This is a genomic window from Acinetobacter sp. Ac_5812 (assembly GCF_013072695.1).
Taxonomy (GTDB): domain Bacteria; phylum Pseudomonadota; class Gammaproteobacteria; order Pseudomonadales; family Moraxellaceae; genus Acinetobacter.
Window position 1 is genome coordinate 57,672 of the sequence record NZ_LXUK01000002.1, and the last position, 57,671, is coordinate 115,342.

Consider the following 57,671-nt stretch of genomic DNA (forward strand, 5'->3'; position numbering starts at 1 on the left):
ACTCGGAATACGGTTAAAAATATTTTGTTGGACCTCACTCAGTTGATGATTTGAGTGAAAAGGAATAGCCAAGTTCACAGACTTCTGTTCCAAACAGAACTCTCTCTATCAAGATATTCAGTTGCAATAAAAGCCATAGACCACCAACAATAAAAAGTGAGATTTAAATCACAGTATTGTAGCAGAAATGCAATAAAATTATCACCAATTCCAGCACTGATCAGTTAGATTTACTTTATTATTTAATATCAATTATTTATTTTAAATTCACGATATTTATCAAACTTTCTTTAAGAAAATGATCTAAAAAATTACAGACTACCCCATCTAGATGACTGAGGTAGTCTGGCCTTATTAGCCAATACGACGTTTTAAACCCGTCATTTGTAAGACACGTGTTGAGATTTCCTCAATCGACATTTCCGTGACATTTAAATATTTAATCCCTTCAGAAATATAGATCCCTTCTATCGCGCGCAATTCCATTTGACACTGGCTGAAACTTGAATAGCGGCTATTCGCTTTACGTTCGTTACGGATTGCCACCAAACGTTCGGCATCAATCATCAAACCAAATAGCTTGTTTTTATGTTCACGCAGTACTTTTGGCAAACGATTGTCATCCAAATCTTCTTCAGTCAATGGATAGTTTGCTACACGAATACCAAATTGTAATGACAAATAAATTGAGGTCGGGGTTTTCCCTGAACGTGATACACCAATTAAAATAATGTCGGCTTTATCATAATGACGTGTTCTTGCCCCGTCATCATTGTCCAGTGCGAAATGTACAGCATCGATACGCGCTTTATAATATTCAGAATCAGTTACCGCATGAGTTTGTCCAACCAATGTGGTCGGTGGCGTACCCAATTCTTGTTCTAATTTACTAATCAAACCTTCAAAAACGTCTAAGTTGACTGCCTTAGCAGTATTGATAATTTCACGGACATGCGGATCAACTAAAGTATCAAAAACTAGCGGCAAAGAACCATCACGACTTTGACATGCATTGATCTCTACAGCGACATTCATAGCCGCTTCTTCAGTCGTAATATACGGTATAATATGAATGTCAAAATCGACGTTTGGAAATTGCGCAAGTAGTGAATGTCCAAGGGTTTCTGCGGTAATTGCGGTACCATCTGAAATAAAAAAAACGCTCCGTTTAATTTCTTTACTTACGGGCATCAAAATTCTCCTTAAACATTTGTCTTAGTGCTCTATAATCTTTATAGTAAACTCATCTAACATGACTGTCGCTTAGTAAAACACTAAATCTAAGCACTTTTGTATAATTTCATACCAATGATGGTCATTCATACTGCAAAAAAAGTGGAGTAAATACTTTGGAAGCGCGCGTAATCGGTCTGGAAAAATTAGGAAAACACGATGTCGAACTCGTAGGTGGGAAAAACTCATCTTTGGGTGAAATGATCAGCCATTTATCCAATGCTGGTGTATCGGTACCTGGTGGCTTTGCAACTACTGCTGCTGCCTATCGTGAGTTCTTGGATCAAAGCGGCTTAAACGCTCGTATTCAGGCTGAACTTGTTCAGCTAAATGTAGAAGATGTAAATGCACTTGCTGAAACTGGTGCAAAAATCCGTAACTGGATTGTTGAAACTCCGCTTACTGCGACATTAGAACAAGAAATTCGTGAAGCTTTTGCTGCACTTTCAAACGGCAACCCAGACATTGCTGTTGCGGTACGTTCTTCTGCAACGGCTGAAGACTTACCAGATGCGTCTTTCGCAGGTCAACAAGAAACATTCCTCAACATTCGCGGTATTGATAATGTTCTTATCGCGATTAAAGAAGTTTTTGCTTCACTTTATAATGACCGTGCGATTGCTTACCGTGTACACCAAGGCTTTGAACATAGTGTTGTTGCCCTTTCTGCTGGTGTTCAACGTATGGTTCGCTCTGAAACTGGTGCTGCGGGCGTTATGTTTACGCTTGATACAGAATCAGGTTTCCGTGATGTAGTCTTTATTACTGCATCTTACGGTTTAGGCGAAATGGTCGTTCAAGGTGCAGTAAACCCAGATGAATTCTATTTATCTAAACCGCTTTTAAATGCAGGTAAACACTCTGTTTTACGTCGTAACCTCGGTTCTAAACACCAGAAAATGATTTATGGTGAAGAAGGTGCTGCGGGTAAATCAGTTGTTGTGGTTGACGTTGAAAAACCAGAGCGCCAACAATTCGCATTAAATGATCACGAATTACACGAATTAGCAAAACAAGCCTTAATCATCGAACAACACTACGGCTCGCCGATGGATATCGAATGGGCAAAAGATGGCGATGATGGTCAAATCTATATCGTTCAAGCACGTCCAGAAACAGTAAAAAGCCGTCAAAATGTCGGTACCATGGAACGTTATTTGTTAAAACAACGTGGTACTGTGATTTGTGAAGGTCGTTCAATTGGTCAACGCATTGGTTCAGGTAAAGTGCGTGTTGTAACGTCTATTAAAGAAATGGATAAGGTTCAGGACGGTGACGTCCTTGTATCTGACATGACTGACCCAGATTGGGAACCAGTGATGAAGCGTGCTGCGGCAATTGTTACTAACCGTGGTGGTCGTACTTGTCACGCAGCAATTATTGCCCGTGAATTAGGTGTTCCAGCAATCGTGGGCTGTGGTAATGCAACAGAAGTACTGACTGATGGTCAAGAAGTCACTGTTTCATGTGCTGAAGGTGATACTGGCTTCATCTATGAAGGTGCATTAGATTTCGAAGTACAACGTAATTCGATTAATTCAATGCCATCACTACCGTTCAAAATCATGATGAACGTCGGTAACCCTGACCGTGCATTTGATTTCGCTCAAATCCCGAATGAAGGTATTGGCCTTGCACGTCTTGAGTTCATCATTAACCGAATGATCGGTGTGCATCCTAAAGCATTGTTAAACATTGACAGCTTACCACGTGAAACACGTGCTGCTGTTATGGCACGTACTTCAGGCTACTCATCTCCAATCGAATTTTATGTCGAGAAGTTAGTTGAAGGTATTTCAACACTTGCTGCTGCATTTGCTGAGAAGCCAGTGATCGTGCGTATGTCAGACTTCAAATCAAATGAATATGCAAACTTGATTGGTGGTAAGTTATACGAACCAGAAGAAGAAAACCCAATGTTGGGCTTCCGTGGTGCAAGTCGTTATGTATCTGATAACTTCCGCGACTGTTTTGAGCTTGAATGTCGTGCCTTGAAAAAAGCACGTGATGAAATGGGTTTAACCAATATCCAAATCATGATCCCATTCGTGCGTACAGTTTCTGAAGCGAAACGTGTGATCGAACTTCTTGCTCAGAATGGTTTAAAACGTGGTGAGAATGGCCTAAAAGTCATCATGATGTGTGAACTTCCAACCAATGCATTATTGGCAGAACAGTTCCTTGAGCACTTCGATGGTTTCTCTATCGGTTCAAATGACTTAACACAATTAACACTTGGTCTTGACCGTGACTCTGGTATCGTATCTCACTTATTTGACGAACGTGACCCAGCAGTTAAAGCTCTTCTCTCTATGGCAATTCACGCTTGCCGTAAAGCAGGAAAATACGTTGGTATTTGTGGTCAAGGTCCTTCAGATCACCCTGACCTTGCTAAATGGATCATGGAACAAGGTATTGAATCTGTGTCACTTAACCCTGACTCAGTACTTGATACTTGGTTCTTCCTTGCTGAAGAACAAATCAAGAAAGCCTAGTCTTTTTTAGAAAAAGACCCTCTTTCGTAGGGTCTTTTTTCATCTTTCGTAATTGAGATTTTAAAATTATGCAAATTTACTTGGCTCGTAACAATCAACAAGCAGGACCTTACAGTTTAGAACAAGTGAACCAAATGCTTGCTAGTCAACAAGTTTTATTGACCGATTTAGCTTGGCATGAAGGTATGGCTGAATGGAAAACACTTGGTGAACTCACACAAGGTAAACTTGTCTACGAACCTGTAGGTTACTCTCCTTTTAGTGCTCAAATTAAAACTGAAACGAACGAACCAACTTACAAAATCAAAGTCGAACAAAAAGCACCTGAACTTGCACCTTTTCATTCACGTGCGCTAGCGAAAGTTTTTGATCTTATCCTTTGGCTACCGATGGCTTCTATCCCATCTTTCTTTTTTAATGAAAGCCAATACCAAGAGTTGTTTGAAATTCAAAAACAGATGCAAGCCACCCAAATTGCATCTGATAAAGCAGTAGAATTACAGCAGCAACTCATGCAGCTCATCCCAAATGAAGCATGGATCATGATCTTTGTTTACCTCATTGTCATGCTCATGATTCAGGCGTTCTTTATTGCAAAATCAGGCCAGAGTATTGGTAAAAAAATCGCCAAGATTAAAATTGTGGATGTTGAAACATCAGAAAAAGTCAGCACAATTCGGGCCTTTTGGTTGAGAAGCGTGTTCTTTATCATTCTCAATCTAATCTTTGTGCCTATCATTACCGTGATTGATTATGCTTTATTCGCATTTACCAAAAATCGTCAAACTTTGCACGATAAATTGGCAAAAACTAAGGTCATTAAGCAGTAATCACAAATCGATAAACAAAAGAGGATTTATTCCTCTTTTTTTATGTATTAATCTGATATCTATATAAAAAACACAGATGCAAATAACAATCCCTACAAAATAAATCGGGTTTTAAAACAAGTATTTCACACGACTTTATGAGTAGCTTAGTTTTTCAATATAAGGCATAATGCCCAACAACGTTGCGGTGTCGCGTGATTGCTAAGCATTTTTTAACCAATCCTTATCAATCACGCGACACTTTAATCGCTATCCCATAATTTTAATTAGGGAATGGGACTCTTCACCGAGGTTGTAAAATGAGACAAACGATTTTAGCTGTATTGTCTTTATCAACGATGGCTGCGCTCTTGACTGGGTGCGGCGGTGATATGGTACTTCTAAACAATAAAGGTCCAGTTGGTCAAGGTCAAAGTAACCTGATGATGACTGCGATCTATTTAATGCTATTGGTGGTGATTCCATCAATCATTATGGCATTATGGTTTGGTTGGAAATATCGCGCGTCGAATAAAGATGCAGACTATAAACCTACTTGGGCACACTCTACGACAATTGAGATCGTTGTATGGGGTGTACCTGTCATTATTATTGGTATTTTAGCTTGGTTAACTTGGTGGGGTTCCCACAAGTACGACCCTTACCGTCCGTTAGAATCAGATAAAGCACCATTGACTATTCAAGCTGTCGCTGAGCAGTTCAAGTGGATTTTTATCTATCCTGAGCAAAACATTGCAACGGTAAACGAAGTACGCTTCCCAGAACAAACACCAGTAAGCTTTAAGATCACTTCTAACTTCACGATGAACTCGTTCTTCATCCCACAGTTAGGCGGTCAGATTTATGCAATGGCTGGTATGCAAACTCACCTTCACCTATTAGCCGACGAACCAGGTATCTTCCGTGGTTTCTCAGCAAACTATTCAGGTTACGGTTTCTCACAAATGCGCTTTAAAGCACATAGCGTAACTGAGCCAGAATTTGCACAATGGGTAGAAGCAGTTAAAGCTGGTAATGGTACAAGTATTAACCCTGAAGCAATTCAAAAAGGCACACTTGACCAAGCTGAGTTAGCAACGCTTAAAGATGGCGATCGTTCTAAGCATCAGATCGAGCATTTAGTGAATCGTGCTAAAGCTGCTGGTGATGAAGAAGCACTTGCAAAAGCTGAAGCGATGAAACCGTTCCCGACTAAGCCACACCCAGTGACTTATTACTCGTCAGTTGAGCCAAAATTGTTTGAAACAATCATCAACCACTACATGAGTAACTATCACGGTGCTGACCATTCTGCTGGACATGATGCAACAGCAGAAACTCATGCTGCAGCAGAACACGCTGCTCAAGGGGAATAAGACATGGATATGATTTTTGGTAAATTGGGGTGGGATTCTATCCCGACTGAACCCCTTGTACTTGTCACCATGGTCTTTATGGCACTTGGTGCAATTGCTGTATTGGGCGGTATCACCTATTTCAAGAAATGGGGATATTTGTGGAACGAATGGTTTATCACTGTAGACCATAAAAAGATTGGTATCATGTATATCATCGTATCTGTAGTCATGCTGTTGCGTGGCTTCGCCGATGCGATCATGATGCGTCTACAACTTTTCCTCGCGAAAGGCGGCGGCGAAGGTTACTTACACCCTGACCACTACGACCAGATCTTCACCGCGCACGGTGTAATCATGATCTTCTTCGTAGCAATGGGTCTTGTTGTTGGTATGATGAACATCTCTGTACCTTTACAGATTGGTGCTCGTGACGTTGCTTTCCCATTATTAAACTCTTTAAGCTTCTGGTTATTCGCAGGCGCTGCTGGTTTGATGATGCTTTCACTTGTATTGGGTGAATTTGCTGCGACTGGTTGGATGGCTTACCCTCCTCTGTCTGGCATTCAATATTCTCCTGGTGTTGGTGTTGACTACTATATCTGGGCACTTCAGGTTTCTGGTCTAGGTACGCTTTTATCTGGTGTTAACTTCTTTGTTACCATCATCAAAATGCGTGCACCTGGCATGAAATTAATGGACATGCCTATTTTCACGTGGACTTCACTTTGTACGGCTGTATTAATCATTGCATCATTCCCTGTATTAACAGGTACGCTTGCAATGCTTACTTTAGACCGTTACTTCGGCTTCCATTTCTTCACAAATGAGCTTGGCGGTAGCCCAATGCTTTATGTGAACTTGATCTGGACATGGGGTCACCCTGAAGTATATATCTTGGTATTGCCAGCATTTGGTCTATACTCAGAAATCGTTGCAACCTTCTCTCGTAAAGCGTTGTTCGGTTATAAGTCTATGGTGTATGCGACAATTGCGATTACTGTACTTGCATTCGTTGTATGGCTTCACCACTTCTTCACCATGGGTGCTGGTGCGAACGTTAACGCGTTCTTCGGTATCATGACCATGGTTATTGCGATTCCTACAGGTGTGAAAATCTTCTCTTGGTTATTCACAATGTATAAAGGTCGCATCACCTATACAACGCCTATGTTATGGACGCTTGGCTTCCTTGTAACATTCGGTATCGGTGGTTTAACTGGTGTACTTATGGCTGTTCCACCTGCGGACTTCCTTGTACACAACTCATTATTCTTGATCGCTCACTTCCATAACGTAATTATCGGTGGTGTGGTGTTTGGTATGTTTGCCGGCATCATCTTCTACTGGCCGAAAATGTTTGGTTGGAAGCTCAACGAAGCATGGGGTAAAGCTGCGTTCTGGTTCTGGTTCATTGGTTTCTATTTTGCATTCATGCCACTTTATATCCTTGGTTTCATGGGTATGACGCGTCGTTTGAATACATATGACAACCCTGAGTGGGATCCATACTTAGCGATTGCATTGTTTGGTGCTGTTCTTATTGCGATCGGTATTGCATGTTTCTTAATGCAAATCATCGTTGGTTTCTTACAACGTAAGGACAACATGGACCACACAGGCGATCCATGGGATAGCCGTACCCTAGAATGGGCAACGTCATCTCCTGCTCCGTTCTATAACTTTGCGCATGAACCAGATGCTAGCGGTGTAGACCGTTTCTGGACTGACAAAGAAAATGGTGTAGCATACGCACGTAACACTAAATATGAAGACATCCACATGCCGACTGATCGTGCTGCTGGTTTTGTCATTGCAATGTTCATTACAATTCTTGGCTTTGCACTCATCTGGCATATTTGGTGGCTCGCTGTTGTTTCATTCGTTTCAGCTATTGTTAGCTTGATCGTAAGCTCATTCACTAAGAATGTTGATTACTACGTTCCTGCTGCCGAAGTTGAGCGTATTGAAAACGAACGCTATGCTTTACTTGAAAAACACTTGAAGAAGGACTAAGGAAATGGCTGAAGTACTTCATCACGACAACCACGGCCACGATGGTCATCATGAACATGATGATACGGACTTAACGGTCTTTGGTTTCTGGACATACTTGATGAGTGACTTGATTCTTTTCGGATCACTCTTCATTGCGTTCGCTGTATTAAGCAGTCATATCCCGCCAGGAACCCCAAGTGCATATGACCTGTTCCATGATTCATTAGGCTTCGTGTTAACTGAAACATTTGCCTTATTGATTTCATCGGTAACATTTGGTTTTGCTGTACTTGCATCTTATAAAAAGAATGTAAATCAAGTAATCACTTGGTTATTCGTTACATTCCTTTTTGGTGCATCGTTCATTGGTATGGAAATCTATGAGTTCCATCACCTTGTACACGAAGGCCATGGTCCAACTCACAGTGCATTCTTATCTGCATTCTTTACCTTGGTTGGTACACACGGTATTCACGTAACTTCTGGTTTAGTGTGGATGCTGGTATTAATCTACCAAATTAAAAAGAATGGTTTGACCTTACCGAATACACGTCGTCTTGCTTGCTTAAGCTTGTTCTGGCACTTCCTTGACATCGTTTGGATCTGTGTATTCAGCGTCGTTTACTTACTGGGAGTTCTCTAATGAGTAGTCATGACCATAATGCTGCAGGTGCGTCACACGGTAACTTTAAACAATACACGATTGGATTTATCCTATCTGTCATCCTCACCATCATCCCTTTCGGGATGGTGATGGCTGGCGGTTTTAGTCGTGGCATTTTAGTTACAGTAATTGCAATTACTGCTGTTGCTCAGGTACTTGTACAACTTGTGTATTTCTTACACATGAATACATCATCTGACCAACGTTGGAACCTTATTGCATTTATCTACACAATCTTATGTATCGCTGTACTCTTAGTCGGCTCTGTGTGGATTATGAATTACCTACACTACAACATGATGATCTAAACTGATCGTCATGTGGAAAAAGTACTTATTCCTGACTAAACCAGGGATTCTCTTCGGTAATTTTATTACCACCTTGGGCGGCTTCTTCTTAGCCGCCCAAGGCTCTATAGACTGCCTCTTATTATTACTTACTCTTCTCGGAACAACATTAGTGGTTGCTTCTGGTTGTGTAGTGAATAACGTAATTGATCAAGATATCGATCAAAAAATGCAACGCACCATGAACCGTGCACTTGTGACGAAAACCATTTCCCCTACTGTTGCCATGTGCTATGCACTGGTTTTAGGTGTGATTGGCTTTAGCATGCTCTGGTTTTATGTTAATGCTTATGCTTTTTTATTCGCTATCATTGGTTTTGTAGTCTATGTCGGTTTTTATAGTTTGTGGAGCAAACGCACCACAATCCATCAAACCGTGATCGGTAGTATTTCTGGAGCGAGTCCACCTGTTATTGGTTATGTGGCTGTAAGCCATCAATTCGATATGGCTGCCCTCTTGATCTTTGTTGCATATGCTTTATGGCAAATGCCGCATTCATGGGCGATCGCAATTTATCGTTTTGACGACTACAAAAATGCAGGCGTTCCTATTTTACCTGTAGCCCGTTCAATCCTTAGAACAAAAATCGAATCACTGATTTATGTGGTTTTATTTACTCTAGCGATGAATGCTTTATATGTATATGGATACACCAATATCGTGTTCTTGGTCATCTGTAATATACTTTGCATTTACTGGTTCTACATTGCTATTTTAGGATTCAAGGCCGAAGATGATCAGCTTTGGGCCAAACGCTTTTTCCTTTTCTCAGTAATTCTCATTACTGTTATCAGTTTAAGCTTTAGCTTCACTTTTAAAAGCCCTGCACCATTCTTTCCTATTTTTTAAAAAGATAGAGAATGCTCTATCTTTTTATGCTCTCCCAATTTTTATCATTTCGTGCAATAAAAACATTGAGTTCTTTATTGCCTAAATGAAACAAGCCTAGACTAAATTCCAAACCGGTCGTTACATACAATCTTTAAAGATTAACCTGCAACACTACTCTCTAGCCAAAAAACTCACTGTCAGGCTCAAAACGCCTAAAAAATTGATCAATATTATGTGGATATTTTTGATCTAATTTTTGCCATACTTTTTGAGGTAACGGAATGAACTCCAAGGTATCGGAACCATCAGAAGCCACACAAAAACGGATTTCATAATCAGGCTGCAAAATTTGATTGAGTGCTTTTAAGGTGGTATCTCGATCTGCGCCCTCGCCTTGATAAGGAATAATCAATGCTTGATCTTTATAATGAAGGCGAATGATAAAGCCTTGAGCATTATCAGCACTTTCTGTCTCTACGCTTAAATCCCGTGTTTGCAATATTTTTTCGCAATATTCAATAATTGCCTCATCTTCTTCTCGCCAATCAACAATCATTAAAATTTGATAAATATCCCCCTCATATTGCTCAAACACTTCGAAATATGCCTCCTCCGTACCTGACTGTAAAACCTTCTCAATCAAAGCCACTGTTTCTAAAAATTGTTGTTGCATATTCATTCCCTATTTTATTTTAAATAATATATCGCAAAGACTATGGCAAATTTGCTTTATAGCGTCAATTTGCATATAATCCCCGCTTCGCAATTTGCGACATAACTTTTTAGTTATGACTCCTTGCTTCTAATTATTTTTAATTAGGGGCTGCTTAAACCGTAAGGAGCTGACAATGCGTCACTACGAAATCGTACTACTGGTACATCCAGACCAAAGCGATCAAGTTGTAGGTATGGTTGAACGCTATATCTCTCAGATCAAAGAAGCTGAAGGTCAAATTCACCGTTTAGAAGATTGGGGCCGCCGCCAATTGGCTTACCCGATTAACAAAATTCACAAAGCACACTACATTCTTATGAATGTTGAATGTGGTCAAACGACTCTTGATGAGCTAGAAGAATTGTTCCGTTATAACGATGCAATTATTCGTAACATCATTATTCGCCGTGAAAATGCAATCACTGAAGAATCTTTGCTTGCTAAAAGTGCTGAAGAAAAACGTGCGCGTAAAGCTCAACGTGAAGAAGCACAACACGTAGTTCAAGAAGCTGAATAAGGAGAACATCAATGGCACGTTTTTACCGTCGTCGCAAGTTCTGCCGCTTTACAGCTGAGAACGTTACGTACATCGACTACAAAGATATCGACACTTTAAAACAGTACATCACTGAAAACGGCAAGATTGTTCCTAGCCGTATTACAGGTACTAAAGCTCGTTATCAACGTCAATTAGCGTTAGCTATTAAACAAGCTCGCTATTTGTCTTTGATTCCGTACACTGACAACCATAAGTAAGTGAGGTGAGCTGTGGACGTTATCTTATTACAACGCATTAAGAATCTTGGTAAATTAGGCGATAAAGTATCAGTTAAAGCTGGTTATGGTCGTAACTTTTTGATTCCTCAAGGTAAAGCAGTAGCTGCAACTGAAGCTAACACTTCAGCTTTTGAAGCTCGTCGCGCTGAACTTGAGAAACAAGAAGCTGACATCTTAGCTGCTGCAACTGCACGTGCTGAACAATTGAACGAAGTTAACATCGTAATCACTGCGAAAGCTGGTGATGAAGGTAAACTTTTCGGTTCAATCGGTACTCGTGACATCGCTGACGCTTTAACTCATGCTGGTCTTACTGTAGACCGTGCAGAAGTTCGTTTACCAAACGGTGCGCTTCGTCACACTGGTGAATTCAACATCGCAATCCAATTGCATCATGATGTTGTTGCTGAAGTTCTCGTTACTATCGTATCTGAGTAATTTCTGCAAAGAAAAAGAGCATGTTTTACATGCTCTTTTTTTATGTCTAATGATTCTGTTTTAAGAATATATCTCGTATAAAAACATCCTTAATGCATCGCTAATAAATATTTCACATAATCCTCTGCACTTTGCTCAACATCATTGATTGTAGGTAAAACCTCGTCCTCCTCTGGCTGGGTTTCCATTCCATAAAAAGCATAAACAGGCTGATAATCGGCTTTGACATAACGTGCAGTCAATTCAAAAGGAGCACACAAAGTTTCTAAACTCACTTGATGTCGCCCATCCACTGAATAATCATGTGCTTTACTTCCAGTCGATACTGCAAGGGTTATTTTCTTATTTTTTAACTGATTTCCTACTGAACCATAAGCCCAACCATAAGTCAGGACATCATCTAACCATTGCTTTAATAACGGTGGGCAGTTAAACCAATACACAGGGAACTGAAATACTAGATTCTGGTGTGCTTCTACCAAAGCTTGCTCTTTTAACACATCAATCTGACCATTTGAATAACTTTGGTAAAGCTCATGTACAGTGAACTGTTCAGGATATTGATGTAATTTTTCAATCCAACATTTATTTATTATGGAATTATTGATGTCAGGATGAGCAACAATCACAAGCGTTTTTTTCATTTCAATAGACTCCATTGATCGTTCAGTTATAGTGATGAGTCGATTATAAAAGCATACTGGAGATAATTTAAGTACGGTCATGATGGTTATATACTAGACTAAAAGTTAGTGTCAGTAGAGAATGATGGAAACTTGCGCCCCACCCTATATCGATTTAGAACAAACAGATTTTGGATACACACTTTCTTTAATCAATGGCAAATATAAGATGATCATCATGTATTGGCTTTATCAACATAAATCCATCATGCGCTTCAATGAGTTAAAACGCTCAATCGGCAATATTTCCTTTAAGACCTTAAGTCTCACTTTAAAAGAAATGGAAAAAGATCAACTGATTATTCGGAATGAATATCCACAGATCCCACCCAAAGTTGAATACAGCCTATCAGAACGAGGACTCTCCTTGATTCCACTTTTAGACATGATGTGCCAATGGGGAGCTTCAAATCGACGCTAAAATCCAAGCCACACTTTTTCACCACTTACACAATTTTCACTGAATTAAATTGTCCCGATGACCTCCATTTGGATTAAGATAGTCACTCGGTTTTGTTTCATCTTTTTATTAGGTCTTGTTATGTCACAGGCGAATGCCAATTTTACAAAAAATTCTCCAAACACAGAGAGTAAAGTGAGTGACTCAGGTCAACTAAAAGAATTCCGCACTCCGCCTCATAACCTTGCCATTGAGCAAGCGGTATTGGCAGCGTTAATGACGGTTGCAGAATCTTTTGAGCAAGTCAGCGACTTACTCAAAGAAAATGATTTTTATGCAACACGTCACAAATATATTTATCGTGCCATTGAGAAACTGGCACAGGAAAACTCCCCGTATGATGCTGTTTTGGTCAATGACTGGTTGCTCAAACAAAACCTGTTAGATGCCATTGGTGGTGAAGAATATTTAATGCAACTGATGGCAGATTCACCATCAAGTTTCTATAACCTTGAAATTTATGCAAATAAAATCAAGGAGTTTTCAACTCTGCGTAACATGATCAAGATCAGCAGTGATATTTTACAAAATGCCTATGACACCAAAGGTCGCCCCGTCAGTGAGATTCTTGATTTAGCAGAAACCAGTATTTTCTCTTTGGCCGAACAGCACAATAACAATAAAAAAGATTCTGGGCCAAAATCCATCAGCTCAGTCACCGCAGATGTCATTACTAAATTAGATGAATTGTCTAAACTTGATGGCAACATTACCGGTTTAACCACGGGCTTCTTGGAACTCGATAACAAAACCTCAGGGATGCAGGCCGGAGATTTGATTATTGTTGCAGCACGTCCATCGATGGGTAAAACCACTTTCGCCATGAACTTGGTAGAAAGTGTACTGCAATATAACCGCCTACCTGCTCTGGTATTTTCTATGGAGATGCCAGCAGACTCGATTGCCATGCGTTTGATCTCAGCCATGGGTAAAGTCCATCAAGGGCATTTACGTTCAGGTAATCTCGATGCAGACGAATGGACCAAAGTCACGGGCACCATTCTTCAGCTACAAGAAATGCATCTCTATATCGATGACTCATCTGCCCTGCCACCAACCGAACTTCGTGCACGTGCACGTCGTGTGGCTAAAATGCATGATGGTAAAATCGGCTGTATCATGGTCGACTACTTACAGTTGATGAAAGTTCCAGGCATGGGCGATAACCGTGTTGGCGAGATCTCGGAAATTTCGCGAAGCTTAAAAGCTTTGGCTAAAGAAATGCAATGCCCTGTCATTGCACTCTCTCAGTTAAACCGTAGTTTGGAGAATCGACCAAACAAACGTCCAGTCATGTCAGACTTACGTGAATCGGGTGCGATCGAGCAGGATGCCGACTTAATCATGTTCATTTACCGCGATGAAGTCTATAACAAAGAATCCAAAGAAGCAGGTACTGCTGAAATCATTATCGGTAAGCAACGTAACGGCCCAATTGGTAGCGTACGTCTCGCATTTGAAGGTCAATATACGCGTTTTAGCAATCTCTCACCTGAGTTCTATGCTCAGTATGAAGATGACGAATAACATTCAAACTATTTCTATTTATATACAATCCAAGTCGACCCAAAGGAGAACTCAGGGTGCGCCAAGCTACAGTTTATATTGACAGTAAAGCACTGCAATATAATTTAAACCGTGTTAAACAACTGGCTCCACATTCAAAAATCGTCAGTATGGTCAAAGCCAATGCCTACGGACATGGAGTTAAAAACTGTTTAGCCGCCCTAGAGGCCACGGACGCTTTTGGTGTCGCCTGTTTAGAAGAAGCACTGGAGATCAGGCAACTTGGATACACTCAGCCGATTACATTGATTGAAGGTGTATTTTCTGAAGATGAGATGCAACAGGTCATCGAGCAGAAGCTTGAATGCATCATACATCACAATCAACAAGTAGAATGGTTGATTCAGCATAAAGCTGCTTATAACGCATTAGGCTTAAAGGTTTGGGTAAAACTGAATAGCGGCATGAACCGTTTAGGTTTCAAAGTCGATGAAATCATTGACGTGATTCAACGTTTAAAAACTGAAGGTTTTACCTGCGTACTTGCTATGCATTTTGCCAATGCTGATGTAGAGCATCCTTTAAATGAGCAGCAGAAACAACAGTTCTTACAGGTCAAACAAGCCTGTGAACCGATCTTGGTGTCTTGCTGTAATTCTGCTGCGATTTATAAATACCCTGAACTGCATTTTGATTTTGTTCGCCCGGGCATCATGCTATACGGCGCATCACCATTCGCAGATCGCAATGTACATGAACTCGATCTAAAGCCCGTCATGAGCTTTAGTGCCGAAATCATTGCCCTCAATCAAATCCAGCAAGGTGAATATGTTGGTTATGGTTCAACTTATACGGCACATGACTCGGCAAAGATCGCAATTGTTTCAATTGGCTATGGCGATGGTTATCCACGCGCTTATGTAAAGCAGAACTTTGTTGCCATCGATCAGCAACTTGTTCCAGTCGTCGGCCGTGTCAGCATGGATATGATCGCCATTGATATCAGCAATGTTAAAGCAGAAATTGGCACAAAAGTTGAGCTTTGGGGCCAATCTCGCTTGGTTGATGATGTTGCGGCAGCGAACGGAACCATCGGCTACGAGCTGCTTTGCCGCCTCTCTCAACGCCCAATACGTCAATTAGATAACTAAACATGACTTGATCAATTTTTGTGTTTTATCTCTAATAAGGTTTTTAACCATTCAGATTCAGAATGCTCAAACTGATTTACGATAATTCGCTTTATAAAATGCCGATCCAGCAATTGGTTCTGTTTCTGATCCGAATTTCGATCGGCATGTTTTTCTTTAGCACAGGTTTTAATAAACTATTTGTTGAGAAAAACAAACTGATTATGCTGGAAACGATTACTGAAACAGGCATTCCATTTCCAGAAATCATGAGTAGCTTTGTGTCAGCCACTGAAATGCTGGCAGGTTTATTTCTGATTCTCGGATTATTGACTCAGATCGGCAGTATTCTCTTGTTTATAATCTGTCTAACCGCTTTATACACGGTGGGGATACATACCATCCCCAATGGATTAGACACGATAAGTTGGCTCAGCTGGTTTTTCTACCTACATGACTTATTGTATATGTTCATTCTGGCGATACTGATTACATCTCAACCAACCATCCTGTCGCTGGATCGCATTCTCAGTAGAAATATCCGCTAACTGCATACATTTAAACCTTCAAGGCTTACATTCAGAGGCTTTGAAGGTCTATTACTATTTATTTATAAGCCATAGTCAGCAGTTGGTTTTGGCAGCTCTTGTAAACCACGGCGCAAAGTCTCAGACCACTGTCGACTAATCTGAGTAAAATAAGGATCATCCTCACCAATCCGCTTACCTTCTGGAATTTTAAAACTATCTTTATGGTAAACCAATGCATCTAGAGGCAGGCCCACTGAAACATTCGAGCGCAAAGTCGAATCAAAAGAAATGAGTGAACAGCGCAGTGCATCATCCAAAGGCATATCATAGTGTAAAGCACGATCTAAAATCGGTTTTCCATACTTGCTTTCACCAATTTGGAAATATGGTGTATCAGTCGTTGCACAAATAAAGTTCCCTTGCGGGTAAACATTATAAAGCTGCATCTCCTCGCCTTGAATTTGCCCACCGACCAAGATGCTACACGAATAATTCATCTGTTCTTGAGTATCACTGGTAATATCTTCAAGCACTTTGCGTAAGGTTTTTCCAACCAATTCAGCCACTTCAAACATGGTATTGGCACTATACAAATTCGGCTCTTGATGTAAAGCCAAAGCATTTTGCAAATGCCCAATCACGGCTTGAGTCGTGGCCAAATTACCTGCTGTTTGCAAAGCAATAAAACGTTCACCTTCTACACCAAAAGTATGCAACTTACGAAATACAGAAATATGATCGACCCCTGCATTGGTTCGGGTATCACTAATCAATACCAAACCTTGCTCTAATCTTAATGCGCAACAATAGGTCATCTTTCTCTCTTTACATTCAACACGCCAAAACCTGCACCACAGACATCATACTCTCTACCCCACCTTGCTCACGAATACCACGAACAGGTGCCACATCTAAATAATCACGTCCAACTGCAACGTAGATATGGTTTTGGGGTGTAAATATCTGGTTACTTACATCGAAACAATACCACTCATTCTCCACAAAAACCTCTGCCCATGCATGACTGGCGAGGTGTGGCTGATTTTCATCGTAGATATAGCCCGAAACGTAACGTGCTGGTAATTGTAACGCACGACACATGGCAATTAATATATGTGCGTGGTCTTGGCATACCCCCTGACCCGCATAAAAGGCATCAATAGCTGAGGTGGTGACTGAGGTACTTTGAGGTTGATAGGGAACTTGTTGTAAGATTTTTTCTGATAAAACAATCAAATGGTGGCGATTTTTTACAGCAACAATCGAATGTGCGAAATCCGACATAGTCAGGTCACAGCAAGTCATCGCAGTTCGCTGTAAAAAAATCATCGGTGAAATATCTGTCTCGACATAACCCAACTCAGTCGCATGCAAATCTACCACTCCCTGTGCCATGATGGTCAAATAACGATAATCATGGCGTTGTGTTGCGGTAATCCATAGGTTATTAAACGCATCACGTTGACACGAATACTGTCCTGGCACACTGATATGCCAATTTTCAACACGCTGATGTCTTGAACTTTGTGGCATCATCTTGATCGACTGAACACTATTCCGTGCAACTTCGCTATAGCGATAATGCGTTTGGTGATTGACCATAAGTTTCATGAGGATGCCTCAAATTGATTTTCCAATTTATAGGTAAATGCATAAAACTGATTTAAATATGGCTGTTCTTTTAATGTCTCCCAACACGGTTGTAAGTCTTGCCATCCCAAATGATATAACCGCTCAATGGTTGGATCAATCGCATCAAAAACAGCATGTGTATTGTGTTGAAATCTGAAATAGGTATCAATTTTCTCAATACATTGCCCAATATGAAAAAATAGAAAAATATCTTCTTGCTCAGCTTTCAGAATGTCACAACAGCTTTGTATCACTACTTGAATCGCGAGCCCGTCTGCTGGTACATTTTTGATCAGATAATTGAGTTCTGCATAGGCCTGTGCTGTTAATAATCCCCTCAGCTCCTGAATATTGTCCCGCGCAATCTCAAGCTGGCTCAATAAAGAATAAGGCTGCTGACGATCTAACATAAATTGATTCAAGTTTTCTGCATCATCAATATGCAAACAAAGTGCCTGTGCAAATTCTGATGCTTGATGATTATCAACAAAAGGTAAATGTCCTGCCACATGGCCAATCCGAAACAAATAACGTCCTAACCAATAAATATGTTGAGCACTTGAGCTAAGTAAAAGCATAAATCTCCTCCCTTTTCTTAATATTCAGTCTCACAGCCCGCGTTGTTGTCATCTTCGGGCTGTGGATATGGTTCAGGAACGTAAGGTTTCAACCACCCATGTATCTTTAATTCCGCCACCTTGAGAAGAGTTCACCACGAGAGAGCCTGCTTGCATGGCAACACGTGTTAAGCCACCTGGCACAATTTCAGTGCGATAAGGTGAGCTGAGTACAAAAGGTCGTAAATCAATATGTCGCTCAGCAACGCCTTCTGCTGTCATTGTTGGCGCGACTGAAAGGGCTAAAGTCGGTTGTGCAATATATAAATGCGGTGTTTCAATCAATTTCTGTCTAAAACAATCAATTTGTTGTTGATCTGCTTGCGGACCAATCAACATGCCATAACCACCAGAACCTTGTGCTTCTTTAACCACCAGTTTTTCTAAATTGCTCAACACATAATCAAGTTGCTCAGCCTCTCGGCATTGATAAGTGGGCACATTATTTAAAATCGGTGCTTCGCCTAAATAGAATTGGATCATTTGATCGACATAAGGATAAATCGATTTGTCATCTGCAACCCCAGTTCCGGGCGCATTGGCGATCACAACATTATGTTGTAGATAAGCAGACATTAAGCCAGCCACACCTAAGCTGCTATCAGGCCTAAAGCTAAGTGGATCAAGAAAATCATCATCAACACGGCGATAAATCACATCTACCTGCTGACGACCACGAATAGTTTTGACATAAACTTTCTTGTCTTCAACAAATAAATCCCGACTGGTCACCAGTGGTACATCCATTTCCCGTGCTAGAAATGAATGCTCATAATAGGCGCTGTTAAAACGTCCAGGCGTAAGCACCACAATCAAAGGCCGATCAACATAAGCATTTTCTTCCAGAATTGCTCTTAACAGACTTGGATATTGCTCAATCCCCTGTAAATTATTACTACTACACAGATCTGGCATCAATTTCTGACTGATTTTGCGACTTTCCAGCATATAAGACACGCCTGAAGGGGTTCGCAGGTTATCTTCCAACACAAAGAAATCGCCTTGCCCGTCGCGGATGATATCGATGCCACTAATTTGTGAATAGACTTTTCCTTTAAGCTGATGTTTCAGCATATGCGGTTGAAATGCTTCGTGCGCAATCACTTGTTCTGCGGGAATGAGACCTTCTTTTAAAATATGCTGTCCATGATAAATATCATCTAGAAATAAATTTAATGCTTTGACTCGTTGTGCGCAGCCCGTCGCGATCTTTTCCCATTGCTTCTTTTCAATCACACGCGGTATCAAATCGTAAGGAATGGTACGCTCAGCACCCTCCTGATCACCGTAAACATTAAAAGTAATACCTTGATAGAGAAAATGCTGTTTTGCTTGTGCTTCTAGTGTTTTTAAATCGTCAAGACTACGAATACTTAACCATTGTTCAATTTTTTTAGACGCTTCACCGTTAAAACTTTTGTCATCTAACATTTCATTAAAAAACTGTGATTTAAGTTGCTCAAATAAATTGGTCGTCACATTGAGCTGTGAAATAAATGTAGAGGTATCAACGGACGCCGCTGGATTGGGCTCTGGTGCGTAATAATCTGTGCTGATATGTAGGTTGTGTTCTTGTTCTGACATAGAAACCTCGTCTCATCATTTATTTATATCTAAAGGAAGCAATTTCAATGCCACTTATACAAAATGATCAATTTTCAACCAGACTTAGAATATTTAAGCAAAACTAGGGTCATTTCAGTCGTAAATACGTAATCTAGATAGGATGGACTTGATAATTAAGTATAGTTTTTTTATTGTGTCTGCTTTAGACCATTGAATTACGTGTTTCGCTTATGTCATCCATACAAGAAAAAGAAACATCCAATAGCCTTTATCGCCAATGGCAAATCTTATCCCGCCTTTCTACTGGGAAATGGATGGGCACCCGCGAATTACAAGAAATATTAGAACGTGAAGGCATTGATATCAGTCTGCGTACCATTCAGCGTGATTTAAATCAAATTGCTCAGCGTTTCCCAATCGAGAGTAATAAAACCGTACCACAAGGCTGGCGTTGGCGTTCAGATGCACCAATTCAAAGCTTGCCCCACATGACCAGCTCGCAAGCGGTTACATTTATGATGGTCGAAGAGCATTTACGTCACTTGCTTCCACCAAGCTTATTAGAAGAAATGACACCTTGGTTTGATCTGGCCAAGCGTAGCCTATCGACACAAAATAATGTTCGACAATGGATCAACCGCGTCCGTATTGTGCCGGCCACTCAACCATTGATTCCACCTGTCGTCGACAAACATGCACAACAGGCGATTTATGAAGGTTTATTACAAGACAAACAGATCGAATGTATTTACCGTGCCCGTACCCATCAAGGTGAAGATAAGACCTACATCCTTAATCCGCTGGCTTTGGTTCAAAAAGGTGCAGTGATTTATTTAATCTGTACCCGAAATGATAAAACCGAAGTACAAACCTTCGCATTGCACCGCTTTAAAGCAGCAACGGTATTGGAAAGTCGTGCCTTACATCCTGTGAACTTTGAAATTGATAATTATATTGAATCAGGCGCACTCGGTTTCCGTGTTGACTACAGCAAGCCAACTGAACAAATTCACTTAAAACTGACCATGACCGAGAGTACAGCCAAGAGTTTCTATGAAAGCCAGTTGAGTAAGGATCAAATTATCCAACATCTGGAAGAAAATATTGTCGAAGTCTCTGCAACCGTCCCGTTTACCTCACAACTGGTGTGGTGGTTGAGAAGTTTTGGTAAGAAAATGCTGAATATTGAACCCGCTGCTGTTTATAACGCAGTGAAAGAGATTGAAGAACAACCCCAATAAAAAAGAGAACCTTTCGGTTCTCTTCGATTTTTTATAAATTTTGTTATCAAACACTCAGTATTATTTTTATTGTTTAAATGTTCAAACCAACCTCTCTCCCCGCCTTGATCAAAATTGGTTTGTACCTTTTAAGCGCTTTGATTTAAATTAACATCGGCACGCTAATTCATAGCCATTGTAGCGGATTCTCTTTTTGGTCATAGTTTAAACCCTCTTTGTTTGAACGTAAGGCTAATATAACGAGGATTATTTGGGCTGTGAAATAACAAAGATTGGAATCAAAAGCTGTTTTTTTGCTATTGCTGATCTTTGAGCCAAGATCAGCTTATTCTTTATCGGATAATAAAGTTTCGAAACGATGCAAATGGGTAAAACGTCCCGCCTGTATCTGATATTGATCAATTTGTGGTACTAAGCGCTGAAAATGTTCCGACTGTACATGCAAATCAAGTGCTGCACGATCAACCCACTCTTCGATAAAAACAAAATGCCCTTTCTGTTTATGATCATGATAAAGATCATAGGCAATACAGCCTGCCTCGGCTTTGGTTTTCTCTACCAACGCTTGATAAAGTGGTAACACCTCATCAATTTTATCTGGCTGGATATAGTCTTCAGCAATCAGTTTTAATGTCATCTCGCTCTCCCTAAATATTCCCCATAAAAAAAGCTCTCAAATTCTTGAGAGCTTTTTTGTCACCGACTCAGTTTATGCTGAAAATGGATGACGCAATACGATTGTTTCTGCACGGTCAGGACCTGTTGAAACGATATCAATTGGGCAACCAATTAAAGTTTCAATACGACGTACATATGCCAATGCATTTGCAGGAAGTTGATCAATTTGAGTCAAACCAACAGTAGACTCGCTCCAACCTGGCATTGTTTCATAGATCGGTTTCAAGCTTTCGAATGAAATCGCATCAGAAGAACCTGCACAGCCTGAATCTACATCTTCATAACCTACACAGATTTTTACTTCTTCTAAGCCATCTAATACATCAAGCTTAGTTAAGCAAATACCAGATAACGAGTTCACATCAACCGAACGACGTAAAATCTCAGCATCAAACCAACCACAACGACGTTGACGGCCAGTAGACGCACCAAACTCATGACCAACTGTACCTAAGTGACGACCAATCGCATCACCTGTATCTGTTGCTGCATCGTAATGTAACTCAGTTGGGAATGGACCTGCACCTACACGTGTTGTATATGCTTTGGTAATACCCAATACATAATCTAAATGCAATGGGCCCATACCTGAACCAGAGCTTACGCCACCCGCAGTGGTATTCGAGCTTGTTACAAATGGATAGGTACCATGATCGATGTCAAGCAATGAACCTTGCGCACCTTCGAACATGATTGCCTTACCTTCTTTGCGGTAATTATGTAACACAGTCGTTACATCAATCACTAGTGGAGCAAGAACTTCCCGCCATGCATCACAAAGAGCAAGTACATCTTCAAACTTAACTTCTTCAACGCCATAGAATTGAGTAAGTTGGAAGTTATGCAGCTCAAGCATTTCCTGAAGTTTTTCTTCAAGCAAAGCACCACCACGAATCAAGTCAGCTACGCGTACAGCACGACGTGCAACTTTGTCTTCGTAAGCTGGGCCAATACCGCGACCAGTTGTACCAATTTTCGCGTTACCACGTTTTTTCTCACGTGCTTGGTCAAGCGCGATGTGGTTTGGCAAAATAAGCGGACAGTTTGGAGAAATACGTAAACGCTCTTTAACAGGTACGCCTTCTTGTTCCAAAATCGCCATTTCTTTAATCAAAGCTTCAGGAGAAAGAACAACACCATTCCCGATTAAGCACAATACGTTTTCACGTAAAATACCTGATGGAATGAGGTGTAATACAGTCTTCTTACCACCTACCACAAGCGTATGACCTGCGTTGTGTCCGCCTTGGTAGCGAACTACCGCAGCCGCTTGATCTGTGAGCAGGTCGACGATTTTACCTTTTCCTTCGTCGCCCCATTGGGTACCAAGTACCACAACATTTTTGCCCATAATAGCCTCATTACATCATGCTGTTAAAATTGGAAACCAAGTCTTAAAACTTGGCAATTAAATTTTTTCAATCACCCATTGCCCGTTTTGAGACACCAACTGATGGGTCGCATAAGGCACTGAGCTTAAATCATCATTACCCAACAACTGCACCACACGTGAACCTTTGCCACGCACATCTGCAATTGCATTTAATAAATCTTGATCATTGCCTTTCGGTGCAACCACAGTTTCAATTTCTACAAACTGTGTCGCGCCTAAAGCATATAAGTCACAACTAAATCCAGTTGCTGGACGCGCACGTCCAAAATGCTCACCAATACCATCATAACGACCACCTTGAGCCAGTGGTGCCGCACGATTCGGTGCGTAAATGGCATACATCAAACCTGTATGATAGTGATAACTGCGTAATTCAACGACATCTATCCCTATGTTCAGATTCGACCAACGTGACTGGATTTGCGCTAATGTAGATTTCAATGCAGCTAATGCATTTTTGAAATCCGCATCATTTAAAATATCTTGGCTTAAATGCGTTTCTAGTGCATCGAGGTCACTTGCATAACGACCTAAAGCATAAAAATCTGCACCCATCGCTAAATCTTGAGTGAATTCTTCTAACTCTGGGAAAGCTTTACGCTGATATAAGTCAGAAAGTTCACTTTCGGTATTTTTATTTAAGCCAGCGCGTTTAACCAGACTACGGAATAAACCAACATGACCTAAATCTAAATGAGCGCCCTCTAAAGTATGAGTATGCTCAATTAAGGCCAACATCACGTTGATCATTTCAACATCTGCTTCGATGCTGTCATGACCATACAACTCTGCACCTAACTGCAAAGGTGCACGGGTTGCATTGAAATTCTGTGGTTTGGTATGCAAGACTGAACCTGCATAGCAATAACGTGCTACACCTTCAATTGGTCGAACATGAGCATCTATACGCGCAACTTGCGGCGTCATATCCGCACGCACACCGAGTAAACGGCCAGACAGTTGATCAATAACTTTGAAGGTAACTAAATCTAAATCTTGATTAGATTCTGAAAGTAGAGAGAGCGATTCGATGTATTCAATAAATGGCGTATACACCAATTGATAACCTCGAACTGCGAGGAAATCTAACGCTTCTCGACGCAAGGTTTCAACCACTTGCGCTTGTTCTGGCAATACATCTGCTACCCCGTCAGGGAGCAACCATGTCTCTGAAATGGCCATGTTCCAAACCTAAAATCTGTTCAATGTGGAAGCATCCACACAAAAAGCAACCACATAAAAAAATCGGGTGAATGCCCGATTCAGCGTAGTGTAGCACGAAGATTTCTGTGATGCACCTTCGAATTTGAATAAATCTTTCGGGTTTAACGACCAGCCAACTTCATTAAGTAAGAAAAATTAACGATTAGATTCAATAGATTGAAACTACTCACTGAGAGTATAAGTCCATGTTCTTGCCTCTAAGAACTGCCCAATATCTGAACTATCGCCCTGCTTACAATTGATCAAGTTTGATTTTTTATAGCATTGATTGCTTGGGAGTTACATGCAAGCCAGCCTGTCCGAAATTTCGAGCCTCTTAAGCAGCTATTACCCAAAATAAATGAAACGCCTTAAGGCCTTGTTCTTAGCTTATATTAAAAAACACACATTCCATTTTTTGATTTCTTTCACCTGAACTAAGGGCTAAAGATTCCCATTCAGGTATAAACACAAAATCGTGCCTAGAATATAAACAGACTGCTCGCTCATTTTTTGGAGATACGCTTAATACAATCCTAGAATGACCTTTAGAAACTGCTAAATTCTTAATCGCAGAAATCAGAAGATCGGCTATACCACGGCCACGAAACATAGGATTAACCCACATCGCGATCACATTAAATTCAAGTACAGCGTTTTGAGTTCCCCCAATAATCCCAATTGCCCGATCCCCTTTAATTGCTAAAACATATTGAAATTGGGTCTTTTGTGAAGCACGGTCACGCCATTCTGACTCACTATATTTCTCTGTAGTAGCATAATTAGCAGCGAAAACTTCTGGACTATCAAGCAGCGACTCTAAACGAATGGTTTTAAGGATTTTCCAATCCTCTTCGGTAGTCAGACGAACCACCAAGTCATTCAAGTCTGGGCTCATTCAATACCTCGAGCTTATCGCGATTCTGGATTTTTATAAAAGATTCTTGAAAATTGGCCTATATTTATTAATTTCCTTTGCCGCCTTTTACTACAATTTCTAGCAAATTCACCATTTCAACATTTTGCTTTTCTAAAGCGGCAATATTTGCCACAGTTCGATCTAAAACCTCTTGTTGTACATGCATCTTTTTAGCGAGATCCTGCATGATTTCCAAACTCTTTTTCAGATGCAACTCTAGGTGTATCACCTTTTCTTCGAGTTGCTGCACCTCAATATCTTGGTTTGGTACGTCTACGCTTTTAAACTGAAACCAGAATAAAAAAGCCACCGCCGCCAATAAAATAGCAATAAATCCCCAAATCAACATCAATGTCATGCGAGACCCCACATTATTTTTTATATCTTATTTAAAATATTAATCACAAAAAGTTTCACACAAATCCAGTAAGCGATTTGCATATCCCCATTCATTATCATACCACGCAAAAACTTTTGCTTGATGACCCACCACCATGGTTTGAGTCAAATCCACAATCAAGGAATATGGCGAATGATTAAAGTCACTTGACACCAGATCTTCATCCGTCACTTGCATAATCTGCGCATAATCATATTGAGCCGCCTTGCTCAAAACTTCATTGATTTTATGCACGGTAATCGGTGAATGCGAAACAAAAGTGAGATCAATGGCAGCCACATTAATGGTCGGTACACGAATCGAATAACCATTAATCCGATCTTCCATTTTCGGCATGACCTGTTTCAATGCACCCAAGGCACTGGATGTGGTTGGAATAATATTTTGCCCTGAAGCACGTGCGCGACGTAAATCCCGATGAGCATGATCTAATACCGATTGATCGGCTGTGACCGCATGGATTTCTGTCATTAATGCGGTATCAATACCAAAGGCATCATCAATAATTTTGACCAACGGCACTAAGGCCTGTGTGGTACATGAGACACTAGAAATGATTTGATCTGTGGCCTTTACGTCATTGTGATTAACACCATAGACAATCGCGGCGTCCACAGAATCAAAAGGCGCAGCACCAATAATCACACGCTTCGCGCCTGCCTCAACATGACGAGTTGCATCAGCACGTGAACGGAATAAACCGGTACATTCAAGCACCACATCAATGTGCAAGTCAGCCCAAGGCAATAATTCTGGCTGAGCCTGCTTAAAAACCTGTAACTTTAACTGACGCTGATTAGACTGGATATTCAAGAAAATATGTTGATTTTCAATTTGAATTTCAACTTGACCTGCAAAACGACCATGCGTGGTGTCGTATTTAAACAAATGCACCAAGGTCTGCACATCAGCAATATCATTGATGGCAACAATATCAAACTGAAATTGCTTAGGACTCTCAAACCACGCACGTAATACATTCCGACCAATTCGACCAAATCCATTGATAGCGATACGTTGCATGTAGCGTCCTTATTCATCAAAACATCATCTTTTCTATGCTATATGGTAAAACATCAAGCGCATTGTTGAATATAGATTTTTAGCTTAAACACAGTTTTATATGATATTGCTTGTAAAATCGTTGGTGAGGCAGGTATTTTCCGTTATAATTTAGCACTTTTAAAATCTATGCCACGCACTGGGTTCGATTGTAGAACATTAGACACAACGTACCTTGTTGCATATAGCCAAATTCAAAATTATGGAGTGTCTTGGTTGTGAGTACTCGCTTTATGACATCAGCTGAAATCCGTGAAGCATTTTTGCGTTATTTCGAATCGCAAGGGCATACACGTGTCGCTTCGAGTTCTCTGGTTCCCGCCAACGACCCAACTTTGCTGTTTACCAATGCTGGTATGAACCAGTTTAAAGATTGTTTCTTAGGTTTAGAAAAGCGCGACTATGTCCGTGCTGTTTCATCACAAAAATGTGTACGTGCTGGCGGTAAGCATAATGACCTTGACAACGTCGGTTATACAGCGCGTCACCATACTTTCTTTGAAATGTTAGGTAACTTCTCTTTCGGTGATTATTTCAAACAAAATGCACTGAAATTTGCTTGGGAATTTTTGACCAGCGAACAATGGTTAGGCTTACCGAAAGATCGTTTATATGTCACGGTTTATCATACCGATGATGAAGCATTTGATATCTGGAACAAAGAAATCGGGATCGATGCTGAACGTATTATCCGTATTGGTGACAATAAAGGCGGACAATACGCATCAGACAACTTCTGGGCAATGGGTGACACAGGTCCTTGTGGTCCATGTTCTGAAATTTTCTATGATCATGGTGACCATATTTGGGGTGGCTTACCAGGCACACCAGAAGAAGATGGCGACCGTTTCATCGAAATCTGGAACAACGTTTTCATGCAGTTCAACCGTACTGCAGATGGTGTCATGCACCCTCTTCCAGCACCTTCTGTGGATACAGGTATGGGCTTGGAGCGTATTTCGGCTGTACTGCAACATGTCAATTCAAACTATGAAATTGACCTGTTCCAACACTTATTAAAAGCTGCTGCTGACATCATTGGTTTAGATACCACTGCAATTGAAGCTGAAGCGAAAGCACAAAATAAACCTGTTGAATATCCTGCTTCTTTAAAAGTGATTGCTGACCATGCACGTTCATGTTCATTCTTGATTGCTGACGGTGTTAACCCTTCAAATGAAGGTCGTGGTTATGTATTGCGTCGTATCATTCGTCGTGCAGTACGTCACGGCAACAAATTGGGTGCAACAGGTTCCTTCTTCTATAAGATGTTGCAACCGCTGATTGAAGTGATGGGCGATGCTTATCCTGAACTTGCTGCACAGCAAGCACGTATCGAAGCACAGCTTCTTAAAGAAGAAGAGCAATTCGCGAAGACACTTGAGCAAGGCTTGAAATTGCTCGAAGGTGAATTGGCTCAACTAAAAGGCAATGTGATTGCTGGTGAAACTGTATTTAAACTGTATGACACTTACGGCTTCCCGACTGACTTAACGGCTGATATTGCACGTGAGCGTGATCTGACCATTGACGAAGCTGGCTTCGAAGTGGAAATGGCTGCACAACGCCAACGCGCACGTGATGCGGGTAAATTCGCAGTTGACTACAACAGTATCGTTAAAGTTGAAGGCGAAACTCAATTTGATGGCTATGACGCGACTCAAGGTCAGGGTCAAATTGTGGCGATCTATAAAGATGGCGTTCAGGTTGATGAAATCAACGAAGGTGACGAAGCACTGATCGTATTGAACCAAACTCCTTTCTATGCAGAAAGCGGTGGTCAAATCGGTGACACTGGTCTTTTCAAAAACGATACTGGTATCTTCGAAGTTCAAGATACTAAAAAATCTGGCGGTGCTTTTGTCCATCAAGGTATCGTGACCATGGGTAGCCTTAAAGCTACTCAAAATGTTGAAGCAACCGTTAAAGCCGATATTCGTGCTGCAACAGCACGTAATCACTCTGCCACTCACCTTCTCCATGCGGCTTTACGTCAAATTCTTGGTGAACATGTTCAACAGAAAGGTTCTTTGGTTGCGAGTGACATTTTACGTTTCGACTTTGCCAATGACCAACCTGTTTCATTTGAACAGTTGCAACAGATTGAGCGTTTAGTCAATGCTGAAGTTATTGCCAACAGCCCTGTAACGACTGAATTGTTGGATATTGAATCTGCGAAAGCCAAAGGCGCAATGATGCTGTTCGGTGAAAAGTATGGTGAAGAAGTTCGCGTACTGTCTATGGGTTCTATTATTGAAGAGAAAAACTTCTCTATCGAACTTTGTGGTGGTATTCACGTTAAGCGTACGGGTGATATTGGTTTATTTAAAATCACCTCAGAAGGTGGTGTCGCTGCGGGCGTTCGTCGTATTGAAGCCGTGACTGGCACTAAAGCGCTTGAAGTGGTTCAAAAAGCAGAAACAGATATCCAAATCATTAACGGTTTGTTGAAAGCTCAAAAAGACCAAACTGTAGAGAAAGTTGAAGCCATTGTTGAAACTGCTTCTAGCCTACAAAAGCAAATCGAACAATTGAATCAGAAATTAGCCAGCTTCCAAGCGGCTGAACTTTTAGATCAAGTCAAAGAAATTGCAGGTCGTCAAACGCTTATCACATCGGTAAAAGGTTTAGATGCCAAATCATTACGCAATCTTCATGACAGCGTAAAATCAAAATTAGAAGATGCAGTCATTATTTTAGCTGGTGTTGAAGGTGATAAAGTGAGTTTAATCGCTTCCGTCGCTAAACAATACGCTGCAACTCTAAAAGCAGGTGACATCATCAAACACTTAGCTCAAGAGCTTGGTGGTAAAGGTGGTGGTAAACCTGACTTAGCACAAGGTGGCGCGCCACTTAACGAGAAGTTTGATCAAGTCATCGCAGCATTACCTGCTTGGCTTGAGCAATAATAAAGACTTCACTTTTGTGTAACTGACCCTGATGCCTCTCAGGGTCATGGCTTATATGGAACAACTATGGCATTAATCGTTCAAAAATATGGCGGTACCTCTATGGGTACTCCTGAGCGCATTTTAAATGTTGCTCATCGTGTCAAGCGTTGGCATGATCATGGTCACAAGGTGGTCGTGGTTGTATCAGCAATGAGTGGTGAAACGAACCGCTTACTTGCGCTTGCCAAAGCCATTACCAGCACCCCTGACCCACGCGAATTAGATCAAATGGTGTCAACGGGTGAACAAGTAACGATTTCCATGTTAGCTATGGCACTGAATTCAATTGGTGTAGAAGCTAAATCATATACAGGTCGTCAAGTTGGTATCAAAACTGACAGCGCGTTTACCAAAGCACGTATTGAATCAATTGATACTGATGTAATGACCGCTGATCTGGATGCTGGTCGTGTCATCGTCGTTGCCGGTTTCCAAGGTTATGATGCCAATGGCAATATCACAACTTTAGGTCGTGGTGGTTCAGATACTTCAGGCGTTGCACTTGCTGCAGCACTAAAAGCAGATGAATGCCAGATTTATACCGATGTAGATGGTGTTTATACCACTGACCCTCGTGTAGCGCCTAAAGCGAAGAAAGTTGACCGTATTTCTTTTGAAGAAATGCTAGAAATGGCATCTTTAGGTTCGAAAGTTTTACAAATTCGCTCTGTTGAATTCGCAGGCAAATATCAAGTGCCATTACGTGTATTATCAAGCTTTGATAACGATAATGATGGCGCATTTGATGAAGATTTCAAACAAAACGTAGGTACACTAATTACGACTGAGGCGGAAGACGATATGGAACAACCAATCATCGCAGGTATTGCATTTAACCGTGACGAAGCAAAACTCACTATTTTAGGTGTTCCTGATGAACCAGGTATCGCATCTAAAATCTTGTCACCGATCAGCAATGCCAACATCGAAGTGGATATGATTATCCAAAATGTTGAAGAAGACGGCACAACAGATTTTACTTTTACCGTGAATCGTACTGACTTAGCAAAAGCAAAAGCAATTTTAGAACAAACTGCAAATAGTATTGACGGTTGTGAAGTTGTGACGCGTGATGACATCGTAAAAGTGTCTATCGTTGGCGTTGGTATGCGTTCTCACGCAGGTGTAGCGAGCAAAATGTTCACTGCATTAGCTGAAGAAAGCATTAATATTCTCATGATTTCTACATCAGAAATCAAAGTTTCTGTCATCATCGAAGAAAACTATTTAGAGTTGGCAGTTCGTTGTTTACATACAGCTTTTGGCCTAGATCGTGAACACGGCGAAAGCAGTGCACGTGCTTAATTAATAGCTGCTTAAACATATTTACTCGCAAGTAAATAAGAAAAAAAACAGAGCCACTATAGTTTTTCTTATAGTGGCTCTGTTATATTAGCCTTGAGGTTTTTAAAAAGACTCTCACAGAACTTACGAAAAAAAATGTTTTTTACATATTTCTGTTAGAGTTTTCTGTATATTAGGCTGTGCTTTCAAACAATGAATTCCCTGTCGCAAGTTTAAGCGTTTAGCAAGGAGATAAACATGCTGATTCTGACCCGTCGTGTCGGAGAAACATTAATGATTGGGGATCAAGTCAGTGTTACTGTGCTTGGCGTAAAAGGCAATCAGGTGCGTATTGGTGTAAATGCTCCAAAAGAAGTTTCTGTGCATCGTGAGGAAATTTACCAACGTATCCAACATGAACGTGCCATGCATGAGCATCTGCAACATCTTGATCAAGATTATCAACATTCTTATGAAGAAGAGAATAATGATTTTTCTCAACATAATAACTTCAATCGTTAATATGCCGCATTCTTCTCGAATGATTAAAGCGACTAAAATTAGTCGCTTTAATTGTTTTTACAGCCCTAAAGCTTTCTTGACAGGCGCATAACTACGGCGGTGTTGATCAATGACACCATGAGCGGCAATCGCTTCAAAATGTGCTTTAGTTGGATAACCTTTGTGTTTAGCAAACCCATAGTCAGGATGTTGCTGATCTAACTCATGCATCTGACGGTCACGGGTCACTTTCGCTAGAATACTGGCCGCACTAATTTCTGCATGGCTAGCATCCCCCCCCACAATCGCCTCACACGGAATCGTAATTCCTTTTGGAATCTGGTTACCATCCACAATTACTTTTGCAGGAGAAGCAGCTAATCCCTCTACTGCACGACGCATTGCAAGAAAAGTGGCTTGCAAAATATTCAATTCATCAATTTCGGCATGGGTTGCTTCAGCAATTGACCAAGCTAAAGCTTTTTCTTGAATCTCCAAGAACAGCTTTTCCCGTTTTTTTTCGGTTAACTTTTTAGAATCATTTAAACCCTCAATCGGATTATTCGGATCTAAAATGACTGCGGCAGCAACAACAGAACCCACTAATGGTCCTCGCCCTGCCTCATCTACACCAGCAACTCTCATATAAAATCTCTAAAGGCCGATGACTCAGCCTTATCTTATTAACCTGCTTTCTTGAAAGTTTCAGCCACACATGCATTTACAGTTTGAGAAACCACTTGAGTCACAATCGTCGCGCGTGCCGTTGGATCAATAGCTGCGGTAGCCAATTCTACTGCTGTTACGCTATTTGGTGCTTTTTCACTGACACAGCCACAAACTTCAGTTTGAATATTTTCACGTTGTTCTGCGGTCATTACACGTGTCGCTGTTTTCCACGCTGGTAGCGTATTAATTTCATTAATACATTTCGCATTTACAGCAACTTTCAATGCAGCCATGCCTAACTGCTGTGAAGTTGCACCCACTGAGTTATTTCCATCTGGAGTAACGCAGCCTGTTAAAGCTAAAACAGCAGGGGCAACAATAAGTACCAACTTTTTCATGATTTCTATTCCGTATCTAAATTTTGGCAGGCGTATTGTGCCTAAATGACACGTTTTATGATATGACCCTGTGCTATCTTTACATAATATAACAATGATAAATGATTTATAAGCACTACAACGTTCCACTCATAAAACGCTCCGTTACATTTACACTGTATGAGTAGGAAAAAGCGCTATTTAAAATCAAAGAACTCATATCACAGCTAGGATGTTGCGATGCCAACCTCAGCACAATATTACACACGCACTGCGCAAGTTTTACATTGGCTCATGGCTGCTATTTTTATTATTGCGTGGCTTATCGGCTTTTATAGCGGTAATTTTCTTAGCTATGATGCCGATGGGAGTTTCAAAGGAACAGTTATTACCCTACATAAAAATATAGCAACCACCATTATCTTCTTAGTCGTTATTCGTATTTTTTGGCGCTACACCCACCCTGCACCTGAACTACCAAACACCATGTCGCCTCTGATGAAAATGTTGGCGCATGTTGGACATTTATTCCTTTATTTAATGTTATTAGCGCTGCCAATTACTGGCTGTTTATTTAGTTGGAGTGCTGGACACCCTGCTCCAGTTTTATATTTATTCGAGATTCCACGTTTAGTACAAGATAATCCAGAATTACTGGCAATTGTTAAACCTCTACATATTTATCTTTCATGGTTCGCTGGTCTACTCGTTGCTGGACATGCTTTGGCTGCCATCAAACATCACCTTATAGACAAAGATAATGTTTTACTCAGTATGTTGCGCCAACCCAAATAATTTTTGAGTCATAAAAAAAACCGCTTTACGCGGTTTTTTAATTTAGATCTTTTTCACTTCTGCAATCCACTTTTGCTTTTCTTCATCCGAAATGAATGAAGCTTCAAAAGAGTTGATTGCCAGTTGCTTTAATTCATCATTGCTTAAATCCAAAGCTTGCTGAATCGCCACAAAGTTATCATTCATATAACCACCGAAATACGACGGATCATCTGAGTTCACAGTAACGTGTACGCCCTGCTGCAATAAACGGCGGATGTTATGCTCACCCATGTCTTTTACAACACAAAGCTTTAAGTTACTTAAAGGGCAAACTGTTAAAGGCATTTTCTCAGCGATTAAACGCACCATTAAGCGCTCATCTTCTTCAGAACGCACACCATGATCAATACGGTTTACTTTCAACAAGTCTAAAGCTTCCCAGATATATTCTGGTGGGCCTTCTTCACCCGCATGTGCCACAATCAAGAAACCTGCTTCACGGGCTTTAGCAAATACACGCTCAAATTTGGCTGGAGGATGTCCAACTTCGCTTGAGTCTAAACCAATCGCAATAATATCATCTTTAAATGGCAATGCTTGCTCAAGCGTTTCAAATGCTTTTTCTTCGCTTAAATGACGCAAGAAACACATGATCAGCTGAGAACTAATTCCTAACTTTTCTTTTGCATCTGCGCAGGCACGCTTCAAACCAGCAAGCACAGTTGCAAATTCAACCCCACGTTCAGTATGCGTTTGCGGGTCGAAGAACATTTCGGTATGTACCACACGATCTTCAGCACATTTCTCGAAATATGCCCAAGCAAGATCATAAAAATCTTGTTCAAGCACCAGCACATTTGCGCCCGCATAATAAATATCTAAGAAAGATTGAAGATTATGGAAGTTATACGCTTGCTTCACTTCTTCAACCGACTGATAAGGAATCTGAATCTGATTACGCTGTGCAATTGCAAACATCAGTTCTGGTTCAAAAGTCCCTTCAATATGCACATGCAATTCGGCTTTGGGTAAAGCACGAATCAGCTCGATTTGATTCATATTAACTCCACGTCTAAAGAAAAAAGGGTGTTATCGAAATAACGCCCTTTTAGGCTCTCTTCACAGAAAGAGCTGTTATTCAAACAGCCCACAAAGAGAATGATAAAATAATAACAACGATTTGCTTAGCCGCCAAATGCAACAAATTTAAACACCCACAGTGCCGCAATAATCCAGACCATATAAGGAACTGTCTTTGCTTTTCCTGTCAGTAATTTAACCAATGCATAGCTGATAAAGCCCATCGCGATACCATCTGCAATTGAGTAGGTAAATGGCATAAACACGATGGTTAAAAAGGCAGGAACAGCTTCAGTAATATCATCCCAATCGATATGTGTGATCCCTTGGATCATCAACACACCAATAAATAACAATGCGGGTGCTGTTGCAAAACCTGGAACCGATTGAGCCAATGGTGCCAAGAACAAGCAACCAATGAAAAGAAATGCAACAACGACTGCGGTTAAACCCGTACGCCCACCTGCCGCAACACCTGAAGCGGATTCAATATAAGGTGTAGTTGACGATGTACCTAAAGCAGCACCCGCTACGATTGCAGTTGAATCTGCAAATAATGCCTTCTTCAAACGTGGCAATTTACCATCTTGAAGCAGACCTGCACGATGTGACACACCAACCAAGGTCCCTGTACTGTCAAATAAATCGACAATAAAGAAGACGAAAATCACCCCAACCATACTGGCGGTAAATAAACCTTCGAAGTCCATTTGCATAAAGGTAGGTGCTAAAGAAGGAACTTGACCGACAACACCCTTGAACTCATTCAAGCCCATTGCAGTTGCAATCGCAGTCACAACCAAAATACTAAGAATGATCGCACCGCGTACTTTAAACTGATGCAAAACGACAATCATTAAGAAGCCAAATAAGGCCAATAACACCGTTGGTTGCTTGATATCGCCTAGACCAACCAAGGTCGCTGGATTATCAACAATAATGCCTGCATTTTTTAGTGCAATTAAGGCAAGGAATAAACCAATACCACCACCAATTGCAAATTTCAGAGACATTGGAATTGCATTGACAATCGCTTCACGAATTTTAAAGAAGCTGATTGCAAGGAAAACCAAACCTGACACAAAAACTGCTGCTAAAGCAGTTTGCCAAGGCACGCCCATGCCTAAACAAACCGAATAGGTAAAATAAGCATTTAAGCCCATTCCAGGTGCAAGTGCGATTGGATAGTTCGCAATAATCCCCATGACCAAACACCCAATTGCCGCAGCCAAACAGGTTGCAACAAACACAGCACCATGATCCATGCCAGTTTCAGAAAGAATGAGTGGGTTTACAATGATGATGTAACACATCGTCAAGAATGTAGTTACACCTGCTAGAACTTCCGTTCTAAAGTTGGTTTTGTTTTCGCTCAGCTTAAATAAGCGTTCTAACAAACCAGCCGAAGCATTAGGCGTTGTCATAACATAGCACCTGTTGAAATCTAAGATCGTAGAATATGAAATCTATACGTTTGTGTTTGCAATCTTTTTTGAATGTACACAAAAAGGTATACAAGGCTAAAAGCAATCTATATGCCAGCTTTGCGCTTGTTACACAGAAGATATGTATAAATTCGATTCCGATATCAAAACGTAAAAAGCCGCATATCAACATGCAGCTTTTTATTTAATGGTAAATATTTTAACAGATTCTACTCAAAACTTGAGTATCACAATACAAAAAAAGCGTATTTCACGATCAAACTCAGACGATTGAATCAGCAATGCTCTTTATTAGCACATAAAACTACTGATTACGCTGATAAGAGGATAAATGCGTATGTTGGTTATGCTGTATCGTATTCAAGCTGTTTTCGGCATCTTGAACAATTTTCATTAGCTCTTGGCGTTTCTTGGTTTGGGCATCAACATAGGTGACATAACCCAAAACAAATACTGAAAAGACCAAAGCGATCGCAATCTTAATCTTCATTATTATTATCTCTATTATAAAGTTTTCTTTAATGCTAACAAAAAAGACTGAAAAGGAGAACAAAAACGCATATTAAAATCACAAATGATAACCACATCACAATTATACAGTTATTCTAATAAGTTTTTTGCTTAATTTTCACTCAATCAAATATTAGAATATTCCAGTTTTTTTAGCAATGACATTTTATATAATTCAATAAGATAGATATAAACTATATCTTTATAACAGAAAAAACTGTTCATTTTCAGCAGCTAAAAATGAGAAAGCACTTTTGTCTAGACAAAAGTGCTTAAAGTCACATTAATGTGTTTTGATTAGAACTGGTAATTCAAACGCACCAAGAAGTTGCGTGGTGTACCTGGCATCGTGTTTGATCTCCAATACACTTTATCCGTCAGATTACTCACTGCTAAAGTAGCTCCCCAATGCTCTCCTTTATAACCCACGGCAGCATCTAAACGCGTCCACCCATCAAGTTTTGTATCTGGAGCATTTGATATATTCGTATATAGCGAACCATTATAGGTCGCACCAACCTCTGTATAGATACTGTCTACAGGTAAATAGCGAATAAATAAATTACCTGTATTTTTCGCAACATTTGCTAAGTAATGACCTGTATTGGCTGACTTTTCTTTATCATCTTTCACTTTTGCATCTGTATATCCATAACCACCTCGGATAAATACATTATCAAGTACACGACCAATAAAGCTAAACTCAGCGCCTTTTGACTGATGTTCACCACCAATTACATAATCAAAAGGTCGATTGTCAGGATCTGGACGATAACGAATATTTTTCTTACGGATATCAAAAACAGAGAATTGAGTATTCAAGCGATCATTAAACCAATCACTTTTAACACCAATTTCATATTGCTCATTATATTGAGGTTCAGCATTCACCATTCTCAAATCGACTGTACCACTGGTAAACGGTGAAACCCCCGCACTACCACCAAATGGTGCAAAACTCTTACTATATGATGCATAAAAACTTTGACTATCAATTGGTTGCCAAACAAAACCGACATTTGGACTAAATGTCTCTGAATCCGTAGAGACAGATTGTCCATATGTCTTTGACGTAGCCAAAGTATCTCGAGTATTAACTTCATATTGATCATAACGAGCGCCAAGCATCATTTTTAACGTGGGTGTTAATGAAATTAAGTCTTGTACAAAGAACGCTAGGCTATCATTATTTTGGTGTGTATAAGATGTTGCGTTTGGTCGACCTAGACTACGATCAAATGAGGTCTGATAATCTTTTGTGTTATATGGATTGATCAATTGATAATAGAGTCCGGCACTATCCCCACTTGAATAGTTACCCAACTTAGGCTCACGATCTTCATGTGACCAGTCTGCACCGACCATCAGTTGGTGTTCTAATTTCCCCGTATTAAACTTACCGGTAATATCAAAGGTATTCGTTGTTGTTTTATTCATAGTTTCTTGCCAAGCATATGATTGCTTGATGTAACCTGGTTTGCAGCCTTTTGTACTATCAGTACAATAACTTCCACCAAAGAAGTTATCGAAATCTTGATTAGCTTGTCGATAGCTTAATGCCCAATGAAACTTCCAATCTGGCGCAAATTCATATTTTAAGTCAGTACGTACTGTTTGTAATTCATCAACAATGAAATCCGATGAGGTTGCAAAACCTGTTTCTCTCAAGATATTTTCAGGGAAACGACTTAATACTGAAAATGATGGTCCACGATCTGGGATACGATCTAATTTGTCGTAAGTATATTCTGTGGTCCAAAGTAATTTTTCATCATCACTACGATAAGTCACACTTGGTGAAAACATAGATTGCTTAGTACCGATGCCTGAACGGAAGCTATTTGTATCTGACTTCTCTCCAACTAAACGTACAGCCCAGTTATCATTCACGACTTGGTTGATATCTAAAGTACCCCCAATATTTTCATACGATCCTCCATAAATACCAACTGAACTTTTTGAATCAAAATTGGCAAATTTGGTCACCATATTCACGACACCCCCACCAGCACCGCGGCCATAAAGTACAGAGGCAGGACCTTTTAAAATCTCGATACGCTCTACGTTGGCAGTACTACGGCGTACTTGCCCTCCCTCACGAACGCCATTACGATAGATATCACTGGTATCCGCACCAAACCCACGAATCATAATGCCATCACCACGTGTATCATAGGTGGTTGTTACACCTGGTGTCCCCTGTAGCATGACACTCAGGTCATTGGCGCCATAAATTTTATATTTTTGCACATCAATGGTATCGATGGTCTGTGGAATATCTTTTTTCTTAAGACCATTACGGGTCACACTAGCCTGATCATAATCGATATAACTTTTGATCGGATCAAGCTCGCTCATTGCTTCGATCTTAATGGTTGGCATCACTGCTGTTGGCGCCGCTGCCTCATTGGCAAAAGCATACTGTGCTTGCAACAGCATCATGCTTAACAAGCTAAATTTGAAAATAGGCTTGTGATGCATATTTAAAGGTAAAGAACGCATAAAATTTCTCAAAAAACTCAGACAAAAATTAAAAAAATGTTAAAAACAAAAAAACGCTACAATTTTAATAAAAATCATTCTCATTTTCATCATTTTTTGCATTAATTTTTAACTTAATAGGCCATTTCTTATTCATTTGAAATTTATGCTTCATTTTCATCTTCAAATCCAAGCTTGAAAATAATTTTTAAATCTTTGAGTTCTTAAGAATAAATTCCATTTTTCTACACAATTTTACATTAGGCTACACAGAAAATAATTTGATCGTTTTTTGGGGGTCTAGAATGAAATATGCTGTTTATTGTGGAAAACTCACTGTGCTTAGCTCAGCATTGCTCAGTATAAGTGCTTCAATGTTTGCTGCCGAACCAGTTACTGAGAGTCCTGCGCCCGCAGCATCCGAGTCAAGTCCTCAAGTTTTGCCGACCCTTTCATTTAAGGCTTCAGCCGAGCCTAAAAAAGCCAAAGATGATGATATTAGTGCTGTACCTAAAACCATCATTAGCCGTGAAGAAATGCTGCAATATGGTGATCAATCCGTCATGGATGCATTACGACGTGCTGCTGGATTCCAAATTCCAAGTTTTGGCCAAGGTCCTCGCGGTGGTGGCGATGCATCAGGCATGCGTTTCCGTGGTGGTGGCGCACCCACATTTTTGATTAATGGTGAACCTGTGCAAGGTGGCCCACGTGGTGGCATGTCAGTTATTGATACCATTACGCCAGAAATGATTGAACGTATCGAAGTAGTCAAACAACCAAGTGTTGCCCAAGCTTCAGTTGCATCCTCAGCGGTTATTAATATTATTTTAAAAGAACCTCTGGATACTCGTTTAAATGGCTCAGTGAAACTCGGCTATGGCTTACGTGATAGCGGTGAACAACAATCTGAACGCAAGCAAATCAACATTCAAGCAGACGGTCGTGAAAACCAGTGGTCATATAGCGTTTCAGCCAATCAAATGTGGATGGACAACACCTCGATCAGCAAAACTGAAACAGCAACAGGAACCCGCGAACAACTCCGCACCACCAACCGCACCATGCAAATGTTTTCACCACGTTTGCAATACGATCTGGATGATCAACAAAAGTTGATTGCAGAATTGTTCTACCGCAATATTAAAATGGATGGCTATTCATCTAATCAGACTCAAGATGACAAAAACGATAGTATTCGCTTAAACACGCGTTATGAACGTAAAGACAAAGATCTGAGTGATAAAATCCGTTTGTCTGTTGAACGTCAGACGGAAACCCAACTCACCCGCTCACCACAAAATACAATTTATACGGATGAAACGGTAAATGAGTACGGTCTTGCCTATGATGGAGTCCGTAAATTAGATAAAGACCGTCAAATTAAGTTTGGTTTCGACACCCGTAGCAACGAACTCGATAGCAATGTCAGCAAAAGTCTTGATGAACAACGTTATGCTGTGTATGGCGAAGGAAGTTGGCGCTTTACAGACCGCCAAACAGTAACTTTAGGTGCGCGTCAGGAATGGCTTAATCGTTCAGGCTTGGTTGATTATCAAGACCAACATTTAAGCCCTGTTTTGGCTTATCGTTTTGACCTCACTGAGCAATGGTCAATTCAAACCAACTTGAGCCAAGCTTTTAAGAGTCCTAATACCGAACGGCTGATTCCGAATGTGACTGTCTCTACAGATAGCGATGCAGGTAGTTTAAATAACCCCGATCGTGGCGGCAATCCAAATCTAAAACCAGAAAAAATCCGTGCGGCTGAATCCACCCTTGCCTATGATTCTGCCAGTGGTGGTGTGAGTGTCACGGCCTATCATCGTGAAATTAAAGACTACATAGAGAAAGTCATTGCACTTGAAGGCACACGTTATGTAGAACGTCCACAAAACCAAGATCAAGCGACCACCTATGGTGTTGAATTCTCAGGCCGCTATGCACTCAAGCAAACTGAAGCTGGACATGCGTTTATGCTCAATGGACAAGTCTCAACGGTTCGCGCCAAAATTGAAGATGAACAACACCGTGAACGCTTAGCCAGTGATGTTGCGCCTTATAATACCAGTGCGGGTTTATCCTATAGCTATAAACCATGGCAACTCTCGACCAGCGTAAACGTGAGTTATACACCTGAATTTACCCGTGCCTTAGATGGCCAACCCTATGATCGTACCACCAATGAACGTTTTAGCTTAGATCTCAGTGCAACCAAACGCTTTAGTCATGGCTGGGCAGCAAGTCTTAATCTCAATAACGTCTTGGGCACCAATTATAAGGAGCGCTTAACCAATCAAACAGATGGGAGCTTATATCAGGCGAGAACCAATGAAAGTATTCCATCCTTACAGTTTAGCCTTGAGAAAAAATTCTAATTTTCTTCCGCTTAAAAATGATTGAAGCATCGAAGTCAGCTTATCTTGAGCTGACTTTTTAATTGCAAAATAAACATTAAAACTAAATGATGACAATCACTTATGTTTAGGATGCTATGATCTGCATCCAATTCTGATTAGCCGCTTAGAATACAAGATGAGAGCCGAATTAAAAGCTAAAATCATCCATGTCTGCGATGAAAAAATGACCAAAAAAGGCAATAATGTCGGACTTTCTTTCTATGCCTTCTTCGCCAATAAAAATGATGATCCTGAGCGCCTTATGGAGGCTGCACATTGGTGGATCATGGAGCATCGACTGGATCATTTTGAAAAAGCCAGCAAGATTAAAGCGCTGGTTCTAGCTGAATCCGATTAATAGACATCGCGTTGATAGCGCTGTTGTTGTTTAAGCTGCTCCACCAAATCAAGGCCCAAAATTTCTGTTAAAGCCTGATCGACACCACTCGCCATTCCCTTAAGGCTACCACAGATATAAACTGCTGCACCTTGATTCACCCAAGTCTGTAATCGAGCTGATTGTGCTTTTAAACAATCTTGTACATAGATTTTTTCGGCTTGATCACGGGAAAATGCATAATCGACTTGATCGAGAAAGCCATGTTGCTGCCAATAGTGAATTTCAGCCTGATAAAGATGATCAAATTGCTGCTGTCTTTCGCCAAAAATCAGCCAGTTTTGTTTATAGCCCCAATGCTCTCTCTGACGTAGATGTGCCAGTAAACCGGCAATGCCAGTACCATTGCCAATCAAAATCAAAGGTCTGGCATCATGCGGCAAATGAAAACTTGGATTATGACGAATATGAGCTTGTAAGATTTGGTCTTGCTGCAAGCCTTGTGTTAGCCAGCCCGAGCCTAAACCCAGCCCTGTTTCCGTATGTTGTTGCCTAACGACCAGCTCAATAAAACCATTTTCAGCCAAGCTTGCGATGGAATACTCACGCTTGGGTAAGTGCTCAAATTGGGTTAACCATTGCTGAAAGGACTGCTCTGCTTTGCTCGGTAATTTTCTTAAGTTCAGGGGGCTTAATTGAGCGATTAAGTCAGTATGGATTGGCTGTCGCTGTGATTGCAAAAACGCTTCAATATCATCCAGATTGTTTTCGCATTGGATCTCTAAAATATCACCTGATGACCAAACCAAGTCCTCATCACCAATCAATTGAACTTTATAAATGGGTTCACCGATACTGCCTTTATTTAGACACTGCCGATGCGCAAACTTTAATTGCAGCATTTGTTGTGAATGGGTTAAATCACTGAACTGCATTGAAGTTAGCTGTTCTAACCCAATCAACCATTGTTCCAAATCACGGCTATTCATTTGATCTACTAAAACTGTGTCAAATAAAGCCTGTGCCTGTTGTTGTAGCAACCATTGTTCCAATCTCCGCCCAAACTGACAAAAATTAGCATAGCGCCGATCTCCCAATGCCAACACTGCAAAGGATAAATGGGATAAATCTAAGCCTTGAGTCAAGGCTTTATTGATAAAGGATTGTGCACTATCAGGTGCATCCCCTTCACCATAGGTACTCACCACCCATAAAATTCGCTGTTGCTCGGTTAAATCATGGATACTCAGATCTTGAATATTTTTGACTACGATCTGATCATCAACTAAAAGTAGTTGTTCAGCGGTATGTCTCGCCCAGATTTCGGCATGTCCAGACTGACTGGCATAAACCACCAAATATGAAGGATGCAATTGCGGAGATGTCTTTGAACGTTTTTGCTGCCAAAGCAAGTACATCACAATAAAAAGATGCAGACCCAATAATATTGCCAAAATCGCAATAACGATCAGCACAGCCTGTGTCATGACTCCACCTTAAATGGCAAACCAAATGAGTAAAATAATCGCTGCCAAACTTGCTGCTGTGAGAAGCAAATGCGTGATTAAACGGGTTTTAATCGTGAGAAATAAAATATAGCCCGCCAAAGACAATAAAATGATGATGATCGCACTGATATCAATGAGCCAATGCCATGTTGCACCGACATTTTTACCGCGATGTAGATCATTGAGTAATGAAACGGTCGTTGCTGGTTTTTGGGTAATTTCGACTTCACCTTGATCCATCAACACCCAGAGATCTGTTGAACCTGCTGGACTCTCCAAACGGATCATCACCTCCCCATCCATAACTTCGCTGCTTTTATAACGTCCAATCAGTGGCTGCTTGTCGCGAACAAAATCCAGAATCGCCGGAGTTGGATTCTCTTGTTTTTGGATGGCACTGACAAAAGCAGCTGGTAAAGTGAGTTTTACAATTTGTTCATCGGTGGATGATTTAAACCAATCTGGGTTATTGAGCAGCAATCCTGTTGCAGCAAAAAAGATCAGAACAATGAACGCAAAAGCAGAGAGCCAACCATGCACATAGCGTGCATGGCGGTAAAAATCACGGCGTTGATACAAGAGATAAGCCTCGTAAATAAGTAGGGCTTTTAATTAAGCACCACGTTGGAAGTTTAGTTTCAGCGTACCAATTTCTGCCTGTGCAGGAAGTGTTTTTGTTACCGCTTTCGGCCCGACTTCTAATTCAAAACTTTGGTATGAATGATCACCATGCTCACGAGAGGTTTCAATATGGATTAAATATTTACCTGCATCCACAGCTTTGCCTGCTTCATCTTTACCATCCCAAGCCAAACGGTACTGCCCTGGTTGACGTGATGGCTTAGCTACTGCATCCAAGTTTGGCATTTGACGACCATAGCGACGCCACCAGACATAGTTTGAGTTCAGCCACTTCTCATCTTTGCCCCAAACCGCAAGCGTACGCACTAATTTTTTATCACTATCCGTCACCCAAACGGAAACATACGGTGCACGATAATTATCAACGGCTAGTTTTGGAATATTCACTTCAATTTGAGCCTGATAACCTTTAGGCCAAGCTGTTGCTGCACCATTAGCAGCAACATGTCGCATGATCGCAGGTTGGTTGGCATCTAAAAGCGTAGACCAACCTGAACTTTGATAGTTACTGCCATCACTGGCAACCAATTGTGCTTCAAACCCAACCAATTCCTCAATCAGTTGCATGCCTTCCTGAGGTGACATTGCGGTTAAAGCCGTTGCCAAAGCATCTGCATCCGCAGCACACTGTCCAACCACAACACATTGCTCTACGGTTTGAATTGGCATACCTGTTTGCGGATTAAGTAAATGCGATTGGCCTACCAACGAACGGTAACCTTGTCCACTGAATGCCACTGCTTGATCTTTAATATTCAAAACCTGAGCTGGCGCAGCATTATCAAAGCGCTCATTTGGATTTTGAATGCCAACTTTCCAGCCCGCGTGTTGGGGTGATTGCCCCCACACCCGCATATCACCGCCAATATCAATCAAAATCCCCTGTAAATGCGGTACAGCTTGTCTTGCCGCAATCAAAGCACGATCAATTACATAGCCTTTGGCATAGGCATCAGGTGCAATTTTAATGGCTGAATCCAGTTTAATTTGTTTGGTTTTCGGATTTAACTTAATGCTTTGGGTTTTTAACTGGCTTAATAAAGCTTCTTGGGTTTGATCATCCAGATTGTGCACCTGATGACTTTGTTCCCATAACTGAATCAATTGGCCCAAACGTGCATCAAAACCACCACAGGTCGCACTACGCCATTGTTCACAAGCAGCAATTACTTCATACAGTTCAGAGGAAGCTTCGATCTGTTGTTCACGATTGAGTTGACTGATTTCACTATCATCACGCCATACCGATAAAATCTGGTCCAAACGTGCCACTTCATTCTGGATTGCCTGTAATGCTTTTTCTGCATCTTTTTGATGTGCAGTAGTTACAACAACATCTAAAGAAGTACCCAAAATATGATCTTGGTGAAAACTATAACTTGGCGTCTGAACAGGTACTTGTAATGTCTGAGGGTCTTTTATAGCATTTTCATTGGCCTGAGTTGCTGTAATTGGTGACATGAATACAGCGATAGCTGCCATCAACGGTGATAAACGAAATATAATTTGAATTGGACGAAAAATTTGTTGCGTTGATGACATCGTTAAGCTTCCATTTTCTAAGATTTACCTAAGCCAATACATGTGCTTTAATCAAAAGCAAATCGCTTGGTCTCACGCATGAATTACAGCCAAAATAACATGAAAGTGAAATCATTTTATTTTCAATAAAATCAAAAACATTCCATTCACTTGAGATACACATTAGGGAGATAAAAAGCTTCTTAATCCTTGTCTGCCCAATGGCATAAAAACGATTAAAAATTTATCGAAATAATATTGCAACTGATACTCGTTATCAAGTAGATTGTAGCAATTCTTTTGCATTTTTGTTTATTTCTCTTTTAAGGAATTCTTCATGCGTCATCTGCTCACTATTGCCCTATTTTCTGCGCTACCAACCCTCAGCTTTGCTCATACAGCAAGCCCTTTTTTATTGCCAGAAGTATTCGACAGTAAAGCGGATAGCGTTAGCTTCCAAAGTGGGATTACCGTTGAAAAATTCTTTGTACCAAGTCGCAACTTTAAAACTGATTATCAGGTGACGACGCCAGAGGGTAAAACTGAAACCATCAAAGCAGCAGCAGAGTTAAAAAAATTCAATATCGCCGAAGTTAATTTAACCACGGATGGCACCTATCGTCTTCGCACGCAAAATGCGACTGGCAACCCAACCAAATATGCATTGATTGATGGCCGTTGGTTACGTGTTCGCCCTCAACGCCCTGCCAATGCAAACCCGATGCCGCCACAAGGCAATAATGCAGAGCAAAAAGCGCCTCAAGCTCCAGCAAATCAACCACCTCGTTTTATTGCTGAAGACCAAATTCCTGCAACTGCAAAAACAGCTCAAACCATCAACACCTATATTGCTGAAAGCTTTATCACTAAAGGTAAACCAAGTGCTGTGCCTGCTGTGAGCAACAAAGGTTTCGAGTTTAAGTTCCTCACTCATCCAAATGAGCTATTTGCAGGTGAAGCTTTTAAAGCACAAGTGCTCATGGATGGTAAGCCTGTTCCAAATCTAGAAGTTGATGTCTTTAAAGGTGCCAGCAGCTATCAACCCAATGCAAAACGTGAACAACCGCATGTAAAAACCAATGCCAAAGGTGAAGTTGAAGTAAAATTCAATGAAGCAGGGATTTATCTGATTACCACAGCTTACCCTGAAGCAAACACAGATAATACCAAACAACCGATAGCTCAATCTTATACCTACAGCGTGACCGTTGAAGTGACAGAATAAGCCTTTTAACTAAGGTACTTATCAGGGTATAAGTACCTTTCCCCGTCCAGATTTAAACTCAATCCATTTCTATCTCAAAAAGAACAGCGTATATTGTTTTAAAACTCGTACCTACCCTGTTTTATGACTTCAAAAAAAACCAGTGATGCAGGCATCTTTTTATGGATGGTTTATCAAACCATGCAAAAGATGAATTTAGATGCCGCTGCCATATTTGCTCGTGTTCATTTACCCGATCAGCCACCTGATAAGTTTGTCCGTCGTGACAACGCCACACAACAGCGTTTTTGGCAAGCAGCCGAACAAATTAGTGATGATCTCGATATTGGTTTACATGTCGGTCACAATGTTCCACCCTTTCGCGGGCAAGTGGTTGAATATCTTTTTCTGAGTAGTGCAACATTTGGTGAAGGTCTTAAACGAACCGTTCGATATCAGGCCTTACTCACCGATGCCATGTCATTCAAACTCGATCTTCTTGATGACACAGCGGTAATCTCAGGTCTTAATCACCCAGTACGACATTATCTGGAATGTGCGATTGGTATTCTGCTTAATTTCTTTAAATATATTAGTGACGGAACTTTTACGCCAACTGAAATTGGCCTGCCTTACCAAGAGGGTGCGGATCAAGAGGAATACCAGAAAATCTGGGGATGTCCTGTCAAACTCGGACAAGAGAATGGCTATATTTGCTTTGATTCAGCACAATTAACAACACCCTCTGCTGCTCATGAACCTGAACTGTTAAAAGTACATGAACATCATGCTGCATCACAACTTGAGTTATTAAACAAACACCAGCTTATAAACGAAATCGAAAAAATCTTGGCCAGTGGTTTATTAGAGTCTGGAGAGTTTGATCAAAACATCATTGCTGAGTATTTGGGACGTAGTACTCGTAGCTTAAGGGCAGACCTTCAACTGCTAAATACCAGCTATGAAAAAGTCATTGCGCATTATCGTGAACGTCTCGCTCGTCGCTTACTTTCTCAAACCCAAGAAACTATTGACCAGATTGTTTATCTCACAGGTTTTTCAGAACCCTCAGCATTTTCACGGGCATTTAAACGCTGGACTGGGGAAACACCAACGGCGTATCGACAACGTAAACAGACTTAAATTGATTGGATAGGCAGCTTAAAACTGTCAGATCAGTCAAAACTTTTTACTCTTCTCTTTTTAAAATCCGATCTATGTTAGACGAGGTAATCCAAGCATGATCGGTTTTCCAGTAGGCGTTTTTGTTGCAAATGGTATGGAATGGTATTTCCACAAAGTCTGGTTACATGAATTTCCAAGCAAAAATAGAAGCAGCCCCTTCTTTACGCATATTGCCCATCACAAACGCGCTCGCTTAAATGGCTTTCATGATGAAGGTTATGCGGAGTCGATGTTTAAAAATTCTGAAATGTACAATGAAAAATCGGCACTCATCGGCCTAGCGGCTGCATCCACCATTTTTCTACCGGTTGCGCCTTTCTTTACCGCGGGTCTGTACTATGGCATTTGGAATTATTGGAAGGTGCATGCCAAATCACACCTAGATCCAGAGTTCGCGAAAAAACGAATTCCTTGGCACTATGATCATCACATGACCAGCAACCAGAATGCCAATTGGTGTGTAACTAAGCCCTGGTTTGATTATATTATGGGAACTCGGGTAATGACTGATGCATCGGTCACGGAAACTAATCCCTTGGCGGTCAACTTGCCGAAGTGGCTGGAAAAAAGAGTGAATCGCGCAGCACGCCGCCTCTTACCTAAAGCCTATGCTCAAATTGATGCCAATACGCAATTTGATCAACATAATTTAAAACAAGGGATTGAGGTAGCGTTATAAAAATAGCCAAAGATTATCTTAAACCGAGCTAATACAGCTCGGTTTTTTATTATTACAAAATTAATGCGAGCTGGTTTTAGACAGCAAATTAAGAATCAACACACCACTCATAATCAAGACAATCCCAATGATTCCCCAAATATCCAGTTTTTGGTCGAACACAAACCACGCTACTGTAGTAATCAAAACAATTCCAACGCCAGACCAAATCGCATACGCAACGCCGACAGGAATCGTTTTTAAGGTTAGAGATAAGCAATAAAATGCAATCACATAACCCACCACAACCACAATAGAAGCAACAGGCTTGGTAAATCCTTCACTACTTTTTAAGGCAGAGGTTGCGATCACTTCTGCAGTAATCGCAATGAATAAAATTAGCCAATTGTTCATTTACTCATCGCCCCAATTAAACAGAATTTGCTTAGCAGAAAAAAACACCCTTCTACAAAGGGTGTTTTTAACATTAACGACAATAGACGAAGGAGGCAATTATGCCGACTTCTTCGCCATATTGTTTTTACGAATCGTGATCATCAGTAACTGTACCGCAGCTGGTGTTACCCCAGGGATACGACTTGCTTGCGCTAAGGTTTCAGGGCGAACAGTGTTTAACTTTAATGTGATCTCACGTGATAAACCTGAAATACCCTCATATTCAAAATCAGCAGGGATTCTGGTTTCTTCAAGACGTTTTAATTGAGCAACATCTTCATGCTGACGATTAATATAGCCTTGGTATTTCACCGCGATTTCAATCTGCTCACCCACATGCTCAGACACTTCTGAACCTGTTAATTCAGCAATTTGGCTAAAATTGATATTTGGACGTTTTAGTAAATCGATGGCACTACACTCTTTACTGAGATCTGCCCCCGTCATTTCGACGAATTTTTTACCCATTGGGTTATTTGGTGCAGCCCACAAATGTTGTAAACGAGACGTTTCACGCTCAACCGCTTCCATTTTTTCGCTATATGCAGCCCAACGTTCATCATCAACTAGACCAAGCTCACGACCAATTGACGTTAAACGCTGATCCGCATTGTCTTCACGTAACATCAAACGGTATTCCGCACGCGAAGTAAACATACGGTACGGCTCTTTGGTACCCAAAGTGATTAGATCGTCGACCAATACACCCATATAAGCTTGATCACGTTTTGGTGTCCACTCTTCTTGTTCCCACGCACGGCGTGCAGCATTCAAACCAGCAAGTAAACCTTGTGCACCCGCTTCTTCATAACCTGTCGTACCGTTAATTTGACCAGCAAAGTACAAGTTTTGAATCGCTTTGGTTTCAAGTGTGAATTTCAACGCTTGAGGATTGAAATAGTCATATTCAATTGCATAGCCTGGACGCAAGATATGCGCATTTTCCATACCGCGAATCGAACGAACCAAATTGAACTGCACATCAAATGGCAATGAAGTCGAGATACCATTTGGATAAAGCTCATGCGTATCCAAGCCTTCAGGCTCCAAAAATACCTGATGTGAATCTTTATCTGCAAAACGGTGGATTTTATCTTCAATCGATGGGCAATAACGTGGGCCAACACCTTCAATCACACCGGTATACATTGGTGAGCGATCTAAACCACCACGAATAATATCGTGGGTTTTTTCGCTGGTGTGCGTGATATAGCAATTGACCTGTTCAGGATGCATCGAAACATCACCCATGAACGACATCACTGGAGATGGGAAATCACCTGGTTGTGGTGTCATGACTGAGAAATCGACCGTACGCGCATCAATACGTGGTGGCGTACCCGTTTTTAAACGACCAACAGGTAAATCAAGCTCACGTAAACGATGTGCCAATGCAATTGACGGAGGATCACCAGCACGGCCACCACTTGAATTTTGTAAGCCGACGTGGATCACCCCACCCAAGAAAGTCCCTGTCGTCAATACCACAGTCTTGGTATCAAAACGGATACCCATTTGGGTCACAACACCTTTAACAGTATCGCCTTCAACAATTAAGTCGTCTGCAGCTTGCTGGAAAATATCCAAGTTCGCTTGATTTTCTAAAGTATCGCGAATCGCTGCTTTATAACGTACACGGTCCGCTTGCGCACGTGTTGCACGCACAGCCGCACCTTTACGAGAATTTAGAATACGGAATTGAATACCACCTTTATCCGCTGCGAGTGCCATTGCACCACCGAGCGCATCGATCTCGCGGACAAGATGTGATTTACCAATACCACCAATCGCCGGGTTACAGCTCATCTGCCCCAAAGTTTCAATGTTATGCGTTAACAATAATGTTTGTCTTCCCATACGTGCCGCAGCAAGCGCTGCTTCCGTACCAGCGTGACCGCCGCCAATTACGATAACGTCGTAAACTTTAGGATAGTGCATAGTGGTAAATGTGTATTCAAAAAATGACAGAGCATTATACAGGAGTTTTGCATTAAATTGCCAAAAACAGTCAAGATTGTTGAGGATTGCAAGCCCCTGTTCTGACTACAGAACATACAAAAAGAAACCTTATGTTGCATTTTCCTCTTAGACTGCACACAGCGATTCATCACTATTAACTTGAACACCACTGTTTTATCTGCCCAGTTTCTTATCCTAAAAAGTGTATAAAAAATACTTTAGGACAATGATATGAACACAAAGCTTTTATTTTCATCTCTTATTTGTAGCCTATGTTTTAGCGTAGCTGCGCATGCAGATACCAAAGCAAGCCAAGACCAACAGGCCAAGAAATATCAACAGGTCTGTAAAGGCAAAAAACAAGGTGATCCAGTTTCATTTGCATTTAAAGGCGTTGTTTTCAATGGTTCATGTGAGCCCAATGAAGCGGGTAAGTTAGCATTCCAGCCGCCAACACCCGCATCTAATGCTGCCGTTGAGACTCAAAGTCGTCTTTCAGAAACACAATCGGCACCTCGCCCAGTCAGTGGTGCACCAGTAGACAATAGCACTGCACCCATGGAAGCACCACCTATCGCTCCTGCACCACCAGTAGCACCTGATGTCGAACAAACTGCACCTTAATGCATAAATGATATAAAAGGAGGCCTAATTTGGCCTTCTTTTATATAAAAACAATATAATAGATTGCATTAGGACAAAATATTTCATCTTAAAATTGTAATCTGTCTACTTTATAATCCCTTTAACAAGCACGAATCCATTACAATAAGCACAAATACATTTATTTAGGTTTTCCTGTGAACTGGCTACAAATTCATATTACTGTTGATCAAAACCAAGTCGAACTGACCGAAACATTACTCCTGTCATTAGGCGCGGTGAGCGTAACTTTAGATGATGCTGAAGACCAAGCCTTACTTGAACCATTGCCAGGTGAAACACCACTTTGGAATAAAGTCATCGTCACAGGGATTTATCAACAAGAAGAAGATGACCCAATTGATGTCGATACTTTAGAAGCCTTCTTAAAAGCACAACTTCCAGATGTACCAATGCGCCATGAATACTTGGAAAACCAAGTGTGGGAACGTGCTTGGATGGATTATTACGAACCGATTCAAATTGGTGAAAAATACTGGATCGTACCAGAATGGTTAGAACCACCTGAAGCTGATGCAACCAATATTAAGCTAGATCCAGGTCTTGCCTTCGGTACTGGAAACCATGCAAGTACCTTCTTATGCTTACAATGGCTAGGTAAAACTGATGTTAAAGACAAAGTCGTGATTGACTATGGTTGTGGCTCAGGCATCTTAGGTGTTGCGGCTTTATTACTCGGTGCTAAAAAAGTTTATGCGACTGATATTGACCCACAAGCGGTACTTGCGACAAAACAAAATGCAGAATTAAATGGTGTACTGGATCGTCTTTCTGTAGGATTACCCGAAGAATTTGATCAAGAATTTAAATCACAACAAGCAGATGTCCTTGTCGCCAATATTTTAGCGGCACCTTTAATGGCACTTGCGCCTGAATTCTCAACTTTAATAAAAAATGAGGGGGAGTTCGCACTTGCAGGTGTAATCGAAGAGCAAGTTGCTGATGTTTCTAGTGTTTACTCACAGTTTTTTGATATATTAGAGATCGAAAAGCGTGAAGAAAACTGGTGTCGCATTTCAGGAAAACGTAAAACAACAATTTGAGAACATTGTTACTTATGAGTGAAAAACAAACCCGCTGCCCTAAATGTTCAACTGTGTACAAAGTGACCCTTTCACAACTCAGTGTTGCACAGGGTATGGTTTGTTGTCCGAAATGTGTCATTAACTTTAATGCATTAACCAACTTATTAGAAACAGACAGTGAAGCGATCCCGACGCCTGTCAATCGCTCACTTTTTTCTTCAATACAACCTGACAGCTCATTTGCAGAAAAGCAAATGCAGATTTTGAGCATCTTTGACCAGAAAATTGAAAACTCAAATATTGATTTATTGACCTATCTCAACAACCTCAATTATTTCAATACTGAACCTGTTACCGCCTTACCTAATTTAAATCTGTCTGAAGATACTTTACAAATTGACCATGAGAATAATGATAAACAACATGGTTGGCTGTATTACACGCTTTGGGGGCTCGGTAATATTGCTTTAATTTTAGTCTTTGCTTTTCAGATTTTATGGTTCAACCCAAAACTGATGCATGAAAGCCCAGCCTTGAATCAGATGTTTAATTATGCTTGCGGCATTTTCTCGTGCAAAACCAGTGATGAACAGTATAAATATCTTAGTTTTGAAAAAGTAAAAATTAAGCGTGGAGAAAAAGATGCCACTGTTTTTTCAGGTGTACTTCTAAATCATAATGAGAACAGCGTAGCACTGCCTCCTATTAAAGTCGTGCTCAAACAAAACGACGAAGCCGTTTTTAACGTAATGCTCAAACCACAAGATTATTTAGTCGACAGTTTGAAAACGATTCAACGCATTCCAACCAACAGCCCTTTTCGCTTCGAATTTACCCTTCCAAAAAGCAAAAATAGCTTCAATGACTATAGTTTAGAATTTGTACAGCCCTAAAAGCTCAAAAAAGTGACAAAAAAACAAAAAAAAGTGCAGTTAATTTGCTCACTTTTTCGCTGACAGTGGTATGATACGCGCCACGAATGCTTGACCTACTTACTCCTCGTAATTTATAGACAATAAAATCGTTAAACGAACTGTGCTTTTACCCAATAAGCGCATTGTTGGTTTTTTTGTTTTTAAAAGTAGGCGGTAACAAATATTTAACTATTGTTACGCTTATTTTTTACACAGCTCGAGGATTTGTGGCAAGCTAATAGTCCTTTTGTTTTAGAGTCACTGTTTTAGGATCTAAAACGGGGCTCAGTAATTTAGACCACATTTATATCACTTTACCCAAGTGATATTTTGATATTTCGGATTAACACGCATGAATAGCAAATCTCCTATTTTTACGGCTCAATCTGATGTCGCTCTTCGCATCCATGTAGATCGCGCAGTTCGTCATTATTTTGCACAATTGCAAGGTGAGCAACCATCTCAAGTTTATGACATGGTTTTAGCAGAAATGGAGAAACCTCTTTTATCTGTGGTCTTAGAATATACTCGCGGTAATCAAACACGTGCCGCTGAGATTTTAGGCCTTAACCGCGGAACTTTACGCAAAAAGTTAAAAGCTCACGGTTTAATGAGTGAATAATTGATAAAATGCTCACGTTCTCGTGGGCATTTTTTTTGCCTTTTATTTTTAATCTGTAGACTTCAAACTGTTGACTAAAATCATGACTATCAAACGTGCTTTAATCTCTGTTTCCGATAAAACTGGAATCGTTGAATTTGCTCAAAATCTTGCAGCTCTAGGGGTAGAAATTTTATCTACGGGCGGTACATATAAGTTGCTTAAAGACAACAATATCGCCGTAGTAGAAGTTTCTGAACATACAGGTTTTCCTGAAATGATGGATGGTCGTGTAAAAACACTACATCCAAAAATTCATGGAGGCATCTTAGCGCGTCGTGGTCTGGACGAAGCAGTGATGCAAGAACACAACATCGATCCGATTGATCTAGTTGTTGTTAACCTGTATCCATTTGCAGCAACTGTTGCAAAACCGAACTGTTCACTTGCAGATGCAATCGAGAATATCGACATCGGTGGCCCGACCATGGTTCGTGCCGCTGCAAAGAACCATGCTTCAGTGGGCATCATCGTGAATGCAGCAGACTACGATACAGTCATTGCTGAATTAAAAGCAAATGGTGCACTTTCTTACGAAACTCGTTTCGACCTAGCGGTAAAAGCATTTGAGCACACAGCACAATACGATGGCATGATCGCATCTTATTTAGGCGCACGTGTTGGCAAAACTGAAGGCGAAGCGGACCTGTTCCCGCGTACCTTCAATACCCAACTGAATAAAGTACAAGATTTACGTTATGGTGAAAACCCGCATCAAAATGCGGCTTTCTATGTTGAAGCAACAGCTCAAGAAGCATCTGTTTCCACTGCGAAGCAATTACAAGGTAAAGAGCTTTCTTATAACAATATTGCAGATACAGATGCGGCACTTGAATGTGTGAAATCATTTGCAAAGCCTGCTTGTGTTATCGTTAAACATGCCAACCCTTGCGGTGTTGCGGTTTCATTGGACGGCATTAAAGCAGCTTATGATCTTGCTTATGCAACCGATCCTGAGTCTGCTTTCGGTGGCATCATTGCATTCAACCGTGAGTTAGATGTCGCAACTGCACAAGCAATTGTAGATCGTCAGTTTGTTGAGGTGATTATTGCACCAAGCCTTGCAGATGGCGTACTTGAAATTACGGGTGCGAAAAAGAATGTACGTGTGTTGGTCTGTGGTGAGCTTCCAGCAATTGACGCTCGTGCAGCACAACTTGACTATAAGCGCGTAAACGGTGGTTTATTGGTTCAAGACCAAGACTTGGGCATGATCACCAAAGATGATCTTAAAGTTGTGACCAAGCGTGCACCAACTGAGCAAGAAATTGATGACTTAATCTTTGCTTGGAAAGTTGCGAAATATGTGAAGTCAAATGCAATTGTTTATGCCAAAGATCGTCAAACCATTGGTGTAGGCGCTGGTCAAATGAGCCGTGTAAACTCGGCACGTATTGCAGCAATTAAAGCGGAACATGCTGGTTTAGTGGTTGAAGGTGCTGTGATGGCGTCTGATGCATTCTTCCCGTTCCGTGATGGTATTGATAATGCAGCTAAGGCTGGCATTAAATGTATTATCCAACCAGGCGGTTCAATGCGCGACGAAGAAACCATTGCAGCAGCAGATGAAGCTGGTATCGCAATGGTGTTCACTGGTATGCGTCACTTCCGTCACTAAATGATCTGAGTCTCAACGCAATCCCCCTAAATCCCCCTTTAAAAAAGGGGGACTTACTTTTTCACTCGAATAAGCTTGCTCCCCTCTTTCTCAAAGAGGGGTTTGGGGGAGATTCAGGGGGACTTTTTTATTCTGAACAGGTATATTCTTAGATACTGAAAAAGGGAAATAACTTAATAATGAATATTTTAGTTTTGGGTAGCGGTGGCCGTGAACATGCACTTGCATGGAAAATCGCACAAGATGCAAAAGTCACTCAAGTGTTCGTTGCACCGGGTAATGCAGGCACGGCAACTGAAGACAAATGTACAAACGTAGCGCTTAATATTCTAGACAATTCAGCAATCATCGCATTTGCAAAAGCAAATGATATTGCATTGGTAATTGTTGGTCCTGAAGCACCATTAGTGAATGGTGTAGTCGATGCAGCACGTGAAGCTGGCTTAAAAATCTGGGGCCCAACCCAGTACGCTGCACAGCTTGAAGGTTCAAAAGCATTTGCCAAGCACTTCTTAAAACGCCACAACATTCCGACCGCTTTTTATGACGTTTTCACTGAAGTGGATGCGGCAAAAGCCTACGTTGAAAAAAATGGCGCACCTATCGTGATTAAAGCGGATGGTCTAGCTGCAGGTAAAGGCGTAATCGTGGCAATGACCAACGAAGAAGCTTTTGCTGCGATTGACGATATGCTTGCAGGTAACAAGTTTGGCGATGCTGGTTCACGTGTCGTGATTGAGCAGTTCCTTGCGGGTGAAGAAGCTAGCTTTATTTGTATGATTGATGGCAACAACATTTTGCCAATGGCCACTTCACAAGATCACAAACGTATTTTCGAAGGTGATGAAGGTCCAAACACGGGCGGTATGGGTGCTTACTCTCCTGCACCCGTCGTAACCTCAGAAGTCTTTGAACGTGTCATGAATGAAGTGATGCGCCCTACTGTTGACGGTATGGCAGCGGATGGTCATGTTTATACTGGCTTCTTATATGCTGGCTTAATGATTGATGAACAAGGTCAACCCCGTGTGATCGAGTTCAACTGCCGCTTTGGTGACCCTGAAACTCAACCAATTATGATGCGCTTAAAATCATCTTTAGTTGATTTAGTTGAAGCAGGTATTGCAGGTAACCTACCAAGCGAAGCTGAATGGGATGAACGTAAATCAATTGGTATCGTACTCGCAGCGGAAGGTTATCCAGAAACCGTACGTAACGGTGATGTGATTTCAGGTCTTGGTCAATCTCCAGAAGACACCAAGATTTTCCATGCAGGCACGGCGATGAGTGCTGATGGACATGTGATTACTGCTGGTGGTCGCGTACTGTGTGTGACCGCACTGGGTGATACCGTACTTGAAGCACAAATCAATGCGCTAGAAGTATGTGGTCAAGTCACATTTACAGGTATGCAATACCGTAGTGACATCGGTTACCGCGCAATTGCTCGTGAAAAAGCTGAATAAGCTTTGTTGAGCAAAAAAGCCTTCTTCGGAAGGCTTTTTTATTCCATAAACCGCATAAATATGAATTCTATATTCATTATTTAAATATAAAATTCAGAAAAATATATATTTATTATTCAATTGATTCCGCTCTCTATATTTTTGGAAAAATTCATAAAACTATCATTTATTTATATTTACTTAGACCATAAATTTCTTCTAGCAAGCAGGTTGTTAAGCTGCAAAGTACAAGCTGTTCCACTATAACCGCCCATAAATTGTTGCTATGATTGCCGAAATTTTAGATGTTGTTTTTATGTTAACTGTATATTCTTTTTCATTATTTTTAAATGTCTAGAATATTGAACCTAACAAAACAAATTGCAGCTAAATCCAAATTTGATTTGAAAATGAGATGAACAGTTGGTTCCTAACTGTATATACTGAATCGGAACATGAATATTCATCTACTTTTCGGATGTTGTAGATCTATCACACTTGTTCAAACTTTAAGAATAATTCAGGGATTGTTTTGAGTGCGATGTCAATTTACAACATACAAACCTATTGCAATCATTAATGCTAGAGAAATGATGATTTTCTCGACATTTTTCCGATTAGGATTTATACATGAAAAAGCTGATTAGTCTTTTTTTAAGTGTATCTGTGTTATTACTTGCGGCCTGCAGTAAACAACCAGATACCGCATCTACCGAAC

56 protein-coding genes (2 of these 56 cut by a window edge) are annotated in these 57,671 nt (G+C 40.8%); 31 read left to right on the forward strand and 25 right to left on the reverse strand.

What is annotated here, in order from left to right; all coding sequences use genetic code 11:
• Positions 1–78, reverse strand: partial view of an EAL domain-containing protein gene (locus tag A7P55_RS02540; RefSeq protein WP_171551080.1) — the 5' portion only. 2,001 nt of this gene lie to the left of the window's left edge; the window shows 78 of its 2,079 coding nt (coding positions 1–78); the start codon lies at positions 76–78; the stop codon falls past the left edge of the window.
• Between the two features lie 276 nt (positions 79–354).
• Positions 355–1,191, reverse strand: coding sequence for a pyruvate, water dikinase regulatory protein (locus A7P55_RS02545; protein ID WP_004806023.1), 837 nt, complete (start codon positions 1,189–1,191; stop codon positions 355–357).
• Positions 1,192–1,349: 158 nt separating this feature from the next.
• Between A7P55_RS02545 and ppsA the strand changes: the two genes are divergently transcribed.
• The 7 genes from ppsA to cyoE all read left to right on the forward strand — a co-directional run bounded on the left by ppsA (position 1,350) and on the right by cyoE (position 9,751).
• Positions 1,350–3,728: a phosphoenolpyruvate synthase gene (ppsA, locus tag A7P55_RS02550; protein WP_171551013.1), complete on the forward strand. Its 2,379-nt coding sequence runs from the start codon at positions 1,350–1,352 to the stop codon at positions 3,726–3,728.
• 68 nt (positions 3,729–3,796) lie between these two features.
• Entirely contained in the window at positions 3,797–4,558 is a 762-nt protein-coding gene (locus A7P55_RS02555) for an RDD family protein (RefSeq protein ID WP_171551014.1), read from the forward strand.
• Between the two features lie 299 nt (positions 4,559–4,857).
• On the forward strand, positions 4,858–5,913 hold the full coding sequence (gene cyoA / locus A7P55_RS02560; protein WP_004654397.1) for a ubiquinol oxidase subunit II: 1,056 nt from the start codon (positions 4,858–4,860) through the stop codon (positions 5,911–5,913).
• Positions 5,914–5,916: 3 nt separating this feature from the next.
• Positions 5,917–7,908 (forward strand): cytochrome o ubiquinol oxidase subunit I, encoded by a 1,992-nt coding sequence (gene cyoB, locus A7P55_RS02565; RefSeq protein ID WP_004806017.1) that lies wholly within the window; start codon positions 5,917–5,919, stop codon positions 7,906–7,908.
• A gap of 4 nt (positions 7,909–7,912) precedes the next feature.
• Positions 7,913–8,533 carry a cytochrome o ubiquinol oxidase subunit III gene (cyoC, locus tag A7P55_RS02570; RefSeq protein WP_004806016.1) on the forward strand — a complete coding sequence of 207 codons (621 nt, stop codon included), beginning with the start codon at positions 7,913–7,915 and terminating at the stop codon, positions 8,531–8,533.
• Positions 8,533–8,862 carry a cytochrome o ubiquinol oxidase subunit IV gene (locus A7P55_RS02575; protein ID WP_004806013.1) on the forward strand — a complete coding sequence of 110 codons (330 nt, stop codon included), beginning with the start codon at positions 8,533–8,535 and terminating at the stop codon, positions 8,860–8,862. Before cyoC ends, A7P55_RS02575 begins: the two co-directional genes overlap by 1 nt.
• A gap of 10 nt (positions 8,863–8,872) precedes the next feature.
• Positions 8,873–9,751: a heme o synthase gene (gene cyoE, locus A7P55_RS02580; protein ID WP_171551015.1), complete on the forward strand. Its 879-nt coding sequence runs from the start codon at positions 8,873–8,875 to the stop codon at positions 9,749–9,751.
• 160 nt (positions 9,752–9,911) lie between these two features.
• On the opposite strand, the gene A7P55_RS02585 is transcribed toward cyoE, so the two are convergent.
• Positions 9,912–10,406 carry a hypothetical protein gene (locus A7P55_RS02585; RefSeq protein WP_171551016.1) on the reverse strand — a complete coding sequence of 165 codons (495 nt, stop codon included), beginning with the start codon at positions 10,404–10,406 and terminating at the stop codon, positions 9,912–9,914.
• Positions 10,407–10,581: 175 nt separating this feature from the next.
• On the opposite strand from A7P55_RS02585, the gene rpsF reads away from it, so the two are divergent.
• The 3 genes from rpsF to rplI are packed head-to-tail and all read left to right on the forward strand — an operon-like array spanning position 10,582 to position 11,663.
• A complete protein-coding gene (rpsF, locus tag A7P55_RS02590; RefSeq protein ID WP_005293014.1) occupies positions 10,582–10,965 on the forward strand; it encodes a 30S ribosomal protein S6 in 384 nt (127 codons plus the stop codon).
• 11 nt (positions 10,966–10,976) lie between these two features.
• Positions 10,977–11,204 carry a 30S ribosomal protein S18 gene (rpsR, locus tag A7P55_RS02595; protein WP_004278792.1) on the forward strand — a complete coding sequence of 76 codons (228 nt, stop codon included), beginning with the start codon at positions 10,977–10,979 and terminating at the stop codon, positions 11,202–11,204.
• Between the two features lie 12 nt (positions 11,205–11,216).
• Positions 11,217–11,663 (forward strand): 50S ribosomal protein L9, encoded by a 447-nt coding sequence (gene rplI / locus A7P55_RS02600; protein ID WP_005152015.1) that lies wholly within the window; start codon positions 11,217–11,219, stop codon positions 11,661–11,663.
• A gap of 89 nt (positions 11,664–11,752) precedes the next feature.
• On the opposite strand, the gene A7P55_RS02605 is transcribed toward rplI, so the two are convergent.
• On the reverse strand, positions 11,753–12,307 hold the full coding sequence (locus A7P55_RS02605) for an NAD(P)H-dependent oxidoreductase (RefSeq protein ID WP_171551017.1): 555 nt from the start codon (positions 12,305–12,307) through the stop codon (positions 11,753–11,755).
• A gap of 124 nt (positions 12,308–12,431) precedes the next feature.
• Here A7P55_RS02605 and A7P55_RS02610 point away from each other — a divergent pair, with 124 nt between their 5' ends.
• The 4 genes from A7P55_RS02610 to A7P55_RS02625 all read left to right on the forward strand — a co-directional run bounded on the left by A7P55_RS02610 (position 12,432) and on the right by A7P55_RS02625 (position 15,990).
• Positions 12,432–12,767 (forward strand): helix-turn-helix domain-containing protein, encoded by a 336-nt coding sequence (locus A7P55_RS02610; protein WP_171551081.1) that lies wholly within the window; start codon positions 12,432–12,434, stop codon positions 12,765–12,767.
• A 120-nt stretch (positions 12,768–12,887) separates the two neighbouring features.
• The gene (gene dnaB, locus A7P55_RS02615) at positions 12,888–14,333 is read left to right on the forward strand and encodes a replicative DNA helicase (protein WP_004806002.1); all 1,446 of its coding nucleotides are present in this window, start codon (positions 12,888–12,890) and stop codon (positions 14,331–14,333) included.
• A 56-nt stretch (positions 14,334–14,389) separates the two neighbouring features.
• Positions 14,390–15,463 carry an alanine racemase gene (gene alr, locus A7P55_RS02620; RefSeq protein ID WP_171551018.1) on the forward strand — a complete coding sequence of 358 codons (1,074 nt, stop codon included), beginning with the start codon at positions 14,390–14,392 and terminating at the stop codon, positions 15,461–15,463.
• Positions 15,464–15,525: 62 nt separating this feature from the next.
• A complete protein-coding gene (locus A7P55_RS02625) occupies positions 15,526–15,990 on the forward strand; it encodes a DoxX family protein (protein WP_171551019.1) in 465 nt (154 codons plus the stop codon).
• Between the two features lie 62 nt (positions 15,991–16,052).
• On the opposite strand, the gene A7P55_RS02630 is transcribed toward A7P55_RS02625, so the two are convergent.
• The 4 genes from A7P55_RS02630 to A7P55_RS02645 form a co-directional block, all read right to left on the reverse strand.
• Positions 16,053–16,787 carry a proteasome-type protease gene (locus A7P55_RS02630; RefSeq protein WP_005189775.1) on the reverse strand — a complete coding sequence of 245 codons (735 nt, stop codon included), beginning with the start codon at positions 16,785–16,787 and terminating at the stop codon, positions 16,053–16,055.
• 16 nt (positions 16,788–16,803) lie between these two features.
• A complete protein-coding gene (locus tag A7P55_RS02635; protein WP_171551020.1) occupies positions 16,804–17,583 on the reverse strand; it encodes a transglutaminase family protein in 780 nt (259 codons plus the stop codon).
• Positions 17,580–18,182 carry an alpha-E domain-containing protein gene (locus A7P55_RS02640; protein WP_171551021.1) on the reverse strand — a complete coding sequence of 201 codons (603 nt, stop codon included), beginning with the start codon at positions 18,180–18,182 and terminating at the stop codon, positions 17,580–17,582. Before A7P55_RS02640 ends, A7P55_RS02635 begins: the two co-directional genes overlap by 4 nt.
• A 72-nt stretch (positions 18,183–18,254) precedes the next feature.
• Positions 18,255–19,805, reverse strand: coding sequence for a circularly permuted type 2 ATP-grasp protein (locus tag A7P55_RS02645; RefSeq protein WP_171551022.1), 1,551 nt, complete (start codon positions 19,803–19,805; stop codon positions 18,255–18,257).
• 212 nt (positions 19,806–20,017) lie between these two features.
• On the opposite strand from A7P55_RS02645, the gene A7P55_RS22465 reads away from it, so the two are divergent.
• A complete protein-coding gene (locus tag A7P55_RS22465; RefSeq protein WP_151715747.1) occupies positions 20,018–21,028 on the forward strand; it encodes a WYL domain-containing protein in 1,011 nt (336 codons plus the stop codon).
• 325 nt (positions 21,029–21,353) lie between these two features.
• On the opposite strand, the gene A7P55_RS02655 is transcribed toward A7P55_RS22465, so the two are convergent.
• From A7P55_RS02655 to A7P55_RS02680, 6 genes are all read right to left on the reverse strand, one after another.
• On the reverse strand, positions 21,354–21,665 hold the full coding sequence (locus A7P55_RS02655; RefSeq protein ID WP_171551023.1) for a putative quinol monooxygenase: 312 nt from the start codon (positions 21,663–21,665) through the stop codon (positions 21,354–21,356).
• Between the two features lie 72 nt (positions 21,666–21,737).
• On the reverse strand, positions 21,738–23,057 hold the full coding sequence (locus A7P55_RS02660; RefSeq protein ID WP_005151985.1) for an adenylosuccinate synthase: 1,320 nt from the start codon (positions 23,055–23,057) through the stop codon (positions 21,738–21,740).
• A 57-nt stretch (positions 23,058–23,114) separates the two neighbouring features.
• Positions 23,115–24,281, reverse strand: coding sequence for an ATP phosphoribosyltransferase regulatory subunit (locus tag A7P55_RS02665; RefSeq protein WP_005211638.1), 1,167 nt, complete (start codon positions 24,279–24,281; stop codon positions 23,115–23,117).
• A gap of 406 nt (positions 24,282–24,687) precedes the next feature.
• Positions 24,688–25,200: a GNAT family N-acetyltransferase gene (locus A7P55_RS02670; protein WP_171551024.1), complete on the reverse strand. Its 513-nt coding sequence runs from the start codon at positions 25,198–25,200 to the stop codon at positions 24,688–24,690.
• Between the two features lie 67 nt (positions 25,201–25,267).
• The gene (locus A7P55_RS02675; RefSeq protein ID WP_171551025.1) at positions 25,268–25,579 is read right to left on the reverse strand and encodes a hypothetical protein; all 312 of its coding nucleotides are present in this window, start codon (positions 25,577–25,579) and stop codon (positions 25,268–25,270) included.
• Between the two features lie 39 nt (positions 25,580–25,618).
• Entirely contained in the window at positions 25,619–26,644 is a 1,026-nt protein-coding gene (locus A7P55_RS02680; protein ID WP_016164184.1) for a type I glyceraldehyde-3-phosphate dehydrogenase, read from the reverse strand.
• A 257-nt stretch (positions 26,645–26,901) separates the two neighbouring features.
• Here A7P55_RS02680 and alaS point away from each other — a divergent pair, with 257 nt between their 5' ends.
• The 3 genes from alaS (at position 26,902) to csrA (ending at position 31,440) form a co-directional block, all read left to right on the forward strand.
• Entirely contained in the window at positions 26,902–29,592 is a 2,691-nt protein-coding gene (gene alaS / locus A7P55_RS02685; protein WP_171551026.1) for an alanine--tRNA ligase, read from the forward strand.
• Positions 29,593–29,658: 66 nt separating this feature from the next.
• A complete protein-coding gene (locus A7P55_RS02690) occupies positions 29,659–30,939 on the forward strand; it encodes an aspartate kinase (RefSeq protein WP_016164186.1) in 1,281 nt (426 codons plus the stop codon).
• A gap of 237 nt (positions 30,940–31,176) precedes the next feature.
• Positions 31,177–31,440: a carbon storage regulator CsrA gene (gene csrA / locus A7P55_RS02695; RefSeq protein ID WP_004805969.1), complete on the forward strand. Its 264-nt coding sequence runs from the start codon at positions 31,177–31,179 to the stop codon at positions 31,438–31,440.
• 57 nt (positions 31,441–31,497) lie between these two features.
• Here the strand turns inward: csrA and rnhB are convergent, their stop codons facing one another.
• Together rnhB and A7P55_RS02705 are read right to left on the reverse strand one after the other, a co-directional pair.
• Positions 31,498–32,064: a ribonuclease HII gene (rnhB, locus tag A7P55_RS02700; RefSeq protein ID WP_171551027.1), complete on the reverse strand. Its 567-nt coding sequence runs from the start codon at positions 32,062–32,064 to the stop codon at positions 31,498–31,500.
• Between the two features lie 38 nt (positions 32,065–32,102).
• On the reverse strand, positions 32,103–32,486 hold the full coding sequence (locus tag A7P55_RS02705) for a hypothetical protein (RefSeq protein ID WP_171551028.1): 384 nt from the start codon (positions 32,484–32,486) through the stop codon (positions 32,103–32,105).
• 219 nt (positions 32,487–32,705) lie between these two features.
• Between A7P55_RS02705 and A7P55_RS02710 the strand changes: the two genes are divergently transcribed.
• The gene (locus A7P55_RS02710; protein WP_171551029.1) at positions 32,706–33,260 is read left to right on the forward strand and encodes a cytochrome b; all 555 of its coding nucleotides are present in this window, start codon (positions 32,706–32,708) and stop codon (positions 33,258–33,260) included.
• Positions 33,261–33,302: 42 nt separating this feature from the next.
• On the opposite strand, the gene A7P55_RS02715 is transcribed toward A7P55_RS02710, so the two are convergent.
• The 4 genes from A7P55_RS02715 to A7P55_RS02730 form a co-directional block, all read right to left on the reverse strand.
• A complete protein-coding gene (locus tag A7P55_RS02715; RefSeq protein ID WP_171551030.1) occupies positions 33,303–34,301 on the reverse strand; it encodes an adenosine deaminase in 999 nt (332 codons plus the stop codon).
• 125 nt (positions 34,302–34,426) lie between these two features.
• The gene (locus A7P55_RS02720; RefSeq protein WP_004805960.1) at positions 34,427–35,746 is read right to left on the reverse strand and encodes an NCS2 family permease; all 1,320 of its coding nucleotides are present in this window, start codon (positions 35,744–35,746) and stop codon (positions 34,427–34,429) included.
• 325 nt (positions 35,747–36,071) lie between these two features.
• Positions 36,072–36,257, reverse strand: a complete 186-nt coding sequence (locus tag A7P55_RS02725; RefSeq protein WP_171551031.1) for a hypothetical protein — start codon at positions 36,255–36,257, stop codon at positions 36,072–36,074.
• A 317-nt stretch (positions 36,258–36,574) separates the two neighbouring features.
• The gene (locus A7P55_RS02730; RefSeq protein ID WP_171551032.1) at positions 36,575–38,779 is read right to left on the reverse strand and encodes a TonB-dependent siderophore receptor; all 2,205 of its coding nucleotides are present in this window, start codon (positions 38,777–38,779) and stop codon (positions 36,575–36,577) included.
• Between the two features lie 284 nt (positions 38,780–39,063).
• Here A7P55_RS02730 and A7P55_RS02735 point away from each other — a divergent pair, with 284 nt between their 5' ends.
• Positions 39,064–41,136 carry a TonB-dependent receptor gene (locus A7P55_RS02735; RefSeq protein ID WP_171551033.1) on the forward strand — a complete coding sequence of 691 codons (2,073 nt, stop codon included), beginning with the start codon at positions 39,064–39,066 and terminating at the stop codon, positions 41,134–41,136.
• A 157-nt stretch (positions 41,137–41,293) separates the two neighbouring features.
• Positions 41,294–41,515, forward strand: coding sequence for a DUF6500 family protein (locus tag A7P55_RS02740; protein WP_171551034.1), 222 nt, complete (start codon positions 41,294–41,296; stop codon positions 41,513–41,515).
• Here A7P55_RS02740 and A7P55_RS02745 read toward each other — a convergent pair.
• From A7P55_RS02745 to A7P55_RS02755, 3 genes are read right to left on the reverse strand one after another with little or no spacing between them, the layout of a single operon-like run.
• Positions 41,512–42,981, reverse strand: a complete 1,470-nt coding sequence (locus A7P55_RS02745; protein WP_171551035.1) for a sulfite reductase subunit alpha — start codon at positions 42,979–42,981, stop codon at positions 41,512–41,514. The two genes, A7P55_RS02740 and A7P55_RS02745, sit on opposite strands and share 4 nt — an antisense overlap.
• Before the next feature lie 9 nt (positions 42,982–42,990).
• Positions 42,991–43,581 carry a PepSY-associated TM helix domain-containing protein gene (locus tag A7P55_RS02750; RefSeq protein WP_171551036.1) on the reverse strand — a complete coding sequence of 197 codons (591 nt, stop codon included), beginning with the start codon at positions 43,579–43,581 and terminating at the stop codon, positions 42,991–42,993.
• A gap of 33 nt (positions 43,582–43,614) precedes the next feature.
• Positions 43,615–45,186 (reverse strand): DUF2271 domain-containing protein, encoded by a 1,572-nt coding sequence (locus tag A7P55_RS02755; RefSeq protein ID WP_171551037.1) that lies wholly within the window; start codon positions 45,184–45,186, stop codon positions 43,615–43,617.
• A gap of 316 nt (positions 45,187–45,502) precedes the next feature.
• On the opposite strand from A7P55_RS02755, the gene A7P55_RS02760 reads away from it, so the two are divergent.
• The 3 genes from A7P55_RS02760 to A7P55_RS02770 all read left to right on the forward strand — a co-directional run bounded on the left by A7P55_RS02760 (position 45,503) and on the right by A7P55_RS02770 (position 48,233).
• Positions 45,503–46,390, forward strand: a complete 888-nt coding sequence (locus tag A7P55_RS02760; protein WP_171551038.1) for a DUF4198 domain-containing protein — start codon at positions 45,503–45,505, stop codon at positions 46,388–46,390.
• Between the two features lie 123 nt (positions 46,391–46,513).
• Entirely contained in the window at positions 46,514–47,512 is a 999-nt protein-coding gene (locus A7P55_RS02765) for an AraC family transcriptional regulator (RefSeq protein WP_171551039.1), read from the forward strand.
• 97 nt (positions 47,513–47,609) lie between these two features.
• Positions 47,610–48,233 (forward strand): sterol desaturase family protein, encoded by a 624-nt coding sequence (locus A7P55_RS02770; RefSeq protein ID WP_171551040.1) that lies wholly within the window; start codon positions 47,610–47,612, stop codon positions 48,231–48,233.
• A 60-nt stretch (positions 48,234–48,293) separates the two neighbouring features.
• On the opposite strand, the gene A7P55_RS02775 is transcribed toward A7P55_RS02770, so the two are convergent.
• Entirely contained in the window at positions 48,294–48,626 is a 333-nt protein-coding gene (locus A7P55_RS02775; RefSeq protein WP_016540945.1) for a multidrug efflux SMR transporter, read from the reverse strand.
• A gap of 99 nt (positions 48,627–48,725) precedes the next feature.
• Positions 48,726–50,606 (reverse strand): tRNA uridine-5-carboxymethylaminomethyl(34) synthesis enzyme MnmG, encoded by a 1,881-nt coding sequence (mnmG, locus tag A7P55_RS02780; RefSeq protein WP_171551041.1) that lies wholly within the window; start codon positions 50,604–50,606, stop codon positions 48,726–48,728.
• Positions 50,607–50,858: 252 nt separating this feature from the next.
• Here mnmG and A7P55_RS02785 point away from each other — a divergent pair, with 252 nt between their 5' ends.
• The 7 genes from A7P55_RS02785 to A7P55_RS02815 form a co-directional block, all read left to right on the forward strand.
• Positions 50,859–51,251 carry a hypothetical protein gene (locus A7P55_RS02785; RefSeq protein ID WP_171551042.1) on the forward strand — a complete coding sequence of 131 codons (393 nt, stop codon included), beginning with the start codon at positions 50,859–50,861 and terminating at the stop codon, positions 51,249–51,251.
• 176 nt (positions 51,252–51,427) lie between these two features.
• Positions 51,428–52,333, forward strand: a complete 906-nt coding sequence (prmA, locus tag A7P55_RS02790; RefSeq protein ID WP_033133653.1) for a 50S ribosomal protein L11 methyltransferase — start codon at positions 51,428–51,430, stop codon at positions 52,331–52,333.
• 14 nt (positions 52,334–52,347) lie between these two features.
• Complete coding sequence (locus tag A7P55_RS02795; RefSeq protein ID WP_005204788.1) at positions 52,348–53,208, forward strand: DUF3426 domain-containing protein; 861 nt, start codon at positions 52,348–52,350, stop codon at positions 53,206–53,208.
• 373 nt (positions 53,209–53,581) lie between these two features.
• Entirely contained in the window at positions 53,582–53,851 is a 270-nt protein-coding gene (gene fis, locus A7P55_RS02800) for a DNA-binding transcriptional regulator Fis (RefSeq protein ID WP_001086304.1), read from the forward strand.
• 82 nt (positions 53,852–53,933) lie between these two features.
• Positions 53,934–55,508, forward strand: a complete 1,575-nt coding sequence (gene purH, locus A7P55_RS02805) for a bifunctional phosphoribosylaminoimidazolecarboxamide formyltransferase/IMP cyclohydrolase (protein WP_171551043.1) — start codon at positions 53,934–53,936, stop codon at positions 55,506–55,508.
• A 179-nt stretch (positions 55,509–55,687) separates the two neighbouring features.
• Complete coding sequence (gene purD, locus A7P55_RS02810) at positions 55,688–56,974, forward strand: phosphoribosylamine--glycine ligase (protein WP_171551044.1); 1,287 nt, start codon at positions 55,688–55,690, stop codon at positions 56,972–56,974.
• A 609-nt stretch (positions 56,975–57,583) separates the two neighbouring features.
• On the forward strand, positions 57,584–57,671 hold the 5' end (the start) of the coding sequence (locus tag A7P55_RS02815) for a MetQ/NlpA family ABC transporter substrate-binding protein (RefSeq protein ID WP_171551045.1). Its footprint extends 788 nt past the window's final position; only the first 88 of its 876 coding nucleotides appear in the window; the start codon lies at positions 57,584–57,586; the stop codon falls past the right edge of the window.

Coding starts and splice junctions, on each gene's coding strand:
- A7P55_RS02545 (WP_004806023.1), bottom strand. CDS start 1,191: ATGCCCGTAAGTAAAGAAATTAAACGGAGCGTTTTTTTTATTTCAGAT.
- A7P55_RS02555 (WP_171551014.1), top strand. CDS start 3,797: ATGCAAATTTACTTGGCTCGTAACAATCAACAAGCAGGACCTTACAGT.
- cyoA (WP_004654397.1), top strand. CDS start 4,858: ATGAGACAAACGATTTTAGCTGTATTGTCTTTATCAACGATGGCTGCG.
- cyoB (WP_004806017.1), top strand. CDS start 5,917: ATGGATATGATTTTTGGTAAATTGGGGTGGGATTCTATCCCGACTGAA.
- cyoC (WP_004806016.1), top strand. CDS start 7,913: ATGGCTGAAGTACTTCATCACGACAACCACGGCCACGATGGTCATCAT.
- A7P55_RS02575 (WP_004806013.1), top strand. CDS start 8,533: ATGAGTAGTCATGACCATAATGCTGCAGGTGCGTCACACGGTAACTTT.
- cyoE (WP_171551015.1), top strand. CDS start 8,873: ATGTGGAAAAAGTACTTATTCCTGACTAAACCAGGGATTCTCTTCGGT.
- A7P55_RS02585 (WP_171551016.1), bottom strand. CDS start 10,406: ATGCAACAACAATTTTTAGAAACAGTGGCTTTGATTGAGAAGGTTTTA.
- rpsF (WP_005293014.1), top strand. CDS start 10,582: ATGCGTCACTACGAAATCGTACTACTGGTACATCCAGACCAAAGCGAT.
- rpsR (WP_004278792.1), top strand. CDS start 10,977: ATGGCACGTTTTTACCGTCGTCGCAAGTTCTGCCGCTTTACAGCTGAG.
- A7P55_RS02605 (WP_171551017.1), bottom strand. CDS start 12,307: ATGAAAAAAACGCTTGTGATTGTTGCTCATCCTGACATCAATAATTCC.
- A7P55_RS02610 (WP_171551081.1), top strand. CDS start 12,432: ATGGAAACTTGCGCCCCACCCTATATCGATTTAGAACAAACAGATTTT.
- dnaB (WP_004806002.1), top strand. CDS start 12,888: ATGTCACAGGCGAATGCCAATTTTACAAAAAATTCTCCAAACACAGAG.
- A7P55_RS02625 (WP_171551019.1), top strand. CDS start 15,526: ATGCTCAAACTGATTTACGATAATTCGCTTTATAAAATGCCGATCCAG.
- A7P55_RS02630 (WP_005189775.1), bottom strand. CDS start 16,787: ATGACCTATTGTTGCGCATTAAGATTAGAGCAAGGTTTGGTATTGATT.
- A7P55_RS02635 (WP_171551020.1), bottom strand. CDS start 17,583: ATGAAACTTATGGTCAATCACCAAACGCATTATCGCTATAGCGAAGTT.
- A7P55_RS02640 (WP_171551021.1), bottom strand. CDS start 18,182: ATGCTTTTACTTAGCTCAAGTGCTCAACATATTTATTGGTTAGGACGT.
- A7P55_RS02645 (WP_171551022.1), bottom strand. CDS start 19,805: ATGTCAGAACAAGAACACAACCTACATATCAGCACAGATTATTACGCA.
- A7P55_RS22465 (WP_151715747.1), top strand. CDS start 20,018: ATGTCATCCATACAAGAAAAAGAAACATCCAATAGCCTTTATCGCCAA.
- A7P55_RS02655 (WP_171551023.1), bottom strand. CDS start 21,665: ATGACATTAAAACTGATTGCTGAAGACTATATCCAGCCAGATAAAATT.
- A7P55_RS02660 (WP_005151985.1), bottom strand. CDS start 23,057: ATGGGCAAAAATGTTGTGGTACTTGGTACCCAATGGGGCGACGAAGGA.
- A7P55_RS02665 (WP_005211638.1), bottom strand. CDS start 24,281: ATGGCCATTTCAGAGACATGGTTGCTCCCTGACGGGGTAGCAGATGTA.
- A7P55_RS02670 (WP_171551024.1), bottom strand. CDS start 25,200: ATGAGCCCAGACTTGAATGACTTGGTGGTTCGTCTGACTACCGAAGAG.
- A7P55_RS02675 (WP_171551025.1), bottom strand. CDS start 25,579: ATGACATTGATGTTGATTTGGGGATTTATTGCTATTTTATTGGCGGCG.
- A7P55_RS02680 (WP_016164184.1), bottom strand. CDS start 26,644: ATGCAACGTATCGCTATCAATGGATTTGGTCGAATTGGTCGGAATGTA.
- A7P55_RS02690 (WP_016164186.1), top strand. CDS start 29,659: ATGGCATTAATCGTTCAAAAATATGGCGGTACCTCTATGGGTACTCCT.
- csrA (WP_004805969.1), top strand. CDS start 31,177: ATGCTGATTCTGACCCGTCGTGTCGGAGAAACATTAATGATTGGGGAT.
- rnhB (WP_171551027.1), bottom strand. CDS start 32,064: ATGAGAGTTGCTGGTGTAGATGAGGCAGGGCGAGGACCATTAGTGGGT.
- A7P55_RS02705 (WP_171551028.1), bottom strand. CDS start 32,486: ATGAAAAAGTTGGTACTTATTGTTGCCCCTGCTGTTTTAGCTTTAACA.
- A7P55_RS02710 (WP_171551029.1), top strand. CDS start 32,706: ATGCCAACCTCAGCACAATATTACACACGCACTGCGCAAGTTTTACAT.
- A7P55_RS02715 (WP_171551030.1), bottom strand. CDS start 34,301: ATGAATCAAATCGAGCTGATTCGTGCTTTACCCAAAGCCGAATTGCAT.
- A7P55_RS02720 (WP_004805960.1), bottom strand. CDS start 35,746: ATGACAACGCCTAATGCTTCGGCTGGTTTGTTAGAACGCTTATTTAAG.
- A7P55_RS02725 (WP_171551031.1), bottom strand. CDS start 36,257: ATGAAGATTAAGATTGCGATCGCTTTGGTCTTTTCAGTATTTGTTTTG.
- A7P55_RS02730 (WP_171551032.1), bottom strand. CDS start 38,779: ATGCGTTCTTTACCTTTAAATATGCATCACAAGCCTATTTTCAAATTT.
- A7P55_RS02735 (WP_171551033.1), top strand. CDS start 39,064: ATGAAATATGCTGTTTATTGTGGAAAACTCACTGTGCTTAGCTCAGCA.
- A7P55_RS02740 (WP_171551034.1), top strand. CDS start 41,294: ATGAGAGCCGAATTAAAAGCTAAAATCATCCATGTCTGCGATGAAAAA.
- A7P55_RS02745 (WP_171551035.1), bottom strand. CDS start 42,981: ATGACACAGGCTGTGCTGATCGTTATTGCGATTTTGGCAATATTATTG.
- A7P55_RS02755 (WP_171551037.1), bottom strand. CDS start 45,186: ATGTCATCAACGCAACAAATTTTTCGTCCAATTCAAATTATATTTCGT.
- A7P55_RS02760 (WP_171551038.1), top strand. CDS start 45,503: ATGCGTCATCTGCTCACTATTGCCCTATTTTCTGCGCTACCAACCCTC.
- A7P55_RS02765 (WP_171551039.1), top strand. CDS start 46,514: ATGACTTCAAAAAAAACCAGTGATGCAGGCATCTTTTTATGGATGGTT.
- A7P55_RS02770 (WP_171551040.1), top strand. CDS start 47,610: ATGATCGGTTTTCCAGTAGGCGTTTTTGTTGCAAATGGTATGGAATGG.
- A7P55_RS02775 (WP_016540945.1), bottom strand. CDS start 48,626: ATGAACAATTGGCTAATTTTATTCATTGCGATTACTGCAGAAGTGATC.
- mnmG (WP_171551041.1), bottom strand. CDS start 50,606: ATGCACTATCCTAAAGTTTACGACGTTATCGTAATTGGCGGCGGTCAC.
- A7P55_RS02785 (WP_171551042.1), top strand. CDS start 50,859: ATGAACACAAAGCTTTTATTTTCATCTCTTATTTGTAGCCTATGTTTT.
- A7P55_RS02795 (WP_005204788.1), top strand. CDS start 52,348: ATGAGTGAAAAACAAACCCGCTGCCCTAAATGTTCAACTGTGTACAAA.
- fis (WP_001086304.1), top strand. CDS start 53,582: ATGAATAGCAAATCTCCTATTTTTACGGCTCAATCTGATGTCGCTCTT.
- purH (WP_171551043.1), top strand. CDS start 53,934: ATGACTATCAAACGTGCTTTAATCTCTGTTTCCGATAAAACTGGAATC.
- purD (WP_171551044.1), top strand. CDS start 55,688: ATGAATATTTTAGTTTTGGGTAGCGGTGGCCGTGAACATGCACTTGCA.